Below are 42,010 nucleotides of genomic sequence, written 5' to 3' on the forward strand. Positions count from 1 at the left end.
CCTTTACCTGGAACGTAACTGTGGATCCTGTTAATCAGGCACCAGTGGTCACTAATCCAGGTGTGCAGAATGATATAGAGGGTGCGGTGATCTCGCTACAGGTTTCGGCCACTGATCCGGAGGACGATGGCATGAGCTATTCTGCCACTGGACTCCCTATCGGCCTTAGTATAGATAACGCCACCGGACTTCTCAGTGGCACCATCGCTACCGGTTCTGCAGCCAATAGTCCTTATACAGTAGAGGTAACGGTAACGGACGATGGTACTCCTGCGGAGTCTACCACGATCTCCTTTACTTGGAACGTAACGGATGTTCCGGTGAACCAGGCACCAGTGGTCACTAATCCAGGTGTTCAGAACAGTCTTGTAGGCAATACAATTTCCTTGCAAGTTGCGGCCACTGATCCTGAGGACGATAGTATGATCTTTTCTGTAGCCAATCTTCCAACTGGACTATCTATAGATACGTCCACTGGACTTATTAGTGGTACTATTGCCACCGGCGCTGCAGTCAATAGTCCTTACACCGTAGAGGTAACGGTAACAGATGACGGCACTCCAGAAGTGGCAACTATGGTTTCCTTTACTTGGAATGTAACGCTTGGTCCTGTCAACGGGGCTCCAGTAGCCGTTGCAACTGCAAATGTGGAGTCAGGGCCTGCACCTTTAACCGTGAATTTTACGGGAAGTAATTCTATGGACGATGAAGGAGTAACCTCGTATTTATGGGATTTTAAAGATGGAACTCCTACCAGTTCGACGGCCGATCCAATTCATGTTTTTGAAGAACCTGGTATCTACAGGGTTGAATTAACGGTATCCGATGGTTTCTTAACAGATACGGAGTTTGTGACAATAACTGTTACAGAACCAGAGTCAGAGGAAAAAATGAAAGCGGTTATAGCGCCCAATCCAGCAAGAGAAACGGCTAACGTCTTTATAATAAATGCTCCTGATGATCAGATGGTCAATGAAATATATTTACATGATTCTACAGGCAAATTTATTAGTGTCATTTCCAACCCTACATTGGTAGATGATTACTTTGTTGTGCCTATTTATTCTTTGACCGATGGTGTTTATTATATCACTTTGGTTATGGATGGTGATGAACAATTACCAGTGAGGCTCGTTGTGAAAAATTAATAGAATATCATTTTTATTAAAGGGAATAGCCATGTAAATGGCTATTCCCTTTTTTGTTTTGGGAGGGTAAATGCGCCAAGGCTTGTCTCCTTAGTAAATGGTTAGTGTTTGAAAACGTATGCCATTAAAATAATCAGTAGGATTGCCCTTGAGAAATTTTGTATTGATGGGAGAATAAACTTGCAAAACACAAGGGATATTAGAACAGATTTTAATAGGCACATCAGTGGTAGGCAATAATCTGCCTAAGTCGCTCTTACATATCTTAAATGGGCAGAGGATATTTTGTCTGCTCATGGTAAATGCAGTTGTAGAGCAATAGAAAAGAGTAATTATAAGGCTTTAATCAAAATTGATACTTGTGTTTTCAATCAAAGGTAGTAGTTGTGCAAGCCATTTATCCGTAATCTTCATATTCTGCAACATTGCAAGTTGCTGTAAATTGTGAACATCAGAGGCTACGAAATCAATTAATCCCTCGTTCATTAACCTAACGGCCATTTTTTGTACATCCTTGCCGTAATAATCACTTAAAGACAACAGATTCATTTGGAATAGGATGCCCTGTTTTTTATATTTTTTATATTTTGAAAAGTTATTGTGCAAGTACACATAACGTTCTGGATGCGCCAATATGGGAAAAAAACTATGCTCCGCAATTTTTTGTATGGCATCCTTGAAATTTATCGAGGGCTGTAGGTAAGACATTTCTACTAACAAATAATTTTTGTTTATTGGCATTACGGAATCCTTTTCTAGGAGTGGCTCAAAATTAGCATCTATCATATGTTCCGCTGCTACATTCAGAGAGATATCTTTCATGCCTTCACTCAAAAGCTTGTTAAGTACTTTTCCATGTGCAGCATGGATGGTGTCATGATCATTGGGGTAATAATTATGCATGATATGGGGTGTGGCAATAAACTTTTTTACACCAATATCCGAGAACCCTTTTATGAGTTCAATGGATTCTTCTACAGTTTTGGCACCATCATCAATTCCTGGTAGAATGTGATTATGAATGTCTATAAAATTTTCAAGGGAGTCAACTAAGAATTTTTTCTTCTGAAAAAAATAAAACATGAATTTTAATTTCCGGCAAAGGTAGGATAATATTAATTATCATTAATGAATATCCATCATAGCAATTGTGTTTTTAACTACAAAACAGAAGCGATGTCCAGATTATTTTGGACGGTTTTCTTCATGAAATTTAATAGAAGGTTTCCACGTTCCTATTTAGGATAGGAACTAGCCTATTTAAGGTACTATTGCTAAGTTTTATATTTTTGAGCAATTCCAATTGTTGTACATTGTGTATATCCGTACCAGCAAAGTCTATATAATTGTCCAACAGAAGCTTTTCTGCAATTTTGGATACTTGCTTTCCATAATAGTTACTAAGTGAAAGTAAATTTAATTGTAGAGAAATCCCTTTGGATTTAAAGTCTTGATATTTTTTGTAGTTGCTATGTAGAAAAAAGTAGCGCTCTGGATGGGCCAATATTGGATAATAGCCCTTTGTTGCTATTTTAAAAGTGGCTTGGTCAAAGTTGATAGGGGTTTGTACAAAGGGCATTTCTATCAGCAAATATTTATTGCGAATCGGGGCCATAAGTTTTTGGTCCAATAAATTCTCGAAATTTGAATCTATCATATATTCTGAGGATGATTCCAAGGCAATATGCTTTAAACCTAAGTGCAATAATTGATTTTGTACCTTGTTGTGTGCGGTATGTATGCTTTCGGCTGTATTAGGATAGTAATTTTGATTTACATGGGGAGTGGTTATCATATGTGTAATGCCAATTTCATTAAAGCCCTTTATTATATCCATAGAGTCCGAAATATCTTTAGCCCCATCATCTATTCCAGGTAGAATATGACTATGGATATCTACGAATTGTCCTAGATAGTCTACCAGAAAGTTTTTCTTATTTAATATTTGGAACATCTATATTATTTGATATTTATGAAGTATATCAATAGGCTAAAGACAGGTGTTGGTCAAAACCAACTTATGGTCTTTGTACGACACATATGGGTTTAAAGTTGACTATAATTTTCTGCCCTTTATTTTTATTAGATATTTAATTTTCACATATATTTGTTTCAAATTTATTCACTATTGGGCACTAGCTTGGTATATTGAAACCTACACTCCAATTCGGGCATACCATGGTTATGCTATACGGTCCTAAACATTGGACGCCGAATTACATTAACGAATATTTATTAAAATTGTTTTGTTTTAGAAGGGAAATAGCTGGTTTTCAGTCTATTTTGCATTTAAAAACTTTACTTTGTGCAAAGTAGTCTCAAATAAATTTGGTAACTAATTCTTAAAAAAATAATATATCTCAATAAATTGAAAAAAGAGAAATTAAAAAATCAAATAGAAATTAAACGAAATTTCTTGATTGTTTCCCGTTGGGGAGAAACCTTGGATATGGCGGTAGCCATACAAAGCGAAGGCCATGAGGTTAAAATGTACATTGAGGATAAACCCTCCAGGGAAATTGGATACGGCTTTGTTCAAAAGGTAAAAGATTGGAAAAGCCAGATCGATTGGGCCGATGTTCTAATTTTTGACTACACTGGATATGGTAAAATATGTTCAGAATTAAGGGCACAGGGTAAATTGGTAGTGGGAGGTACGGAATATTCCGATCTTTTGGAATTGGACCGTAATTTTGGACAGGCAGAATTAAAGAAACACGGTATAAAAATATTGCCATCCAAGGAGTTTTTTAACTTTCAGGATGCCATCGACTATGTTAAAGCCAACCCCAATGCCTATGTAATAAAACCATCTGGCGAAACCCAAGAATACAAACAATTGTTATTTGTGGGTAGTGATGATGAAGGGTTGGATGTAATTCGGGTTTTAAAGGCTTATGAGAAATCGTGGGGCAATGATTTTGGCAATTTTCAATTGCAGCGCAAGGTAAAAGGGGTGGAGGTCTCCGCTTCTGCCTATTTTAACGGGAAGGAATTTATATATCCTATAAATATTACTTTTGAGCATAAGAAACTTTTTCCAAAAGAATTGGGCGTGTCCACAGGGGAGATGGGATCCAGTATGTTCTGGACCAAGGATTCACCTATTTTTGAGGCGACCTTGAAAAAGTTTGAAAGTTCCTTGGCCAAGGGTGGTTTTATTGGTCAATTGGATATTAATTGTATTGTAAACGGCAATGGAATCTATCCTTTGGAATTCACTTCCAGATTTGGATACCCGCAGATATTCATTCAACGTGCCGGAATTTTGGAGCCTCTGGGAAACATGTTTTATAAGTTGGCCTCTGGAGAGAATTTTAGGATCAATGTTAGAAAAGGATTTCAGGTTGGGGCTTATATGGTTGTGCCCCCTTTTCCCTTCGAGGATAAAAAGACCTTTGAACTATTCTCCAAAGATTCTGTCATCGTATTCAAAAAGGATATGAAAGATGGGATACATCCCATGCATCTCAAGAAAATTAATGATGAATGGCTGATTACCGGAAATACAGGTATTGCTTTATTGGTCACCGGAACCGGACTCACTATGAAAGATGCTCAAAAAATGATGCAGAATAGGATAAGTAATATTATTATTAATAATGTTTACTACAGAACCGATATTGGTGATAGGTGGTCAGATGATTTTGACCGCTTGTGGTCTTGGGGATTGTTATAGGAACAGCCGGCAGTAGTAGGAGTATAGAGCTAAATATGGAATTCATTAATTTAGGACTGGAAGGGCGTAATTTTTTTAAAATTCTTCCAGTAGATTGGCAAAATGTAATTGAATCTGTTTGGGACGATTACAAGAATAATGCAACTGTCTATGTATTTAAGGATGCCCTGGACATAACCGCAGGTGGAATTGTATTTAGGACCGCACCTCCAAATATGACCGATTTTGAAATAGAGGAGTGGCAAAAGTATGTGACCGCCAATTTTCATTATATTGGTTTTTTATTTGTTGACCCCAGATATCGTGATCAATCGTTGGGTTCAAAATGGCTTTCTGCCCTAAAGGAGCAATTTCCCGATCAATCTTATTGGCTTACGATAGAGGAGGAGGGATTAAGGTCCTTCTATGAGAAAAATGGATTTAAATGTGTTTCTAAAAGTAGGGATAATGATAATCCGGAATGGATTTTAATATATCAACCTGAAAATGACAATTAGTATTACTTCCTTTTAGAGAAAAATCATTCTGGGAGAATAGTTGTAAGTTTTATTAAACATCCCTTTCGTGTTCTTCCAAATCTTTCCTGAGATCCAGTTTTCTAAAAGTAGGGGAGATGGCACCAGTGAATATTACCGTAATTAAGGTCATACAACCGCCAAAAACGACTGCGGTGACCGTTCCCATCAACTTGGCCGTTAGTCCACTTTCAAATGCTCCAAGCTCATTGGAGGATCCAACGAACATGGAATTTACTGAAGCTACCCTACCGCGCATATGATCTGGCGTCCTTAATTGTAAGATAGTTTGTCTAATGATCATAGAAATTCCATCGGTAACACCACTAAAAAAAAGTGCGATTACGGAAATCCAAAACGAAGTGGAAAGTCCAAAGACAATTATACAAAGGCCAAAACCAAAAATAGATCCCAGAAGTTTTAAACCTGCGTGTTTATTTAAAGGAAAATAGGCGGAGGTAAACATGATTATCAAAGCTCCAACCGCTGGGGCAGCGCGTAAAATTCCAAATCCTTCCGGACCCACTTTAAGTATATCCTGGGCATATATAGGCAATAGGGCTATTGCTCCACCAAAAAGTACGGCAACCATATCCAGGGTAATAGCTCCCAAAATAATTTTGGTCCCAAATACAAATTTCACGCCTTCTTTTAAACTTTGTATTACAGGTTCCCCAATATTAGGGTTTAAAATGGGTTTCTTTTTAATTTTGGTTAAGATAAGGAGAGCCATTAAAGAAAAGGCAAAAATCAGGCACATGGACCAATGTACCCCGATTAAATTTATGCTAAATCCGGCCAAGGCAGGGCCCAGAACAGCTGCCATCTGCCAAACGGAACTACTCCATGTGGCGGCATTGGGATATACTTTTTTTGGGACGATCAATGCAAATAGGGAAAATATAGTCGGCCCTAAAAATGCCCTTACAATACCACCTAGAAATACTAAAAAATAAATGGAATACAAAATGGTGTTTTTAGACCAATCCTGTACTATTTTGGGCCAAGTGAGCAAAAACAGTCCCAAGCTTATTATAGAAAAACCTAAAATACATTTTAAGAGCAGTCCCTTTTTTTCCTTTTGATCAACAATATGACCGGCAAACAAAGCCAATGATACCGCTGGAATGACCTCCATAAGTCCGATCATCCCCAAAGAAAGTGGATTTTTGGTTAAAGAATATACTTCCCATTCTATAACCACAAATTGCATGGACCATGCAAAAACCATGGCAAAACGGACCAACAAAAAAACGTTGAATTCCTTATATCTCAGTGCAGCATAGGGGTCTCTATTTGCCATGGACTATTTATATTAGCCTAGATCTTAAAGTATATTCCTACGTTCTACTATAAGGGATAATATTGCGAACTAGGATTCACAATTCATCTATAGGTAAACAGGAACTATATTTTCTTAACAAATTTTGTTAGGATAACAATTTGTTGGCCATCTACTTTACCTTCTATGTATTCCGCATTATCATGATCAAGTGAAACACGCCTTACAGCGGTACCTCTTTTAGCTACCATACTGGATCCTTTTACCGGTAGGTCCTTGATAAGGACAACACTATCGCCTGCTTCAATAACGGCACCATTACTGTCGCGATGTATTATTTGATTCTCTGCAGGGGCACCTTCACCAGTAGCTTTTGCCCATTCCAATGCGTCATCCTCCAAATAAAACATATCCAATAAATCCTGTGGCCATCCTTCCTTTCTTAACCTGCTCAACATACGCCAGGCCATTACCTTTACTGGTGTATGCTCACTCCACATACTATCATTTAAACAGCGCCAATGATTTGGATCTGTGTTATCAGGATTTTCAATTTGATCCCTACAGATTTCACAAATTAATAGATTGGCTTCCAAACCTCCATTTTTTGGCGGTTGAACTTCAAAAACACTTAATTTTTCCGTACTGGTACATAACTCACATTGGTGATTGCTTCTTTTGCCCAATTCCCTTTCAATATTCATTATAATAGATTTTATAGGGACAAATGTAAACGAATTGAATAAATGGTCGCTATGGAAATGTAAAAAATGGACTGAAGGATTTAGGTAAAAGCCAAATTAAGGAACTATTTCCAATCATTGTTTTTATTGGGCATTGTTTATAAGTTATGGTTGCTATAGTTTATTTAAGAGGGATAGACCCTTATTTTTGTTTCCTTTTTAAAATGGAAGACTTAAAAGTAGGGGATAAATTATATAACGTAGGCCAAAACGGATTTGGCGATTTTTACAGGTATTCTTTTTCAGAAGTGGTTCGCCTTACCAAGACTTTGGCAGTATTGGAAAATGGCGTAAGATTAAGAAATAAACCCGTAAGGTCTTTGATCAACGACGAGATTGGTTATGCGCTTGCCAAAAACAGATGGGTATATTGGCATATAGTATCCGATGAGATTTTGCGTAAAGCAAAAAAGGAGAATGAAATGATTGCCATACACGACTGGTTTAGGGATCGTTCCTTTAATTTTTTAGAAAAAACAATGATCTATAATATATTTAAGGAAAAGGGAATTTTGAAAGGTTCGGAAAAACCTTCTAAAGTAAACATAGAACTTATAAAGAAAGGATAGGCCCGTCGTCATGGAAGTCTTAAATCCTTGTCGGGTATTTCCATTTATACAGGTTGGGCCTATAATCTTTATATAAGTTATCAATTCCTCGCTTCATATCATGTGCTCAAGTAAATTGTAATAAATCTAGAAATTTACCGATAATTTTCCTCTGAGATAGAATGGACTTCCTGGAGTAAAATGAATTTCTTCCAAGGAAGAGTCTTCATTTTGCAATCTACTTTCTGTTGCAAATTGCGTTTCGTTCCATTCAGTGTCAAATAAATTCTCAACAATTAAACCCAAAGTCCAATTCTTAAAAGTGTAATTAATGTTCATATCAGTTACAGTATAACCTTTAGCTACAATAGAATTGTCTTCATTGGCAGGTCTATTTTTTATCAACCTATAGTTAAGGCCTCCTGAAAAATTATATAAATCCCTAAATGCGATCCCTCCAGATGAAGTTAAATCTGGTGATAGTGGAATATAATCCGCTCCTTTTGGCTCTTCAGTGCTCCTCGCATAAGTGTAATTGACATCACCGTTGAGGTATAGCCAATCCGTTAGTTGGTAACGCAATCCAAAATCCACTCCAAAGCGTTTTGTCTTTCCACTGGGCTCTACTATTCCCGCATCTCCAACATACACAAATTCTTGTTGCAAAAATAGAGTCCAAAGTGCGGCTTTCAACATAAACCTGTCCATTGGTTTTATAATAGCCCCAAGGTCGGCAGAATATGCAGCAGGTAGTATTTCCTTTCCACTATTTGCTGTTACCACCCTAGTGTCATTTGAGTGAAAACCAATTCCTGATTTTCCGAACAACTGTAGTCCTTCTGATGCGGCGTAAATAATGTTTAATTTGGGGCCCAAAAACAGTTTGTTCTCACTTTTGTTGTCATAGGTTTCAGATAATAAATTTTCATAATCGAACTTAAAATAATCTAATCTGAGCCCTGGGTTTATGGTCCATTTGTTCTTTTTATAGGTTAGGTTAATAAAACTGTAACCATTAAATTCGTCCGTATTTCCGTATGCCAGTCTTTCCAGAATTTCTTGTCTGTTTTTGGTCCGGGATAGCTGTACATTGTTTACGTCATCATATCTAAAACCTATGCCGGTTTCGTATTTTAATTGGGAATCGTGATCACCAACATGTATGGAATGCTCATATTTGGTTTCTGCCCCAATGATTGTTCTGTCTTCCTTTTGATGAATTTGATCCCCATTTATAGGGTCTTCCAGGAAAAACGTGAAATTTGAAAATAATTCAAAATCGTATTTTGATATATAGGCTTTGGAGGTTATATTGTTATGTTCATTGATTAGTTTTTTGTGGTTTATTAAAAAGTTGGATCTACTTGTATTTCCCCCCTCGGTATCATCAATAGCCCCAAATCTACCTATGATACCTTGGTCAACCGCACGTTGTGGTATTTGTCCGGAAGCATCCCATTTACTTTGAAAATGTGTCATTGTAAGGCTTAATTCCTGGTTTTCCCTGTTATTAAAATTATAACGACCCATCATGTTAATACGGTTGAAATTTTGTGGGGAATCAAAGGCGCCATCCGAAAGTACTAATTCTGAAGCCACATAACTGCTGCTGAATTCGCTTTCTAAAATTTTGAACATGCCCATGGTGCGAATTGTATTGAACATACCTGTCTCCACTGACAAAAGGTTGTTTTCCAGTCTTTTTTTTGTTTGGATGTCAACATAGCCGGCAGTATTGAAATTACCCTGATGGGCGTAATATGCCCCTTTACCAAAATCAATATTATCTATTGTTTCTGGAATTATAAAGTGCATATCTGCATACCCTTGGCCATGAGCGTGGGAAACCATATTTACAGGAAGTCCATCTACATTGATGCTAATATCCGTACCATGATCAATATCAAAACCTCTTAGAAATATCTGCTCGGCCTTGCCACCGCCGGCATGCTGGCCAATGATGAGACCTGGTATTTTTCGTAATATTTCTTGTGATGATCTTACGGGGTCTGCCTTTACATCTACATTTACAAATTGACTCAATGCATTAACCTTGGATACTAAAATTACTTGATCCAGGGATACAGCTGATTCTTTAAGAACAACACTAACGGAGCTATCCAATTGATTTTCAGTTATTGTTATTTGATGGTTTTGATAACCCAGACTATAAAAATAGATAATGTCACCAATCGATATGTCGTCCAATTCAAAATACCCCGATACATTGGAATAAGTGTACCCACCGGTAGTTTTGTTATAAACACCTACGCCATCTAAAGGTACATTATCCTCTGAGACTATAGATCCATTAAGTTCATGAGCCCTTAAACCTTCAAACAGAAATAAGAATATAAAAAATAGTATAAAATTTTTCATAGCTTTTTATTTTGATTATAATTTTTGTTTTAAACCAAGTTTACAATGGTTGATACCACCTTGGATTTATGGGTAGTTAATCCAAATAAAGACCATGTGCTATAGGTATTCAATAAGCCTTTGAAAATAAATTCAAAATATTGGGAAGTTTATGAAATTCTATGAGCCTTGGCCCATATTCTTCAAGGGAGGTTTAACCGATTTTAGGAAAAAACCCATAAGGGTTTTTTTTCTGGTCATGTTATAATTACTATCAGTTTCAATAACTATAATTTTAGATTTTATATTCCAATTAGGAATAAGGTGTTTGTCCACTTTAATGGTGGGCAAGAATGAATTTCGAGAGTGATTTTCTTCATTTGATGTGTAGAAAAAGGAGTTCATAAAATCTAGAAATACATGCTCGTGAAGACTTTTTTCAGTAATATGCTGATGGTTAACATGCATCTGATGATATGCCGAGGCAGTTTGATGTGGGATTACAAAATTGGACATATCCAATCCATGTGAAATTTTATGAAAAACGGTATTGATTTGTTGATGTAATGGATTCAGTAAATAGCAAATGCCCATTAAAATGGCCAAGTATTTAATTATAGACGGCTTTAAGCCTTTTTTGAACCCATTTTGCATACTATTCTTCCATAAGAGTTAATAAGGTTTCCTCAATATATTTGGCGTATTCCGCAATGGTGGGGAGTTCAAAGATTTTGTTCAATGGAAAATTCATTTCAACCTCTTCATTTATACGGGCCGTAACTCTAATGGCAGCCAATGAATGTCCTCCCAGAGCAATGAAATTATCATGCATACCTATTTTATCCAAAAGAAGAACTTCTCTCCAAATTTGTTCCAATAATATTTCTATTTCATTATTTGGTTCCGCATAAGGCGTATCCATTTGGAGTTGAACTATGTTAAGGCTGCGCAATGCTTTCTTATCTACTTTTCCATTGCTGGTTAAAGGTAGTGTTTCCAGATATTTAAATGTATTGGGCAACATATAACTAGGAAGTCTCTTCGAGAGATGCTGTATCAATTCTTGGTGGGGAATTTTTGTTTTTGCAGTATAATAACCAACAAGTTGGGGACGTATTTTATCGTTGTAATTGGTTTCAACATATCCTATTTCCCCCATAATACGTTTTACTTCATTCTCGTCGATATATTCATTAATTTCTTCCAAAGTTTCAGCTCTGGTCTTATGCCCCAAGCGTACATCCCAACTATATGGAAAAGAATAATTACTATAACCCTTTTGTTTCTTATGGACATAGATGCCCAATTGGTTGATTAAACAATTGGTAGATCTGCCAGTATCGGTTGGTCTTACCCATCCAACTTTTTCCTTAAGATATACGAGCATTTCTTCCAGACTAACATCGCTATACCTATAAAAATCAACAAATTGGACTTTATCAAATGTCTCCTCATTCTTAAACATGGAAACATCCAATAATTGATTTACTGCATCGTTCTCTTGATGATACAATTTACGTGCCTCCAATATGGTTCGGTCTATTGTATTGGTGTCGACATTATCGTTCCAAAAAAGTTCTTCAGTTAATCGTGTCTCAAAAAATTGGCCCCTAGAAAGCCCTGTAACCACGAATGGAATTTTCTTGTCAAGTGCAACCTTTGTGCTTAATGTATATATGGTTTTGAAACAACCATTACAGACGTTTTGATGTCTTTCCAAGCTGTCTACAAAAATTTTGTTCATATGCACGGTACTTCCATAAACATGGTCAACACCAAGTTTTTTTACAATTTTGTCTACGTTTGCCTTGGCTTGATCGGATATGTAGCCATTATCCAAAGTGAATGCCAATACTTTAAGGCCCATGTTGATGAGTCTGGCCAGAACATAGGTACTGTCTTTCCCACCGCTAAGAAGCGATAAACAGTCATAAGTTGTAGTTGATCCCTTCGTGGAAAGAAGCAATTGCTGCAACTCCTCTTCTGTTTTAAAATATTTATCCGTTTTTTCTTTATATCCTTTAAATGCATTGCAAAGGTGGCAGACCCCTTTTTCGTCGAAATCAATTTTGGGATAGTTACTTGGCAGACCACATTCCGTACAGTTTATTACCTCATTTTCTGCAATTCTTTGTTGTCCATCTAAAAGGACTACCGAGGCATTATCTATATGGGTATGTTCCAGTAAATTGGCTTCTATGTCTGCTAATTCTATTCTGAAACCATTTAATTTTACTTGCTCGTCATTACGACCAAGATATTCCATTTCACTTTGGTTATTTATTCTGACCAGATCCCCGGTCCGGTACATTTTACTTCCGTGCCTGAAAGGATCATTTATAAATTTTTGTTTAGTGAGCTCTTGTAAATTGGCATATCCTTCAGCAAGACTATCCCCACCAAGGAAAAGTTCGCCAACAACACCTTTAGGTACCAAATTCTTATTAATATCCAGAATATAGGCATTCATGTTGTCAATAACCTTTCCTATGGGAACGGAAACATCTTGATGTTGTTCTGGATTGAATTTGCAGACTATGCAGCCTACAGTGGCCTCAGTTGGTCCATATTCATTAAAAATAGTTACATCCTTGCCCATATATTCATAGATGCTTTTAGCTATGCCCACCTTGAGATCTTCCCCACCAACGATCATGGTCTTTATTTTTGAACCCTCCAGGTTACGGACCTGCATTAGTGAAATATGCGCCGGAGTAATCTTTATTGAATTTACCTTGTTTTCATCAAGGACCTGAATCAAGGAAATATCTGGACCCAACATTCCTTCACGGTACACTACGACCTTGCCTCCGTTCATCAGAGGTAAAAAGGTTGCGGATATGGTAAGGTCAAAACCTATGGAAGTAAATAGAGGAAAAACTGAATTTGTATCTATATTATAAAAAGTCGAGGCCCATTGCAGATAGTTGTTCAAAGCCTTGTGCGAAACCATAACGCCTTTGGGCATACCGGTAGATCCCGAAGTATATAAGTAATAAGCAATACAGGACCTATTTAATTTATACCCAATGGAGGTTATTGGTTCAGAACTAATCTTTTCCCTTTCCTCTAATAAGTCCAATATTTTTGTATTCGCCGCAATATTTTTCTTAAGGGCTTTTTCCGTTATAACCAAAACGCACTCAGAGCTGGAAATCACAAATTTTATTCTACCTTCTGGTTGATCTGCGGGTATAGGAATAAATGTTGCTCCAATTTTCATTAAGGCCAACGTACTAATGATGTAATCTGGACTTCTATATAGGTGTAGAGCTACTTTTTCACTCTCCTTTATACCATTTTTGATCAGAAAATGCGCCAACTGATTGGCTCTGTTGTTTAGATCCAGATAACTCATCAAATCTTCACCATTCTCCAGAGCAATTTTCTCGGGATTATTGCGAACGGTTTTTTCGAACTGCTCTAAAAAGGTCCCTTTATAAAGATCAGTTTCGCTCGTTTTCATATCCCCTAATAATTGGGTCTTTTCATTTTGGGTAATCAAAGGAGGAGCACAAATAGGTTGATCTAAATTTGTTAAGAGGCCATCCAAGAGATTTAAAAAATGATGTGGTACCAATTCCGCCAGGCTGTCATCGAAAACCTCCTGGTTAAGATCGAACAAGATCTCCAATTCGCCCTTACCATTGAAGTCAATAATATGACATCTCAATTGGTGTAAGGGGTCACAATGATTTGGGTGTATCCATTCCACATTTGTAGGAAAGCCATTAAAACCTGGAAAAACCGTATTAATGTAATTTAGGACAGCATTGAAACCTCTACTCACCTCTGCAGAAGAAGAACTAATTTGAGCATTTCTCAGAAATTCGTTCATCTCCAACTTCATTTTTTCAATGGCCGTGGCAAAGGTGTCTTCTTCATTTAACTCCAATGACATAGGAAAAAGCTCTACAAATAATCCAGGGGTAAATTTAAAATCTCTAGAGATGCGATTATGTATGGGAGAACCTACCAAAATTTTTGATTGACCGCTGATTCGGTACAGATATATATGAATGAGGGTAGAGAATAGAGTAAAAAGTCCCATATCAGTGGTCAATGAGCCCACATTTGGGTTTCGGGTCAATTCCTTGAGCTTTTGGGTGCGTTGTTTACCCAAACCTATTTGTACTCTCTTTGCTTGTGTAGTTATTACCTTTTGTTTTGATCCATAAAAATGTGGTAGCGAAGCGAAATTTTTAACTTTTTTCTTCCAATAATTGGATTGTTTGATGTGATTGGGGTCACTTCTTTTTTCGGCTTCGAATTCAATAAAATTTTTATAAGCGGCAGGAAAAGGTGCGTTTGCCACATTTTTGTCCTGAACGCCTTTATAAAGATCGCCCATTAAATTAAAAATAAGTACTGCGGTAGTGGCGTCGGTAATTAAGTGATGTAGGTTTAGGTACCAGATATATTTTTCTTCATCTATCTTTAGGATGGCTGTGTCAAATAATGGTTGGGAAAAATCAAAATTAATTTCACTTTTTTTCTTAAGCCATTCTTTAACCGAAGGTCCGTTAGGATTCCGGGTAAAATCTAGTTTTTCTAACTGGAATGAAAATTCGGTCAGTACTTTCTGGGCGACCGTTCCGTTTTCTTCATAAAAAATAGTGCGTAATATTTGGGTTCGATCAATTAACGCTTGCATAGCAAGTTCAAAATCCCTTTCTGAAATATTTCCATTAATTTCAAATGCATACGGAACATTATATAAAGGAACATTGGGATTCATTTTTTGCCCCATCCAAATAAGTTCTTGGCTTTGCGTTAATGGATGGCTGTAAAGGTATTTAGTTTGCATAATCTATCCTTTTTATTTTAGAAGCTATCACGGGATAAGTAAGCAACTATTCTGTTAACCGTGCTAAAATTTTCTGCCGTTAAATCTTGATAAGGAATCTTTTTTTGGCTTTCATTTTCTATAAAACTAATAAGTCGCATGATGCCTAAGGAATCTATTATACCCGAATCGAACAACATTTCGTCACCATTGAAATCCTCAAGCTTTTTATTGGAAATTTCGCTCTTGATAAATTGAATTATGGATTCTTTCATTTTTTTGGAAGGTTTATTGTTGACTGGTAATGACAAATCCGTCTGTCCATAAGCACAGGCTTTAATCATAGTTATGCAACTGGCTAAACAATTGATTTAGTACTCGTTAGATCTATTTGGGCCAGAAATAAGTTTATATTATGTAAAGTTAATTTAATTGTAGTCCCTCTTCTCTTCCAAATATAAGTGATGTATATTAACCAACTTATCAATAATTTGGTCGAAAATATCATATTTACATAATAATAAATAAAAAATATTATCATATTTATAAGTAACTTGTTAAATTTCTGTATTTTGTAATATGGCATTTCTTAGGTTAAATAACTGCTCTACCCATTATGAAAAAAATTGACTTCACATTAGCCTTAATTTTCTTTTTTATTTTAACAGTGAGTGGTTTTGCCCATCAACCCAAGCATAGTTATATCTATTTAAGGGTGTATGAAAATAAAAATGTCGAAGGTAGATTCGAATTATCTGTCAGTGACCTAAACAACTACTTGGGTCTTCAACTAAAAGATACACCAGAAGCCGATGAGGTTAAGCCATATCTAGAAGAGATTCAGAATTATCTATATAAAAACAGCAGATTTAAATCCAAAAACGGAATATATAAAATCGTTTTTACCGATGAAATAAGTATAATGCCAGTTGTTAAAGCCACTTATGTGCGCTTGCATTTTTATTTGGAGGACTCGTTAGAATTGCCGGATGAGATTGAGGTTACTTATTCGGTGCTATTTGATGAGGATCCCGATCACATTAATATGCTGGCTTTTGAGTACAATTGGAAAGCCGGTTTGATCAATAACGAATCGATAGTTGCCCTTGATTTTACTCCAGGAAACGAAACCAAAATTTTGTCCATGACGGATTCTTCCATTTGGAACGGGTTTGTGGCGATGGTGAAACAAGGGGTATGGCATATATGGATAGGTTTGGATCATATTCTATTCTTACTGGCATTGATCCTTCCATCAGTTGTCCGTCGTAAAAAGAAATTAGTTGAGGTTGAACCGGGGAGAACCGAATCTAAATATTACATATGGGGGTGGGAGCCTGTTCAGAAATTTAAACCAGCCTTCATCTATATTATCAAGGTTATAACTTTTTTCACCATTGCACATACCATAACTTTAACATTGGCTTCATTGGAAATAGTTAGTTTGCCTTCCCGTGTCGTGGAATCCATTATAGCATTGTCCATAGGCCTTGCGGCTTATCACAATATCATCCCTATATTTAGGGGTAAAGATTGGGTAATTGCTTTTGTATTTGGTCTATTTCACGGTTTTGGATTTGCCAGTGTACTTGGGGACCTGGGAATAAAAGGAGAGTTCCTTACGATGACCTTATTTGGTTTTAATTTAGGGGTGGAAATAGGACAGGTCGCAATCATTGCCCTCATATTTCCAATTCTATTTTTTATACGAAAAATTAAGTTTTACCCTCGTTTCCTTGTTTATTTATCCGTATTGCTGATTGTTATTTCATTATACTGGTTTGTGGAGCGCGCTTTTGATTATGATATGGTGCTAGATGAAAAAATCAGAAGATTTGGGGGCGACATTCTAAGGGCACTTGGGCTCAGGGAAGATTATTATAAATCGTAATGTCGTAAATTTAAAGGAAAAGTTGCTATGTCAATTTTAAGAAGATGGAAGAATAAGGAAAAAGGAAAATTGGCCAAAGATATTATAGGCAAGGTGCCCAATGGAGCAACTATTCCCCTTACTGGAGGCCAACAAAGGCTTTTTTTTCTGGAATCTTTATATCCAAAAAACCCTGTTTACAATTCCTCTGAAATTTATACCTTGAGAGGTCAACTTTCAATAGTTAATCTAAAAAGAAGTTTACAGGCAATTTTTGATTTGAATGATGTTTTTAGGTGTTCTTTTCATATAAAAGACGGAGTTCCATTTCAAATTGTAGAAGATTCGGTTACTTTAGATTTAATCGAATATGATGTTAGTAATCTTTCAGCTTCGGAAAAAGATTCGAAGCTAAAAGAAATAATGTTTACCGATGCGTTGAACCCTTTTGACTTACAAAATCCACCTCTAATACGAACAACCCTAATTAAGAAAGATGTAAACGAGCACATTCTGTTCTTAAGCATGCACCATATTATTGTGGATAAATGGTCTATGGGGCTATTTCGCGAACAATTGGCCAAATATTATATATCTCATCCCACTCTATCTGAAATTAGCGATATTCAATCTAAACTTCAATTTGTAGACTATGCCTATTGGGAACAGGGAAGAGACATTGATAAGGGGCAATTGGAGTACTGGAAAAACAAACTTTCAGGAAATATTCCTAAGCTTGAACTACCTGCCGATTACCCTCAACCGGTCCATCCTTCCTTTAAGGGCGATTCCAATGTTCAGTTTTTATCAAAATCATTATCTGATAGAATTATTGAACTTTCCCGAAAGGCAGAATGTACACCTTTTGTATTGTTATTGTCCGCATACTATGTTTTACTGTTTCGATATAGTCGACAAAATGATATAATTATTGGTTCTCCTATTTCTATCCGTACTTCTAAAGCCTTTGAAAGTATAATTGGTTTTTTCGATGAAACTATTCTTTTAAGAACTGATTTTTTATCTTCTATATCATTTCTTGAACTGGTAAAAAGGGTACGCCAAACTGTACTAGAAGCCTTCAGTAATAAAGATGTTTCGTTTGATGTCTTGGTCAAAGAACTGAAACCTGAGAGAGTAGCCGGAATCAATCCTTTCTTGCGTACCATGTTCATTTATCATGATGTTCCGCCAATGCCTTATATAGGTGGAGATTTGGAGCTTTCGTATGATTTCTATAATACCGGTGTCTCTAAATTTGATTTAACGCTTTACGTAGCAAACGAAAATGGACGGCTATTAACAGAGTTTGAATATTCAACGGATTTATTCGATAAAACTACCATTGAACAATTTCAGGAACACTATAGGTTATTATTAATTGGGATTATAGATAATCCAGAGTTAGATATTTCCGATATTCCTATGATGACAGAAAGGGAGAAGGAAATTCTTTTACCAAAGAAATCAACTTATCCGGGCCCCTTTGAATCATATAAGGCTATTCACGAAATTATACGTCAAACAGCATTGGAAAATGAGGATGCCATTGCATTGGTATATGGGCAAGAACAAATGACATACGGTGAACTCGATGAATTATCCAATAGAATAGCCCAAGAAATACTTACATATACGAATAACGATAACCAAACCGTTGGGTTGTGTTTGGAACGATCTACCACTTTAATTGCAGGTTTAATAGGTATTTTGAAGGCTGGATGCGCTTATTTGCCCATAGACCCGGATTACCCATTGAATCGAATTTCTTTTATGTTGGAGGATTCGAAGGTGCCACTGGTACTTACAGATAAGGATTTGTTGTCCAAGTTTAAAACTTTTAGTGGGACACAACTTGTTATAAAGGACATTATAAATTCAAAGGAATCCAATTCAATTGTTTTTCCCGATGTAAACAGTAACGATTTGGCCTATATAATTTATACATCTGGAAGTTCTGGTAAACCAAAAGGTGTTCCTATTACGCACTCCAATATCATAAATTCTACAGAAGGCCGGCTTTTGTTTTACCCCGAAAACCCTTCAGCATTTTTATTAATGTCATCCGTAGCTTTTGATAGTTCCAAGGCGGGAATTTTTTGGACACTATGCACCGGGGGTACTCTGGTAATATCCGAGAAGAGATTGGAACAGGATGTGGCCAAAATGAATGATATTATTTATGCAAATAAAATCAGCCATACGCTGATGCTGCCTTCTCTTTACAAAGTTCTTTTAGAATATAGTGACCTGGCTAAGCTAGAGTCCCTGACTACCATTATGGTCGCAGGAGAAGCATGTTCGGCATCATTGTGCACCAACCACTTCAAAAAGTTGCCGAATGTAGGCCTTTACAATGAATACGGCCCGACCGAAGCATCAGTTTGGTGTATGGCTTTTATGGTTAAAAATGAAAATTTAGGTAATGTCGTACCAATCGGAAGAGCAGTCGCAAAAGCTGGGATTTACCTTCTAGACCCTAATTTAAATCTGGTTCCTTTTGGTGCGGTCGGTGAAATTTATGTGGGCGGACCTGGTCTGGCCAATACTTATTTGAACAGACCGGACTTAACGGATTTGTCTTACATTAATAATCCATTTTCCGATTCGATTGGAAGTAAATTATACAAAACCGGGGATTTGGGTAGGTACCGTAATGATGGTGAGATGCTATTCCTGGGAAGGGCGGACCACCAGGTCAAGATTCGTGGGTTCCGAGTGGAGTTAAATGAAATTGAGGAGGTTATTCGAGAGAATCCGGCGGTTAATAATGCCTTGGTTGTTGTAGCTGAATCAGAAAAATCGGATGACACGAGCCTAGCTGAAAATGCTAGTTATTTAATTGCTTATTTGGAATGCCAAGAGAATCTTGACAAAGAGCAGCTTAAAAAAGATTTGGCAATAAGTTTACCGAATTATATGGTTCCTTCTGTAATCATTCCTGTTGGCAATTTTCCTCTTTTACCTAATGGGAAAATAGATAGAAAGAAGTTGCCGAAACCTCAGAAGAACGATAGAAAAGCATTAATAGCTAGTTTTCAAGGCCCTAGAAATGAATTGGAAATAGTGTTGACAGAGATTTGGCAAGAAGTATTGAATATGACACCAATAGGTATATACGACAATTTCTTTGAAATTGGTGGTGATTCTATATTGAGTATTCAAATTGTAGCCAAGGCAAGAAGCAAAAATATAATGTTAAAGCCCAATCAAATATTTGAGAGCCAAACCATAGCAGATCTTGCGCTTTTTACCGGTTTTGGGATACAGGATACAACCATAGAGGAAAGTATTGAAGGGGATGTTTGTTTGACACCTATTCAGCATTGGTTTTTAAATACACACCACAATGCTCCAAATTATTGGAATCAAATAGTCCGATTGTTGAATGTGGGGAATCTGGATGGGACTGTCATCCAATCGGCAATCGAAGAATTGGTTTGTTACCATGATGCGCTTCGACTCAAGTTTGTAAAGACGGATTATTGGAAAGCTATAATAAACCCCCAAGATGAAATAAAAGTCTTTCGTTTGGAGGATGTCAGCTCCATTAGGAATAGTGTTGAACAGGATAAGCAAATCCAAGAACTGTTAATAGCTGTTCAAGAGTCGAATAAATTGTCCGAAGGTCAACTTTTTAAATGCATCTATTTTAATTGTGGGGAAACACAGGAGAATCAAGTGTTTCTAATAGCCCATCATTTGACCATAGATGTAGTTTCATGGAATATTCTATTTAATGATCTTAATGTCGCCATCAAACAGATACAAAACAATAAACCAATAATATTTGCTGGTAAGACAGCATCGATTAAACAATGGGGAAATTATCTAAAAGAACTTTCGAAATCCAAACACCTCTTGGAAGAACTTTCATTTTGGAAGTCTCAGAAGAACGATATCCAAATGTTTCCTTCAGATTTTGTTTGTGAAGAGAATTGTTATGAAGAGAGTACAATAGAAATATACCAAGCTTCGCTTGGAGCGGAGGATACTCTCAAACTGCAGCAAGATGCAAATTGGGTCTATAATACAAAGATTGAAGAGTTGTTGGTAACTGCACTTCTTACCGTCCTTTATGAATGGAGCCAGTTGGATAGGATTTGTCTTGGAATGGAAAAACACGGTCGGAGCGCAGAAATTTTGGATTTGGACGTATCTGGCACCATTGGTTGGTTTACCTCGTATTTCCCAGTTGCGATGTATGTAATAAAGCAGAGAGATTTAGGAGATCAAATTAAATCTGTAAAAGAACAACTAAGAAAGGTTCCGAATAATGGTATTGGTTATGGGGTACTCAAATATCTTAACCAAGAACAAATAAATATCGAGGAACTTGATCAACAGCCTCAGGTGATATTCAACTACCTGGGCAATCGAATGGTTAACGCAGATTCCACGGATATTGGGTTTGACTTAATGTGGGAAGGAAGTCGGGATCCCAGAAGTGAACGAAGTTACGGATTGGAGATTAACGCATATATCCTAAATGGGCAATTGTATTCGAACTGGAGTTACAGTACTGATTTATACAAGGCAACTACCATTGAAAAATTGGTTTCTGGATATAATACCACTTTGCATCAAATAATTTTGCACTGCAAAAACAAGGAAGTTCGAGAATATACACCCTCAGATTTTCCTGAAGCCGGAATTAGTCAAGACGATTTGGACAACCTTCTAGAGAATTTATAACCAATTATGGATACTGGAAAAAGATCAAATATTGAAGCTATTTTACCCCTCACGGAATTGCAGCAGGGTATGCTCATCCATCATCTTTCCAATCCATTGCAAGATGAAGGATTTTTACATGTAGGCTTTAGATTGAAAGGGTCATTGAATATCAAATATTTTAAGAATGCATGGGAGCTGGCCGTTGAAAGACATCAGGTTCTTAGGTCGTCGGTACATTGGGAAAATATCCGTGCCCCGGTACAGCTAATACGTGGAGTAAATGAAACAAATTGGACAATTTTGGATTGGACGGACATAAATTTAACTGAACAATCAATTAGGATTGAAGCTTTAAAATCGACCCAAAAAGGATTGGGTATGGATTTTAAGCAAAATCCTCTGCTTAATTTTCATCTTATCAAAATGGGCAATGATGAGTTTTTTTTTCTTTGGCCATGCCATCACCTTCTATTGGATGGTTGGTCTAGTAGTAACATTGTCAAAGACGTTTGCTCATTTTACGAAGCATTATGTAAAGGCACCAGCACGGAATTGAAAACACTCCCATCGTTAAAAACTTATTACGCTTGGCTTAAAAATAAAGAGCAAAAGGGAGCAGCTTCATTTTGGTCCAATTATTTTGAAGGTTATTCTAAATCCCATCTTTTTACAAGGGTTAATGTCCCAACTAGGTCGGATGGGAACATCATGGAGTTTATATCTTTATCAGAAACTGAATCAAAAAAAATCACAGAGAAGGCAAGAGCCAATTTTGTAAGTGTCAATACATTGATTCAAGGAGCATGGAGTTTACTTTTAAGTGCTTATTTCAATGCGGGGAATGTTGTATTTGGAACGTCGGTGTCCGGTCGTTCAAATGATTTTCCCAATATGGACCTGCTTACTGGAATGTTTATGAATATCCTACCGGTAAGTAGTATAATTGATAAGCATTGTTCCTTAAAAGATTGGTTGCAATCGTTTCAAAAACGGCAGGTAGCATGCCTGCAATATGAGGAAACCACGGCAACTGAAATTGTGTCCCAATTGAGTAAAAATAAGGGTGGCGCCATGTTCGACAGCCTGTTGGTTTTTGAAAACTTCCCTTGGAAAGACCTCAAATGTGGTGATGTGGAAATTAGTGACTATGGGAGCGGTGTTACTTCCAATTATCCAATAACCTTAATTATTGTGCCCCAAGCGCAAATAAAATTTAAGTTTATATTCAGCACAGATCAATTGGATGAGAGAACTAAAAATTGGATTATAAGTAATTGGACACGTGTTTTGAAACTCATATTATCCGAAGAGGTATCGCATGTCCATGAAGTTTTAGACGGTGTTGAAATTTATCATCATGATGATTCTGAGCAAAAAGGAATTAAAACTCCCAAAATTGAAGCGTTGTCGGTTAATTATGTTGCCCCTAGAAATGAGATTGAACACCAACTGGTTAATATTTGGGAAAACCTCTTTGGAATAGACAAAGTTGGCGTAAAGGACAATTATTTTGAACTTGGAGGTAAATCCATAATGGCTATTCAGATGTTTGCTTTGATCGAGAGTAAATTGGGAGCAAGATTACCCCTAACAACTCTACTTTTCAGCCCCACGATAGAACAAATTGGGGTGTTGCTCACTAAAAAGAACAAATCAGAATTGCGTAATTGGAAGTTTATTGTTCCGCTTAGGACAAACGGAAGTGAAAAACCGCTCTTTTGTGTACATGGGGGTGAAGGGCATGTCTTGTTTTATAAACTGCTTCCTAAATATTTAGGTAGGGATAGACCAGTTTATCTGTTGCAGCCCAAAGGAATTGACGGGGAAGGAACTATGCATGAGAGCATAGAAGCAATGAGCAGGGAATATCTTTCCGAAATTTTGGAGATACAAGGAGATGGTCCGTATAATATTATGTTTTTTTGCTATAGTGCCCTTGCTATTGAAATGGCTTTGCTTCTCCAAGGAATGGGCAAACAAGTAAACCTTATAATTGTTGATAGTACGGCACAGTCTCCAGCCAAAGTAAGCCAACGAAGTTTTAGGCTAAGAGTTAAAAATTATTTGTTGAAAATTCGGCATGCTCCAATAATGACTTTGAAAAGTTCAATTGTATACAGATATAGACAATTATTGGAGCCTATCTATATTGCTTTGACCCAGGATAAGTCAACTGTTACCCTTACTAAAATTCGGAAACATTTGGATTATGTTCATGGACAGTATGTATGGAAAAAAATTGATAGTCCAATTACCCTTGTTCTAACCGAAAAAGAACCCACAGAAAACAGGGAAGAAAAAATACGATTATGGGAATACTGGACCAATTCGAAAGTGAAAGTATATTACAATACTGGGAACCATTTAAATCTTTTTGATGAACCTCATGTGCGCTTATTGGCTAAAACAGTTGATGAAGTTTGTGTGTAAACGTATAGGTATCATTGTAAACAATAACTAATAGAATGGGGGCTGAGCTAACTAATTATTACAATTTAAAACCAGAAACCATACACCTTTGGTATATTGATGTAGGGACCAATTTAGATAGTCGTTATTATAACCTTCTAAGTGAAGATGAAAAAATTAGGGCTGGGAAATATAGGTTTACCCAAGATCAATACGTGTTTATAACAGCCCGGGCGGTTTTGAGAATATTATCTGGACATTATTTACAAAAAGATCCTACCCATATTCGGTTTAAGTATGGCGCTTATGGCAAACCATACTTTCAGGATGAAAACAGTTTGCTTTTCAACGTTTCCCATTCTGGTAGCAAGGCTATTATAGGATTTGGTAAGCATACTGAAATAGGGGTGGATATTGAAAAGATCAAGGACGATTTTGATGTACTCGATATAGCAGATAAGTTTTTTTCCCAAAGTGAAACCAAATCGCTCACAGAAATTACTAAGGAAGAGCAGAACAGGGCATTTTTTCGCTGTTGGACCCGAAAGGAATCGTTTATAAAAGCAAAGGGTGATGGTCTTTCCTTACCCTTGGATTCTTTTTCTGTTACGCTTGATGACGATATCAAGGTTAGACTCATTGAAACAAATTGGAACTCCAGAGAAAAGGAGAATTGGAAAATATTTTCCTTCGTACCAGATGATAATTACATAGCCGCAGTTTCGGTTCAGGGAAATGTTCAAAAAATTGAATATTGGAACTGGAATGAGGTTTTTGAGTGCTATAATATTTAGATAGGAAATGTTTTGTTATTCGTCCAAAGCCTGCATAAAACCAATATTATCTATGATAATAAGGCCTTTTTTCGAATCGTCAAATACAAAATGGATACTTGTAATACCTGTGGGATCAAAACCGGGATTTTTCTCCAGCATGTCCTTTACTGGAAAAGCGAATAGTTGAAAAACTTTCTCCGACTCGAACTTTCCTTCCATGTGGTCCATTTTACTGAGACTTGTTTGGATTTCCCTTTGTAAACCGGAAAAATCGCTTAGATGGAAACTAACTTTCGTTCCTATACTATCCTTAATATTGATTGAAAAATTGATAGGCGTTTTTGTATTTGTTTTTTTGTTGTGGTAAGTATGTTTTAAGTCTTTGCCATTAATTAAAGTATTGACATCGTAGTTGTCGGAGTTGGACTTTTTTTTTGATAGTTTAGCGTAGTCGCCACTTGCTTCCGCCATGGAGAAGACTAGTATAGAGGAGGAGTCAACGCAGATTTTTTCTGGCGGAATTTGAATGGAGTATTGTGGAACCGGGCAATCGGCAGGATTCTGCTCCTTTAAATCCCCGAATTCAAATAGTTCAGTTTGTTCGCCAGCCCTGCCTTTTGATGAACTGTTTAAACAAGAGTGTTCCCAACCAACGAATACCCCTCTACTTCCTTTAAGTTCATTTTTTAGGTAAATTTCCCTTTCTTGCCAGATTGTCAAATTTTCCGAAGAAATGGCATTTTTGCTTAAAGCTGAGGAAGTAAGGTCTGCATCTTCATCAAAGGTACAGATAAAGTTTGTCCTTGAATCTTCAAATTGATTCAAATAAATGGTATTCGGCAACCAATTCCTACCTTTTCGATAATCGGCAAATAGTGGCAAAAATGTTTTGTTATCTTTAAGAGTGGTTTCAAGGAAGGCACTTAGGTAAACTTTTGTAATATTCCGTTGTTCTTCGGCGGGAATTAAATCAGCTAAATTTAAAAAACCTTTATAGAAAGGGGAAAATGCATCATTTTCTCCCCATGTTGTATTGAACTGTCCATGATTGGCCCCTTTTATGTAAAGTCCCGATTTGAAATAATAAGCACTATCGGAAAAAGTGATTCGCTCAAACTGCTTTGCACCCAAAAATGAAGGTACTTCTCCATCTAAGGATCCATGGATCGTTAAGTAGTTGATGTCCTGAAGGCTGGATTTCTCACCTCCCGGTTTGTAGTTTCCGTCCACGGGAGCTAGGCCAACCAGTGATTTTATAGAGTAATTGTAATCAAGTTTTAAGTTTTCGTCATCAGGGTGCTGCATAAGGTGGTTCATCAATGCTGCATGCACCACCGATTCGCCGCCCTTGGAATGACCGATGAGCGCAACATTTGTTGTATCTACCTTTTTGAAGAATAGGTGATTTTCCTTTGCGTTCCAAGTGTGCCAAATTTTTAGATGTTCCAATAACAGTAATGCTCTGGCGTTGTTATCATTTTTAATTCTTCCCCTATAATCGGACCATGAATAATTAAGAAAGTTTTGGGCTACCGAAACTAGGATGAATCCACGAGAGGCGAGTAGGTCCCCTAAATAGGCGTAACCATTTTCGGAAAAATCCTTCATATCGTGATCGCCATGAACTATCAATACTAATGGAAATGGTCCTCTTCCTTCCGGGTACCAGACATGGGCATTTAAGGGTAGGGCAGAAATGTTGAACCCCCAATATTTTTTTCTGAACCAACCACCAAAACCGGTCCATTCCTCCATAAAAGCAGTGCCATTTATAGTAGGTGTAATTATATTCGTCTCCATTCCAAACGCAGGTCTGTGTTTGTCCTTTCCGCTGCCGTAGCTCAAATATTTAACTGTATGGGAGCCATTCTCAGCTGGAGATGAAGCGTTAATTTGGACTACATTTTCCTGAGATGAGGCAGCTGCATTGAATATGGGATCCATTTCCAAACCTCGAATGGAATATAGCACCAAAGTTGCTATGCTTATGGAAAGCCCGAAAGTAAGGATTATAAGTACAATTATTTGTTTTTTGAGACGCAATGATCGGAACCCTGGTTTCCATAAATTGGAAAGCCCTGCCCCTAATAGGGATAAAACGACGACTATAAAAATTGTGGACCTTAACTCAAAATAAAAGACCTTCAAAAAAATTGGGATGGTAATCAGAATTGCGGAAAGGTATCTTTTTGAAAAGCTGTAGATTGGGTGGGTCAATCTGAGCAAAACAAAAGTGAAGATAAAAATGGCAGTGATACGTGCCAAATAGTTCAAAAGAATCCAGGGGTCGTTGTAGGCGAAAACCGCACTTATTGCGGAAAGCAATACAAGTAGAGCAGTAGATACATATAGTGCATAAATAGCCCCGTGAATTTCAAGTTTGGTTGGTCTTAAGTTTTTTACGAATGATTCTATTTGTTTGAAAATCATGTACTGTTTTAATCCAAATGTTTTGTCTATTAGGACATAAATCCAATTTTCTTATCCCACTACCTGTTTTTCGGTCATAAAAGGCTGATGATAATGCCGCTGTCCGGTTGCTTTGTATAGGGCATTGGCCAAGGCTCCTATAGCTGGAGGTAGGCCAGGTTCTCCTAATCCAGTCGGGTCTATTTCATTTTCAACAAAGAAAACCTCTATTTCCTTTGGCGCTTGTGAATGTCGGATCAACTGATATTTGTCGAAATTCATTTGGTTGGGAGCACCATTTTCAAAGGTCAGCTGGCTGTACATGGAATGACCAACACCATCGATTACACCACCTTGAATCATATTCTCTGCGGCATCCCTATTGACTACAATTCCACAATCAACGGCACACCAGACCTTTTCGACAATTGGTTTCCCTTTTTTCATAATTATGTCGAACACTTCCGCAACATAGGTAGAATGGCAAAAATAGGCAGCTACCCCACGATGAACATTGGGTTTTGTTGTTCCCCAATTCGCTTTTTCCTTAACCAGTTTCAATACTCCGGCATACCGCTCTGCTTCGTATTCATGTTTCTCACCAACAGGGTCTTTTATGGCGCGATCAAACAATTCCAAACGGAAATCAATCGGGTCTTTTCCCGCTGCTTCTGCAACTTCGTCGAGAAAGGCTTGCTCGGCACCTGCCGTAAAATTGGATCTTGGTGCACGCCATGCACCTGTGGTAACATTGGTTGGCGCTTTAATTTTTTCAGCCAAATAATTTTCAACGGCGCCGGCCGGGAATCGATTTGGAAAAACAGGACCTTCGGGCAGTCCGGCTCCTTTTACGCTGAAAGAAATCAGATTATTATTTTCATCTAGACCAGCCTTATAAACCGAACGATAGGTAGGGCGATAGGTTCCTTGGGTCATATCATCCTCTCGGGAATAGATAAGTTTGACGGGACCTCCAATTTTTTTTGAAATGGCGGCCGCTTCCACACCAAAATGTACATAGAGTCTTCTACCAAAACCACCTCCGATTCTAGTCATATTTACAGTCACTTTTTCCAATGGTAGGTTTAATAATTTGGAAACCGAGCCTTCCAGTGCTTCGGGTGTTTGAGTGGGCCCAATAAGTTCTGCCGAATCCTCTGTGACATTGGCAAAGAAGTTCATAGGCTCCAATGTGTTATGGGCTATGAAAGGGGCGCTATAAGTTCTTTCGATGATTTTGGCTGCTTTTTTAAAGGCAGCCTCAGGGTTGCCATCCCTTCTACTTTCCTGTACCTCCCCGGACGCCAACGCTTTTTCCAGTCTTTTCACATGTAATTCGGAACTCTCTAATTCCCCGGTAGTTTCCCAGTTGGCTTTTAGTGCCTTTTTGGCTTGCATTAATTGCCAAGTAGATTCGCCAACGATGGCAATTAATTGTTTAAAACCTTTTTCGTCGAACCCACCGGGTTCTTCAACAGTAGTATCAACAATAAATGCATCCTTCACTCCAGGCATACTTTTTATCTTCGCTTCGTTAAAATCCTTTACCGTCATGCCAAAAGCGGGAGGGTGCTGGATCATGGCCAGTTGCATACCATCCCTATGGAAATCCAGACCAAATAAGGGTTTGCCGGTAACTATTTTCTCACCGTCTACATTCTTGACACTTGTACCTATCAATTTGAAATCCTTAACACTTTTCAGTTCAACTTCTTTAGGTACTTCGATTCCCACTGCCTTAGAAGCCACTTCACCATAAGTAATTGTTCGCTCGCCATTAATTTCTTGGATGACTCCTTCACTGGCTGTCACATCCGTCACTTTTAAACCCCATTCCTTCGCGGCCGCCTCCATTAGCATTCTTCTACCGGTAGCACCGGCCATTCGCAAGGCATTCCAGCTTAAACGAATGGATAGACTTCCACCTGCGAATTGGTTTTGGTACCAACCTGTATTCAGGGGCGCCTGTTCCACTACAACATTTTCCCAAGGTACATCCAGCTCCTCCGCCACAATCATGGGCATTGAGGTACGAACGTTTTGTCCAATTTCCGGATTGGGAGAGTATATGGTAACCATGCCCGTATCCCCGATTTTAATATAGCCGTTGATTTCGAACCATTCTTTTGGCACTGCTACTCCCGCTTCTGGTTCAGGTGTATTTGACTTACATCCGTTAAGCCAGCTAAACCCGATTAGCATGCCACCACCTGCAGCAGCTGAAACCTTTATAAATGAACGACGATTATAATGTGTAACTATCTTTGTCATGATGTTTCTTTTTTTGATGTACCTATCAATGTTTAAACGGTTTTGGTATTTGCTGCGGTTTTGATAGCCTTTTTGATTCGTATGTACGTACCACAGCGACAAATATTGCCGTTCATAGCTCCTTCGATTTCTTCATCGGTCGGATTGGGATTCTTTTTGAGAAATGCACTCGCGTTCATAATCTGGCCGGCCTGACAATATCCACACTGATACACATCTTCCTCCAACCATGCTTTCTGCACGGGATGATCTCCGTTTTTAGATAGCCCTTCAATGGTCGTAATATCCTGATTACCAACAGCTGATACAGGTAATTGGCAGGAACGTACGGCATTATCGCCAAGGTGTATGGTACAGGCACCGCATTGCGAAATACCACAACCGTATTTTGTGCCCACCAATTTTAGATGGTCCCTTAAGACCCAAAGAATGGGGGTAGTGGGATCTACATCCAATTGCTGAGTTTTTCCGTTGATTTTTAGATTAAAGTTTGCCATGATTCTAGTGTAAGTAAATGAACTTGATTAAGTTACAAAATTATTTGGATGTTAAATAGCCCAGGAACAAACTATTTATAAATAATGTCCCGTAGGTTATCAGTGTATCCCAGATGCAGAATAATGAAAATCTTATGTTAATTGGGTTTTGTTGGAATTGAGATACGATATGGTAGGGAAAGTACACGGAAACTAATAATAGGGCAGAATGATAGTAGGTACGGTGGAATTTAATTAAACTAATCTATTAGTTTCGCTTCCTAACACAAGAAACATTATCATCTCATATTTTTTACCCAATTTTTCCCTAAGAATTCCAAAAGCCTTGGTGATTTGACCCTCTACCGTCTTTTTGGATACGTTAAGGTATTCCGATATTTCCATATTGGTCAGGCCTTCTTTTTTACTCATTAGAAAAATCTGCTTGCATTTGGGAGGTAATTCCTGAATGGCATCGAAAAGTATGTTCAATATTTTCTGCTCCTGAATTTCATCCTTTTCTTCAACGGCCAATTCCAAAGCTGCAATATATTTTTTCTCCAAGGCCATTACGGCTTTGCCTTTGCGGTATTGGTCAATAAATTTATTATGAACTGATTTATACAAATAATTTTCCAAGGAAAAGTCATGTTTCAGTTTGTGTCGCTTTTCCCAAACTTGAACAAAGACATTTTGTACAATATCCTCGGCCATAAGATCATCCCTAATAAGACTGTTGGCATAAATGCATAGTCTATTATGGTAATGTTCCACCAAAAATCCATAAGCACCTTCATTGCCCTTTTTTAAGCCTTCAATAAGCCCATCTTGGTCTCTATAGTTCCATTTCATCTTGCGGTTAGGATGTGATTTGGTTCAAAATAATGGTAAATATGAAAAAAAAATGTGAAAAAAGTAAGGGTTTCTTAATATGGCTTCGTATAAATGTGAATTATATAACGAATGAAGCCCAAAAAACTACATAAACTAATTGTAAAATATATTACAGCTTCAATTTCAGCGAAGGAGTTGGACGAGTTGGAAGTTAGTCTGAAAGAGTTTTCCAATACTCAACTTTTTAATGATTACGTGAAAACTAATTATAGAATTGACCGTAAAATGAAAACCTACGATACAGAAAAATCAAAACGCCTTTTGCTGGATAAAATTAAAAAGGACAAAGGCAATCTTAATAAATTCCAGTACAGAAGTATTCTTAAATATGCAGCCATAATCATTTTTTCCATGACTCTGGGGTACTTTGTCAATGATAATCTATCTAATGAGACCCCTGCAAAAGAATTCGCCCCAAAAGAGAATTTTATAACTCTAGAACGTGAGGATGGTAACATCCAAGTTATTTCGGAAGATGGCACTTCGGAAGTAATTGACTCGGAAGGAAATGTAGTTGGCTCCCAAGTGGGGAATCAACTTGTTTATACGAATGGGAAAATGACGGGTTCGGAAGAACCTATCTACAATACACTTCACGTACCATATGGGAAACATTTCGAATTGAAATTATCCGATGGTTCCTTAGCTTACTTGAACGCTGGTTCTTCCATTAAGTATCCGGTAGAATTTATAGAAGGAAAAGATCGTACTGTTTTCCTAACGGGGGAGGCATTTTTGGAAGTAGCCAAAGACACGAAACATCCGTTTATTGTAAAGGCGGCTAATTTGGATATTAGGGTTTTCGGAACAAAGTTCAATGTATCGGCCTATCCAGAGGATATAGTTAAAGAAGTTGTGTTGGTAGAGGGATCTGTTGGGTTGTATTCAGAAACCGATATGAGCATAGGCAATGAAGGAACGGTGCTTACACCTGGCCTCAAGGGTAGCTTTGACAATACTAAAGGAAATATTACTACGGAACCGGTTGTTACAAGTGTTTACACTTCTTGGGTTAAGGGCGTATTAGTATTTAGAAATATGACGTTCGAAAACATTCTTAAAAAACTGGAACGGCATTACAATGTCAAGATCGTCAATAAAAATTCAAATCTGGCTACGGCCAAATTCAACGCCAGTTTTGGTGACATGCCGATCGATAAAATTTTGGAATATTTTAAAGGGGAATACAATATTGATTACTCTATAATTAATGACAATGAAATAATTGTAAACTAGATAACTAAAACCTAAATAATAACTGCCAATGAAAAACTAAAAACAACCAAAAACTCACTTTGTATTTCCCTCAGAAGGGATTAAAAAAAAATCGGAAAATGCGTCACCATTTCCCGATCGGTAGAAGTGATTAACCATTAAGTATAACCACAATCAAACATTATAAAAGTATGAAAAAAATTCTTGACCAAAAGAGAAGGTCGTACCCATTGCTTAAACTCAGTTTAAAGATGAAGATCAGTATGTTATTCATGTTTTTGGTACTGTTTACCATGCAGGCCAATTCATCCTATGCACAGCGTACAAAGATTACATTGGACCTTAACAACGTAACGGTAGAAAGGCTTATTGATGAAATTGAAAGTCAAACCGATTTTCATTTTGTATACCAAATAAAGGAAGTTGATCTAAACCGTGTAGTAAGTGTAAAAGCCAATAAAGAGCTCGTAACCAGTATTCTGAAAAGGATATTTGGAAACACGAGGACTACGCACAATGTGGTGGATAAACAAATATTCCTTAAAGAACGTGAAACTCAAATTAAGACCCATAATCCAAAAGTTCAGCCCGGTCCAATTAATCTGCAGAGCTTAGTTTCCGGACTTATTACAGATAGCGACGGTATTCCTTTGGCAGGTGCCAATGTGGTAGAAAAAGGTACTACCAATGGGGTTACTGCCGATTTTGATGGTAATTTTTCCATTCAGGTCGCCAATGAAAGTGCCACTTTAGTGGTTTCCTATATAGGGTACTCTACCAAGGATGTCCCTCTTAATGGACAGGCCAGTGTTAATATTGTTTTGGAAGAAAGCGCTGCGGGACTTGATGAAGTAGTTGTAGTAGGGTATGGTGTGCAAAAAAAGTCGGATATCACAGGAGCTGTGTCCAACATTTCCGAAGAAAAATTACAGAGCAGACCTACAGCAAATTTTTCAGATGCCTTACAAGGGCGCAGCAGTGGGGTTCAAATTAGACAATCCGGTGGAGATTTGGACGGAAAGTTTCAAATAGCTATCCGTGGTGTAGGATCCGTGACCGGTAGTAATGAGCCATTGATCGTTGTAGATGGTGTTCCATTGGTCAGCGCAAGTTTTTCTACAATAAACCCTAAGGATATTTCTTCCATAGATATTTTGAAAGATGCTTCTGCAACTGCTATTTATGGGGCAAGGGCCGCCAACGGTGTTGTAATTGTCACTACTAAAAAAGGAACGGTTGGCAAACCCCAATTAACATATAGTTCAGACTTGAGTATAGAACATATTTCTGAACGTTATGATGTTATGTCTACGGAGCAGCAGAGATTACTTTTTGTTGAAGCCTTTAAAAATTCAAATAGAAGTACTGCTGTCTACGACGATCCAAGTAACCCTATTTGGCAGGTAGATAACGATTGGCAAGATTTAGGTACGCGTGCCGGTATTCGTCAAATACATAATTTGAATTATTCAGGAGGTACCGAAAACACACAATATTCGGCCTCTGCCTCGTATCAGAACCGTACAGGTATTTTGTTGAATACAGATATTAAAACATATTCTTTACGAACCAATTTAAGCTCACAAGTTAACGATTGGCTTAAAATTAGTACTAATATTACTGGGAGCTTCCAGCCTCAAAACTATTCTGATGGTGATGACTGGGGAGCTACAGGTTATAGAGGTTTTGTTTACCATCATAGTTACACTCCAGCTTATGATGAGAATGGTGAACTTGCCAATATAGATACCGCATCGGCTCCTTATTTTGGAGCAAATTCCAATCCATTGGTCCCACTTTTATTACCTACCAAAGAATTGAATACTACAAGGTTACTGGGTAATTTCCAAGCGAACATTAGACTTATGGATGGCCTTTTCTTTAATACCAATTTAGGTGGCGATTTAGTCCGAGTTGAGGGTTACACCTATAATCCTATTTATTCTATTGGTAGAATGATCAACACCCAAGGTTCAGTAACAGTATCCAATAATAGTGATACCAACTGGGTGGCAGATGCCACTTTGGATTATACTAAGGAATTTGATAAGCATGATTTAAAGTTATTGGTAGGGGTGTCTGCTCAGCAGTTTCTTTTGCGAAGAACTTCAGCATTTGGAACAGGGACAATTGATAATGCTTTGAATCAGTTATCAAATCAAACCAGTTTCAATAGCACTGGAAGTAATGTAGAAGGGGGACTGGCCTCTACCTTTGCAAGATTAAACTACGGGTTTGATGACCGATATTTATTAACCGCTACGGTTAGGAGAGATGGATCTTCACGTTTTGGACCGGATAAAAGATATGGTGTATTTCCTTCGGCCTCACTTGCCTGGAGGGTTTCGCAGGAAAACTTTTTGAAGAACAGCACTACTTTGAATGACTTGAAGTTTAGGGTGAGTTATGGTCTTACAGGAAATCAGAATATTGGTAATTTTGAGTTTATAACTAGAGCCGCCTCTACACCCTATGTATTTGGCAATTCTGTGGTGGTCGGTAACTCGGCATCCAATATTGGAAATCCGTCCTTACAGTGGGAGGCAAATAAGCAATTGGATATTGGAGTGGATTTTGCCCTATTCAAGAGCAGAATTAGCGGTACCATAGATTATTACGATAAGAAATCGGAAGACCTGTTGATTCAGAATCCTATTCCTTTGACAGCGGGTGTACCCAATCCTCCTATTGTTAATATAGGTTCGGTACGAAATTCGGGAGTCGAATTTGCCATTTTCACAAGAAACCTGACAGGAAAATTTAAATGGTCTACAGATTTCAATATTTCTTACAATGAAAATGAAGTGTTGGACATAGGGAGCAATTCAGCGGGTGAGCCATTGGAAATACCAGGCCAGAATATACCGTTATCCAATGTTCCAACAAATTTAACTGTAGCTGGGCGACCAGTGGGCGCTTTTAATATGTACATATTTGATGGTATGTGGCAGTTGGGCGAAGAGGCAGAAGCAGCTACATGGTTTAATGCGGTTCCGGGAGATCCAAAATACAAAGATCTTAACAATAATGGACTTTTAGATGCTGGGGATAGAGCTTTTGTAGGTAACCCGCACCCAAAGTTTATAGGGGGAATGGACAATACCTTTTCTTATAAGAATCTTTCTTTATCTGTTTTTATGAATTTTGCAACAGGAAATAAACTCTATAACACCGCTAGAAACCTATTCTCAAGAGGAGTTCCTTTTGTACAGAATTTTGCGGAAGCTGCAGATTTTTGGACACCTGATAATCCATTAGCTACCTCCCCAAGACCTTCCCAAGGAGGTACTACTACCACCTTGGCCACTTTAGCCTCTACCCGATTTTTAGAAGATGCAAGTTTTTTAAGGGTAAAGAACGTTGCCTTAACATATGACCTTCCTGGTAAAATATTTGAGACCTCTTTTATTAGTAGCGCTCAATTTACAATATCGGCTACAAATCTACTGACTTTTACAAAGTACACAGGTTTGGACCCTGAGGCATCAAGTAGGGAAAGCCTTTTGTCTGCTGGTATAGACTATACACCTTATCCAAATACCAAGCAGTATAACTTAGGAGTGAAAATTGGTTTTTAACGTAAAAATGATAACATGAATAATTATATAAAATATATAGGCCTAATATTAATCGGAATATTATTCTACAATTGTAGTAAAATTTTGGAACCAGAACCTGAAGGGCAAGTTGCTCTTGATGCCCTTTTGGCCACAGAAGAAGGGCTAATTACAGGTGTCAATGGTATTTTTCAACCCTTGCATAACATTTATGCAGGTGGTACCATGGTGCAGATGGCAGGTAGGTCAAGTGACGATACTTGGACATGGCGAAAAGAAACGGAATCCGATATTTTTAATATTGACGAAGCATTCGGTCTTATAGAGACTACCTGGGAGAATCATTATCGTGGAATTACCCGGGCCAATACAGTGCTGGAGAGATTGCCGTTAGTTGAATCCTTTTCAAGTGAAGAAATGAGGCTCCTAATAGAGGGCCAAAGCAAGTTTATGCGTGCTTATTACTATTTTAATTTAGTTAGGTTCTATGGAGGAGTTCCATTATTGGTAAACGAAATAAAAACACCTGCTGACGCTGAATTGCCGAGGTCTTCCATACAGGAGATTTATACCCAAATAAAATTGGATCTGGGAGATGCAATATCCCTTTTGCCTACGACCTATACTGGTGGTAGCGGAAAAGAAGTAGGTAGGCCGACAAAATATGCGGCCCTGGCGCTATTGGCTACTGTAAATCTTGAATTGGAAGAATGGGAAGGGGTAGTGTCAAATACCAACGAAATCATTGGAAAGGGGCGTCTATTGGACAATTATGCGGATAATTTTAACGGGTCCCAAGAAAATGGTCCAGGTTCCATTTTTGAAGTACAATATGGAGGTGAGACAGGGGCTACAACAATTAATACCCGTGATATTTTTGCGCCTCCCGCTTTGCAAGGTGGTTCAGCTAATTTACCCACCGATGATACTTGGAACGGGGAAGGGGGTAGTTTGTCATCCGGTAATGGTATTGTTCAAGAATATGAACCAGGCGATAAACGAAAAGATGTTACCCTGGCAAGCTATGACTTGGATAATTTCTTGTTTCCCGACCAACCAATAGGTAGCCTTTTATATATAAACAAGTATTTCAATGAGGTTGATCAGCCTATAAACCAAAGTACGTGGAACTTTCCTATTATAAGATATGCGGATGTGCTATTAATGCGGGCAGAAGCATTGAATGAAATTGGTTATGTGCCTAATGGGGAAGCCTTTGTGCTTTTGAATGAAATCAGGGTCAAGGCAGGTCTGGGAGCACATGATGCATTATCATTGACCACTCAGCAAGAATTTAGGGAAGCCCTAAGAAAGGAGAGAAGAGTAGAACTGGCTTTTGAGAGCAAACGCTATTTTGATTTGAATAGATGGGGCATCTTAAAGGACAGAATCCAATTTCAAATGGATATTAAAGGGGAATTAACATTTCCAAGCAATAGATTAATTTCCCACCCTATTACAGGGAAGTCATATTTTCTATATCCAATTCCATTGGTGGAGTTTTCCAACAATGCCAACCTGCAAGAGCAGAATCCTGGGTATTAATTTAATATATCAGGTCTTTACATTACTAAATTTCAATGCCGACGAGGGTTTCTAGACATTCATAGAAACCCTTTAAAGGCATATTTTGTATGCACAAGCCAAGTTTTATAATGTCTTGAACGCAAAGGCGAAAATTTAGTATGTTAGAACAATCTGTATGTAAATTTAAACAATAGAATTATGACATTAGATAATAAAAAATACGATTTTTTACGTCAATGGCCAGTTGTGGTGGCGTGCCTATCTATGGTAATTGTTTCTTGTGGTTCAAACACTTCCAAGAAATCATTGGAAGAGGAAAAGACGGAGGATAATCGTCCAAATATCGTCTATATCTTGGCCGATGACATGGGATATGGTGATTTGTCTTCCCTAAATCCGAATTCTGGAATTAAAACGCCATTTATGGATGGGATTGTGGAACAGGGCATGTACTTTACGGATGCACATTCCAATTCAGCAGTTTGTACACCTACCCGATATGGAATTCTTACAGGTCGCTATGCCTGGAGAAGCAGATTAAAGGAAGGGGTTTTGTGGGGCTATGACCAACCATTGATTGAAGCCGACCGAACTACGGTGGCCTCATTTTTACAAGATAATGGTTACAATACAGCATGTATTGGCAAATGGCATTTGGGGCTGGGTTGGCAGGCTAAGAATTCGGAAAAGCCCATTGCAAAATACGAATGGGACAAGGTCTTTGAAGAAGGAGCTGACAGCAATGTAGATTTTAGTAAAAAGGTTAGCGGCCCAAATACATTAGGCTTTAATTATTCTTATATCATTCCTTCTTCCTTGGATATGACACCATACCTATATTTGGAAAATGAAAAGGCAACCGAACTTCCTACAGCTTACACAAAAGGCAAAAGTCAGGCCAAGGATGGAAGAGGAGTATTTTGGAGACCTGGAGAAGTTGCTCCCAACTTCGACTTTAATCAGGTTATGGATCATCTAACTTTTAAGGCTACAAATTATATAACTGAACAAAAGAAGTCAAAGGAACCATTTTTTCTTTATTTTCCATTAACTGCACCACACACACCTTGGTTACCAACTGAAGAGGTGAATGGAAAATCGAATGCAGGACGTTATGGTGATTTTGTAACCCTGGTAGATAATACTGTTGGCGCTGTCTTAAAGGCTTTGGAAGAATCTGGCAAGGCAGAAAATACCTTAATTATTGTTACCTCGGACAACGGTTCTAATTGGACGGAGGAAGACAAAGCACAATATGAACATCGTGCAAATTATATTTATCGTGGTCAGAAAGCAGATATTTACGAAGGTGGACACCGTATCCCTTTTATTGCGCTGTGGCCGGGAAAAATTAAACCGGGAAGTGTTTCTGATCAAGTTCTTTGTACCACCGATCTATTGGCTACTCTATCGGGTATAGTCGGTAAAGATTTGCCCAAGGGTGCGGGGGAAGATAGTTATGATATGTTACCTGCCTTTACAGGAAAAGCACAAAAGCAGATTAGAGATTTTACTGTTCATCATTCCCTAAATGGATTTTTTGCGATTCGAAAAGATCAATGGAAACTTACCACATCTCTCGGTTCTGGAGGTTTTACCAAACCCGACGAAATAAAGCCGGAAAAAGGAAATCCAAACGCAACTTTGTATAATTTGAAGGAGGATCCAAAGGAAACCAAAAATGTTTATGGGGAACACCCTGATGTTGTAGAGGCACTTTTATCGCTTTTGGATAATGCCAAAAAAATGTAATCGACCTAAACATACAATTATAGAATCAAATGAATAAAATCCTTAAACGTTCGGTGGCATGTTTTTTTATGGTTCTCATTACCTCTTGTGGAGATAATCAACAATCCAAGAAAGAGGGGGCAATTCAAAAAGAAAACTTGCCCAATATTGTTATAATTTATGCGGACGATATGGGCTACGGAGATCTTCATTATCAGAATCCGGACTCTAAAATACCTACACCTAATCTTGATCAACTGGCTTCGGACGGTATGCGTTTTACGGATGCCCACAGTTCTTCTGGAATCTGTTCTCCTAGTCGTTTTGCTTTGTTAACTGGGACATACCATTGGCGAAATCAACATGGAATAGTAAATTCATTTGGCAAACCCTTCTTCAAGGAATCCGATGTTACACTTCCACAGGTTTTACAAAAATCAGGCTACACTACGGCTTGTATTGGTAAGTGGCATTTGGGATGGGATTGGAAGTTTAAGAATGAGCCATCAGGAAAAACGGTGCAGTGGGAAAGAGAGGTAAACTACTACCTTCCCCAGGATATAGATTGGAGTGCTCCAATTTCAGGCGGACCTTTAGATCGGGGTTTTGATTACTATTTTGGTGATGGAACCATAAATTTCCCGCCCTATGCATGGATTGAAAACGATAAATTTGTAGAACTGCCGACAAAAGATCAAGACATTGTTAAGAGAGGTTTTGAGACCAAAGAAGGGAATTGGGAATTTCGTCCAGGACCAATGGTAGAAGGATGGGACCCTTATAAAGTATTACCTACCCTTACCCAAAAAGCAGTTGAATACGTAAATGGACAAGAGAAGGACAAACCCTTTTTTCTATATTTTGCACTTCCCTCGCCGCATGCACCTATAATTCCTAACGATGAGTTTATTGGAACGTCTGAAGCAGGGGGTTATGGAGATTTTATGGTACAGACGGACTGGGTTGCCGGACAGGTGTTAAGAGCATTGAAAGAGAAAGGTTTAGATAAGAATACCATTGTTATATTCAGTGCCGATAATGGTCCCGAAAAATATGCGTTCGAACGGGCAGAAAAATATGGCCACTATAGTATGGGTGATTTTCGGGGTTTAAAACGCGATGTATGGGAAGGAGGCCACCACGTACCATTTATTGTAAAATGGCCTGGAAAGGTCAGTGCCGGTTCTGTTTCCAAGGAGGTAATATCCCAGGTGGATATCATGGCCACACTGGCGGCTGCCACCAATACTCCCTTGGTAGAAGGAGCAGCTCCTGATAGCTATAATTTACTACCGATTTTTAAGGGGGAAAAATATACTTCACCCTTACGCGAAGCTACAGTTCACAACACTTTTGAAAAGGCATGGGGGTTGAGGCAGGGTAAGTGGCTTTATATCAATGCTCCTTCTGGCGAACATACCAAAATGCCGGACTCCTTTAAAAAGCTAAGGAATTACACTGACTTTGAAGGAGATGGTCTTTTGTTCGATATGGAGAAAGACCCCGAGCAACGCATCAATTTATTTGCTCAACATCCAGAGAAAATAGATACGATGGACCAGCTTTTACAAAAATATCGGGAACAAGGATATTCCGTAGAACGGACCCCTGTGGCTGCCAAATAAAAACTACACCGTAATGCATGGAATCAAAATTATCTTAGGAATGATGATCAATAAAACACTTTATACAGTATGTTTCTTTCTTGTCACTTTAATAACATTGAATTCGGTTTTCTCGCAGGAATTTAAAAGTGAAGAGAACCATAGGGAAGTCCTTAAACCTAATTTTATTCTTATCATGGCCGATGATTTGGGTTATGGTGACATCTCCTGTTATGGCAATACTTATATCAACACTCCAAATATTGATAGGTTGGCGACGGAAGGAATACGGTTTACGGACTTTCATTCCAATGGGGCAGTTTGCAGTCCCACACGAGCAGCTCTATTAACAGGTAAATATCAGCAGCGTACAGGGGTAGGGGGAGTTATTACGGCTGCCAGTCATCGGGAAGTAGGATTGTCAATCAATGAAATAACCATAGCAGATGAACTTAAGAAATATGGTTATAACACTGGTATTTTTGGTAAATGGCATTTAGGATATGACTCCAAATTCAATCCTTCCCTTCAAGGATTTGATCAATTTAGGGGTTTTGTGAGTGGGAATGTAGATTACCACGCACATATAGACCAGGAAGGATATTTTGATTGGTGGGACAACACGGAAATTAAGGATGATAAAGGCTATACGACCGACTTGATAACAGAATATGGTTTGGATTTTATAGATAGGAATAATCCTAAAAAAACTGAAAAACCGTTTTACTTATATCTCCCACATGAGTCCCCCCATTACCCATATCAGGGAAGAACTGATAAGGCGCTTCGCAGAGTTGGGGAAAGAGGCACCGATCCTGTACCGGAAGATAGTATAGCAGGTATTTACAAAGAAATGGTTGAGGTTTTGGATGAGGGTGTGGGCAAGATCATGCAAAAACTTAAAGAAACAGGGTTGGATAAAAATACAATTGTAATATTCTGCTCTGATAATGGAGCATCAAATAATGGTAACAACGGCAACTTAAGAGGATTTAAGGCCGGTTTGTATGAGGGTGGTCATCGTGTTCCAGCTATTGCTTGGTTTCCTTCAAAATTCGCAGCAGGGGCAGTAAGTGAACAGCCTGTACTCACTATGGATTTTCTTCCCACTTTTTTAGATTTTATTGGGGAAGAGCCAGAAAGTTCTGTGATAGATGGACTCAGTATTAAGAATCATCTCTTATCCAATGAAGCATTGCCAAAGCGGGATTTGTTTTGGAATTTTGGAAATAAAAATGCAGTCAGAAGTGATATTTGGAAACTAGTGACCATTAAATTGGACGACCAGGAAACCGTTGAGTTATTTGATTTGTCAAAAGATATTTCTGAAAAAAACAATGTTGCTGAATATTATCCTAGAATAGTAAAGCGGTTACGTAAAAAACTGAAAAATTGGGAAAAGGATGTTTTTAAAGGGGTAACGTTGGTGTCAGAATAATACATTATTGAGGTAAGCAGTTTTTAGAATATTAAGTTTTGAGTTAGTTTAGTTGCAAAAGGAACAATGGGAAACTGTTGTTCCTTTTTTTTTTTTT

General features: G+C 37.9%; 26 protein-coding genes. 14 read left to right on the forward strand and 12 right to left on the reverse strand.

Translation table 11 applies throughout. The features are described 5' to 3' along the window. Positions 1-1,148: putative Ig domain-containing protein (locus MWU82_RS22210; protein ID WP_281502461.1), on the forward strand; the 1,148-nt coding region annotated here is incomplete at its 5' end. Between the two features lie 342 nt (positions 1,149-1,490). Here the strand turns inward: MWU82_RS22210 and MWU82_RS22215 are convergent. Both MWU82_RS22215 and MWU82_RS22220 read right to left on the reverse strand, forming a co-directional pair. Beyond that, on the reverse strand, positions 1,491-2,231 hold the full coding sequence (locus MWU82_RS22215) for a CpsB/CapC family capsule biosynthesis tyrosine phosphatase (RefSeq protein ID WP_247097969.1): 741 nt from the start codon (positions 2,229-2,231) through the stop codon (positions 1,491-1,493). Positions 2,232-2,361: 130 nt separating this feature from the next. Continuing rightward, entirely contained in the window at positions 2,362-3,102 is a 741-nt protein-coding gene (locus MWU82_RS22220; RefSeq protein WP_215946964.1) for a CpsB/CapC family capsule biosynthesis tyrosine phosphatase, read from the reverse strand. A 414-nt stretch (positions 3,103-3,516) separates the two neighbouring features. Between MWU82_RS22220 and MWU82_RS22225 the strand changes: the two genes are divergently transcribed. Both MWU82_RS22225 and MWU82_RS22230 read left to right on the forward strand, forming a co-directional pair. Beyond that, the gene (locus MWU82_RS22225; protein WP_247097970.1) at positions 3,517-4,827 is read left to right on the forward strand and encodes a phosphoribosylamine--glycine ligase; all 1,311 of its coding nucleotides are present in this window, start codon (positions 3,517-3,519) and stop codon (positions 4,825-4,827) included. A 35-nt stretch (positions 4,828-4,862) separates the two neighbouring features. Beyond that, positions 4,863-5,324, forward strand: a complete 462-nt coding sequence (locus tag MWU82_RS22230; RefSeq protein WP_215946965.1) for a GNAT family N-acetyltransferase — start codon at positions 4,863-4,865, stop codon at positions 5,322-5,324. 52 nt (positions 5,325-5,376) lie between these two features. Here the strand turns inward: MWU82_RS22230 and MWU82_RS22235 are convergent, their stop codons facing one another. Next, entirely contained in the window at positions 5,377-6,645 is a 1,269-nt protein-coding gene (locus MWU82_RS22235; protein ID WP_247097971.1) for an MFS transporter, read from the reverse strand. A gap of 104 nt (positions 6,646-6,749) precedes the next feature. Beyond that, the gene (locus tag MWU82_RS22240) at positions 6,750-7,328 is read right to left on the reverse strand and encodes an alkylphosphonate utilization protein (protein WP_215946967.1); all 579 of its coding nucleotides are present in this window, start codon (positions 7,326-7,328) and stop codon (positions 6,750-6,752) included. Between the two features lie 203 nt (positions 7,329-7,531). Between MWU82_RS22240 and MWU82_RS22245 the strand changes: the two genes are divergently transcribed. Further along, entirely contained in the window at positions 7,532-7,936 is a 405-nt protein-coding gene (locus MWU82_RS22245) for a pyruvate kinase (RefSeq protein WP_247097972.1), read from the forward strand. A 126-nt stretch (positions 7,937-8,062) separates the two neighbouring features. Here MWU82_RS22245 and MWU82_RS22250 read toward each other — a convergent pair whose 3' ends face one another. The 4 genes from MWU82_RS22250 to MWU82_RS22265 form a co-directional block, all read right to left on the reverse strand. Further along, positions 8,063-10,294, reverse strand: coding sequence for a TonB-dependent receptor (locus MWU82_RS22250; RefSeq protein WP_247097973.1), 2,232 nt, complete (start codon positions 10,292-10,294; stop codon positions 8,063-8,065). A 159-nt stretch (positions 10,295-10,453) separates the two neighbouring features. Beyond that, the gene (locus MWU82_RS22255; protein ID WP_247097974.1) at positions 10,454-10,927 is read right to left on the reverse strand and encodes a hypothetical protein; all 474 of its coding nucleotides are present in this window, start codon (positions 10,925-10,927) and stop codon (positions 10,454-10,456) included. Between the two features lies 1 nt (position 10,928). Further along, complete coding sequence (locus MWU82_RS22260; protein ID WP_247097975.1) at positions 10,929-15,080, reverse strand: amino acid adenylation domain-containing protein; 4,152 nt, start codon at positions 15,078-15,080, stop codon at positions 10,929-10,931. A 17-nt stretch (positions 15,081-15,097) separates the two neighbouring features. Then, on the reverse strand, positions 15,098-15,334 hold the full coding sequence (locus MWU82_RS22265) for a phosphopantetheine-binding protein (RefSeq protein WP_247097976.1): 237 nt from the start codon (positions 15,332-15,334) through the stop codon (positions 15,098-15,100). Between the two features lie 341 nt (positions 15,335-15,675). On the opposite strand from MWU82_RS22265, the gene MWU82_RS22270 reads away from it, so the two are divergent. The 4 genes from MWU82_RS22270 to MWU82_RS22285 are packed head-to-tail and all read left to right on the forward strand — an operon-like array spanning position 15,676 to position 24,809. Continuing rightward, on the forward strand, positions 15,676-16,950 hold the full coding sequence (locus tag MWU82_RS22270; RefSeq protein ID WP_247097977.1) for a HupE/UreJ family protein: 1,275 nt from the start codon (positions 15,676-15,678) through the stop codon (positions 16,948-16,950). 27 nt (positions 16,951-16,977) lie between these two features. Beyond that, positions 16,978-21,624, forward strand: a complete 4,647-nt coding sequence (locus tag MWU82_RS22275; protein WP_247097978.1) for a non-ribosomal peptide synthetase — start codon at positions 16,978-16,980, stop codon at positions 21,622-21,624. 6 nt (positions 21,625-21,630) lie between these two features. Further along, a complete protein-coding gene (locus tag MWU82_RS22280) occupies positions 21,631-24,036 on the forward strand; it encodes a condensation domain-containing protein (RefSeq protein ID WP_247097979.1) in 2,406 nt (801 codons plus the stop codon). Between the two features lie 35 nt (positions 24,037-24,071). Continuing rightward, positions 24,072-24,809: a 4'-phosphopantetheinyl transferase superfamily protein gene (locus MWU82_RS22285; protein ID WP_247097980.1), complete on the forward strand. Its 738-nt coding sequence runs from the start codon at positions 24,072-24,074 to the stop codon at positions 24,807-24,809. A gap of 15 nt (positions 24,810-24,824) precedes the next feature. On the opposite strand, the gene MWU82_RS22290 is transcribed toward MWU82_RS22285, so the two are convergent. The 4 genes from MWU82_RS22290 to MWU82_RS22305 all read right to left on the reverse strand — a co-directional run bounded on the left by MWU82_RS22290 (position 24,825) and on the right by MWU82_RS22305 (position 30,799). Further along, entirely contained in the window at positions 24,825-27,221 is a 2,397-nt protein-coding gene (locus tag MWU82_RS22290; RefSeq protein WP_247097981.1) for a hypothetical protein, read from the reverse strand. A gap of 51 nt (positions 27,222-27,272) precedes the next feature. Next, the gene (locus MWU82_RS22295) at positions 27,273-29,471 is read right to left on the reverse strand and encodes a molybdopterin cofactor-binding domain-containing protein (RefSeq protein ID WP_247097982.1); all 2,199 of its coding nucleotides are present in this window, start codon (positions 29,469-29,471) and stop codon (positions 27,273-27,275) included. 32 nt (positions 29,472-29,503) lie between these two features. Further along, a complete protein-coding gene (locus MWU82_RS22300; RefSeq protein ID WP_247097983.1) occupies positions 29,504-29,968 on the reverse strand; it encodes a (2Fe-2S)-binding protein in 465 nt (154 codons plus the stop codon). Between the two features lie 234 nt (positions 29,969-30,202). Next, complete coding sequence (locus MWU82_RS22305) at positions 30,203-30,799, reverse strand: RNA polymerase sigma-70 factor (RefSeq protein ID WP_247097984.1); 597 nt, start codon at positions 30,797-30,799, stop codon at positions 30,203-30,205. 111 nt (positions 30,800-30,910) lie between these two features. On the opposite strand from MWU82_RS22305, the gene MWU82_RS22310 reads away from it, so the two are divergent. From MWU82_RS22310 to MWU82_RS22335, 6 genes are all read left to right on the forward strand, one after another. Continuing rightward, positions 30,911-32,077: a FecR family protein gene (locus MWU82_RS22310; protein ID WP_247097985.1), complete on the forward strand. Its 1,167-nt coding sequence runs from the start codon at positions 30,911-30,913 to the stop codon at positions 32,075-32,077. Between the two features lie 170 nt (positions 32,078-32,247). Beyond that, a complete protein-coding gene (locus tag MWU82_RS22315) occupies positions 32,248-35,634 on the forward strand; it encodes a TonB-dependent receptor (protein ID WP_247097986.1) in 3,387 nt (1,128 codons plus the stop codon). Positions 35,635-35,649: 15 nt separating this feature from the next. Continuing rightward, entirely contained in the window at positions 35,650-37,158 is a 1,509-nt protein-coding gene (locus MWU82_RS22320) for a RagB/SusD family nutrient uptake outer membrane protein (RefSeq protein ID WP_215946981.1), read from the forward strand. A 180-nt stretch (positions 37,159-37,338) separates the two neighbouring features. Beyond that, entirely contained in the window at positions 37,339-38,892 is a 1,554-nt protein-coding gene (locus tag MWU82_RS22325) for an arylsulfatase (RefSeq protein WP_247097987.1), read from the forward strand. Positions 38,893-38,921: 29 nt separating this feature from the next. Then, positions 38,922-40,496: an arylsulfatase gene (locus tag MWU82_RS22330; protein WP_247097988.1), complete on the forward strand. Its 1,575-nt coding sequence runs from the start codon at positions 38,922-38,924 to the stop codon at positions 40,494-40,496. Positions 40,497-40,509: 13 nt separating this feature from the next. Continuing rightward, positions 40,510-41,913, forward strand: coding sequence for a sulfatase-like hydrolase/transferase (locus MWU82_RS22335; protein WP_247097989.1), 1,404 nt, complete (start codon positions 40,510-40,512; stop codon positions 41,911-41,913). Positions 41,914-42,010 lie beyond the last annotated feature (97 nt).

Source organism: Arenibacter sp. S6351L (assembly GCF_023016025.1).
Classification (GTDB): Bacteria; Bacteroidota; Bacteroidia; order Flavobacteriales; family Flavobacteriaceae; genus Arenibacter; species Arenibacter algicola_B.

Bases quoted from the DNA above. Each gene is read 5' to 3' on its own strand.
- MWU82_RS22215 (WP_247097969.1), bottom strand. From the start codon at position 2,231: ATGTTTTATTTTTTTCAGAAGAAAAAATTCTTAGTTGACTCCCTTGAA.
- MWU82_RS22220 (WP_215946964.1), bottom strand. From the start codon at position 3,102: ATGTTCCAAATATTAAATAAGAAAAACTTTCTGGTAGACTATCTAGGA.
- MWU82_RS22230 (WP_215946965.1), top strand. From the start codon at position 4,863: ATGGAATTCATTAATTTAGGACTGGAAGGGCGTAATTTTTTTAAAATT.
- MWU82_RS22235 (WP_247097971.1), bottom strand. From the start codon at position 6,645: ATGGCAAATAGAGACCCCTATGCTGCACTGAGATATAAGGAATTCAAC.
- MWU82_RS22240 (WP_215946967.1), bottom strand. From the start codon at position 7,328: ATGAATATTGAAAGGGAATTGGGCAAAAGAAGCAATCACCAATGTGAG.
- MWU82_RS22245 (WP_247097972.1), top strand. From the start codon at position 7,532: ATGGAAGACTTAAAAGTAGGGGATAAATTATATAACGTAGGCCAAAAC.
- MWU82_RS22250 (WP_247097973.1), bottom strand. From the start codon at position 10,294: ATGAAAAATTTTATACTATTTTTTATATTCTTATTTCTGTTTGAAGGT.
- MWU82_RS22255 (WP_247097974.1), bottom strand. From the start codon at position 10,927: ATGCAAAATGGGTTCAAAAAAGGCTTAAAGCCGTCTATAATTAAATAC.
- MWU82_RS22260 (WP_247097975.1), bottom strand. From the start codon at position 15,080: ATGCAAACTAAATACCTTTACAGCCATCCATTAACGCAAAGCCAAGAA.
- MWU82_RS22265 (WP_247097976.1), bottom strand. From the start codon at position 15,334: ATGAAAGAATCCATAATTCAATTTATCAAGAGCGAAATTTCCAATAAA.
- MWU82_RS22270 (WP_247097977.1), top strand. From the start codon at position 15,676: ATGAAAAAAATTGACTTCACATTAGCCTTAATTTTCTTTTTTATTTTA.
- MWU82_RS22275 (WP_247097978.1), top strand. From the start codon at position 16,978: ATGTCAATTTTAAGAAGATGGAAGAATAAGGAAAAAGGAAAATTGGCC.
- MWU82_RS22280 (WP_247097979.1), top strand. From the start codon at position 21,631: ATGGATACTGGAAAAAGATCAAATATTGAAGCTATTTTACCCCTCACG.
- MWU82_RS22285 (WP_247097980.1), top strand. From the start codon at position 24,072: ATGGGGGCTGAGCTAACTAATTATTACAATTTAAAACCAGAAACCATA.
- MWU82_RS22290 (WP_247097981.1), bottom strand. From the start codon at position 27,221: ATGATTTTCAAACAAATAGAATCATTCGTAAAAAACTTAAGACCAACC.
- MWU82_RS22295 (WP_247097982.1), bottom strand. From the start codon at position 29,471: ATGACAAAGATAGTTACACATTATAATCGTCGTTCATTTATAAAGGTT.
- MWU82_RS22300 (WP_247097983.1), bottom strand. From the start codon at position 29,968: ATGGCAAACTTTAATCTAAAAATCAACGGAAAAACTCAGCAATTGGAT.
- MWU82_RS22305 (WP_247097984.1), bottom strand. From the start codon at position 30,799: ATGAAATGGAACTATAGAGACCAAGATGGGCTTATTGAAGGCTTAAAA.
- MWU82_RS22310 (WP_247097985.1), top strand. From the start codon at position 30,911: ATGAAGCCCAAAAAACTACATAAACTAATTGTAAAATATATTACAGCT.
- MWU82_RS22315 (WP_247097986.1), top strand. From the start codon at position 32,248: ATGAAAAAAATTCTTGACCAAAAGAGAAGGTCGTACCCATTGCTTAAA.
- MWU82_RS22320 (WP_215946981.1), top strand. From the start codon at position 35,650: ATGAATAATTATATAAAATATATAGGCCTAATATTAATCGGAATATTA.
- MWU82_RS22325 (WP_247097987.1), top strand. From the start codon at position 37,339: ATGACATTAGATAATAAAAAATACGATTTTTTACGTCAATGGCCAGTT.
- MWU82_RS22330 (WP_247097988.1), top strand. From the start codon at position 38,922: ATGAATAAAATCCTTAAACGTTCGGTGGCATGTTTTTTTATGGTTCTC.
- MWU82_RS22335 (WP_247097989.1), top strand. From the start codon at position 40,510: ATGCATGGAATCAAAATTATCTTAGGAATGATGATCAATAAAACACTT.